Annotated in this window: 42 protein-coding genes (2 of these 42 cut by a window edge); 22 read left to right on the forward strand and 20 right to left on the reverse strand. The window is 53.0% G+C overall.

Features of this window, described 5'->3' with window-relative positions; genetic code table 11:
* Together A7E78_RS06600 and A7E78_RS06605 are read left to right on the forward strand one after the other, a co-directional pair.
* A protein-coding gene (locus A7E78_RS06600) for a ClcB-like voltage-gated chloride channel protein (protein WP_083552819.1) crosses the window boundary here: on the forward strand, window positions 1-1,662 show its 3' portion. Its footprint begins 168 nt before the window's first position; 1,662 of the gene's 1,830 nt are visible here — the last part of the coding sequence; the start codon falls outside the window, past its left edge; the stop codon is at window positions 1,660-1,662.
* 139 nt (window positions 1,663-1,801) lie between these two features.
* On the forward strand, window positions 1,802-2,644 hold the full coding sequence (locus A7E78_RS06605) for an ion transporter (RefSeq protein WP_072283490.1): 843 nt from the start codon (window positions 1,802-1,804) through the stop codon (window positions 2,642-2,644).
* A 153-nt stretch (window positions 2,645-2,797) separates the two neighbouring features.
* Here the strand turns inward: A7E78_RS06605 and A7E78_RS06610 are convergent, their stop codons facing one another.
* Complete coding sequence (locus tag A7E78_RS06610; RefSeq protein ID WP_145924856.1) at window positions 2,798-3,493, reverse strand: winged helix-turn-helix domain-containing protein; 696 nt, start codon at window positions 3,491-3,493, stop codon at window positions 2,798-2,800.
* A gap of 142 nt (window positions 3,494-3,635) precedes the next feature.
* A complete protein-coding gene (locus A7E78_RS06615) occupies window positions 3,636-4,187 on the reverse strand; it encodes a Spy/CpxP family protein refolding chaperone (protein ID WP_072283491.1) in 552 nt (183 codons plus the stop codon).
* Between the two features lie 266 nt (window positions 4,188-4,453).
* Between A7E78_RS06615 and A7E78_RS06620 the strand changes: the two genes are divergently transcribed.
* The 4 genes from A7E78_RS06620 (at window position 4,454) to A7E78_RS06635 (ending at window position 11,908) form a co-directional block, all read left to right on the forward strand.
* A complete protein-coding gene (locus A7E78_RS06620; protein ID WP_072283492.1) occupies window positions 4,454-5,908 on the forward strand; it encodes an ATP-binding protein in 1,455 nt (484 codons plus the stop codon).
* On the forward strand, window positions 5,905-6,576 hold the full coding sequence (locus A7E78_RS06625; protein WP_072283493.1) for a response regulator: 672 nt from the start codon (window positions 5,905-5,907) through the stop codon (window positions 6,574-6,576). Before A7E78_RS06620 ends, A7E78_RS06625 begins: the two co-directional genes overlap by 4 nt.
* Before the next feature lie 432 nt (window positions 6,577-7,008).
* Window positions 7,009-9,444, forward strand: coding sequence for a sensor domain-containing protein (locus tag A7E78_RS06630; protein ID WP_072283494.1), 2,436 nt, complete (start codon window positions 7,009-7,011; stop codon window positions 9,442-9,444).
* 685 nt (window positions 9,445-10,129) lie between these two features.
* A complete protein-coding gene (locus A7E78_RS06635; RefSeq protein ID WP_072283495.1) occupies window positions 10,130-11,908 on the forward strand; it encodes a sensor domain-containing diguanylate cyclase in 1,779 nt (592 codons plus the stop codon).
* A 215-nt stretch (window positions 11,909-12,123) separates the two neighbouring features.
* Here the strand turns inward: A7E78_RS06635 and A7E78_RS06640 are convergent, their stop codons facing one another.
* Window positions 12,124-13,023: a sensor domain-containing diguanylate cyclase gene (locus A7E78_RS06640; protein WP_072283496.1), complete on the reverse strand. Its 900-nt coding sequence runs from the start codon at window positions 13,021-13,023 to the stop codon at window positions 12,124-12,126.
* A gap of 232 nt (window positions 13,024-13,255) precedes the next feature.
* Here A7E78_RS06640 and A7E78_RS06645 point away from each other — a divergent pair, with 232 nt between their 5' ends.
* Complete coding sequence (locus A7E78_RS06645) at window positions 13,256-13,450, forward strand: hypothetical protein (protein WP_072283497.1); 195 nt, start codon at window positions 13,256-13,258, stop codon at window positions 13,448-13,450.
* A gap of 130 nt (window positions 13,451-13,580) precedes the next feature.
* On the opposite strand, the gene A7E78_RS06650 is transcribed toward A7E78_RS06645, so the two are convergent.
* A complete protein-coding gene (locus tag A7E78_RS06650; protein WP_072283498.1) occupies window positions 13,581-14,354 on the reverse strand; it encodes an ADP-ribosylglycohydrolase family protein in 774 nt (257 codons plus the stop codon).
* A gap of 271 nt (window positions 14,355-14,625) precedes the next feature.
* Between A7E78_RS06650 and A7E78_RS06655 the strand changes: the two genes are divergently transcribed.
* The 6 genes from A7E78_RS06655 (at window position 14,626) to pgl (ending at window position 23,119) form a co-directional block, all read left to right on the forward strand.
* Window positions 14,626-15,312: an ABC transporter permease gene (locus A7E78_RS06655; protein WP_072283499.1), complete on the forward strand. Its 687-nt coding sequence runs from the start codon at window positions 14,626-14,628 to the stop codon at window positions 15,310-15,312.
* 3 nt (window positions 15,313-15,315) lie between these two features.
* A complete protein-coding gene (locus A7E78_RS06660) occupies window positions 15,316-16,011 on the forward strand; it encodes an ABC transporter ATP-binding protein (protein WP_072283500.1) in 696 nt (231 codons plus the stop codon).
* A 132-nt stretch (window positions 16,012-16,143) separates the two neighbouring features.
* Window positions 16,144-19,323: an ABC transporter substrate binding protein gene (locus tag A7E78_RS06665; RefSeq protein ID WP_072283501.1), complete on the forward strand. Its 3,180-nt coding sequence runs from the start codon at window positions 16,144-16,146 to the stop codon at window positions 19,321-19,323.
* Window positions 19,324-19,352: 29 nt separating this feature from the next.
* Window positions 19,353-20,771, forward strand: a complete 1,419-nt coding sequence (gnd, locus tag A7E78_RS06670) for a decarboxylating NADP(+)-dependent phosphogluconate dehydrogenase (RefSeq protein WP_072283502.1) — start codon at window positions 19,353-19,355, stop codon at window positions 20,769-20,771.
* Entirely contained in the window at window positions 20,768-22,249 is a 1,482-nt protein-coding gene (zwf, locus tag A7E78_RS06675) for a glucose-6-phosphate dehydrogenase (RefSeq protein WP_072283503.1), read from the forward strand. Before gnd ends, zwf begins: the two co-directional genes overlap by 4 nt.
* 180 nt (window positions 22,250-22,429) lie before the next feature.
* Window positions 22,430-23,119: a 6-phosphogluconolactonase gene (pgl, locus tag A7E78_RS06680; protein ID WP_072283504.1), complete on the forward strand. Its 690-nt coding sequence runs from the start codon at window positions 22,430-22,432 to the stop codon at window positions 23,117-23,119.
* On the opposite strand, the gene A7E78_RS06685 is transcribed toward pgl, so the two are convergent.
* Complete coding sequence (locus tag A7E78_RS06685; protein ID WP_072283505.1) at window positions 23,083-23,973, reverse strand: PHP domain-containing protein; 891 nt, start codon at window positions 23,971-23,973, stop codon at window positions 23,083-23,085. The genes pgl and A7E78_RS06685 overlap by 37 nt on opposite strands.
* A 248-nt stretch (window positions 23,974-24,221) precedes the next feature.
* Here A7E78_RS06685 and A7E78_RS06690 point away from each other — a divergent pair, with 248 nt between their 5' ends.
* From A7E78_RS06690 to ptsP, 3 genes are all read left to right on the forward strand, one after another.
* A complete protein-coding gene (locus tag A7E78_RS06690) occupies window positions 24,222-25,178 on the forward strand; it encodes an ABC transporter ATP-binding protein (RefSeq protein ID WP_072283506.1) in 957 nt (318 codons plus the stop codon).
* On the forward strand, window positions 25,179-26,165 hold the full coding sequence (locus A7E78_RS06695; protein ID WP_072283507.1) for an ABC transporter ATP-binding protein: 987 nt from the start codon (window positions 25,179-25,181) through the stop codon (window positions 26,163-26,165). It begins immediately after the preceding gene.
* A 93-nt stretch (window positions 26,166-26,258) separates the two neighbouring features.
* On the forward strand, window positions 26,259-28,601 hold the full coding sequence (gene ptsP, locus A7E78_RS06700; RefSeq protein ID WP_072283508.1) for a phosphoenolpyruvate--protein phosphotransferase: 2,343 nt from the start codon (window positions 26,259-26,261) through the stop codon (window positions 28,599-28,601).
* Here ptsP and A7E78_RS06705 read toward each other — a convergent pair.
* The 3 genes from A7E78_RS06705 to A7E78_RS06715 form a co-directional block, all read right to left on the reverse strand.
* Window positions 28,598-30,667, reverse strand: a complete 2,070-nt coding sequence (locus A7E78_RS06705; protein WP_072283509.1) for a diguanylate cyclase domain-containing protein — start codon at window positions 30,665-30,667, stop codon at window positions 28,598-28,600. The genes ptsP and A7E78_RS06705 overlap by 4 nt on opposite strands.
* Before the next feature lie 294 nt (window positions 30,668-30,961).
* Window positions 30,962-33,613, reverse strand: coding sequence for a valine--tRNA ligase (locus A7E78_RS06710; protein ID WP_072283510.1), 2,652 nt, complete (start codon window positions 33,611-33,613; stop codon window positions 30,962-30,964).
* A 131-nt stretch (window positions 33,614-33,744) separates the two neighbouring features.
* A complete protein-coding gene (locus A7E78_RS06715) occupies window positions 33,745-35,346 on the reverse strand; it encodes a response regulator (protein ID WP_072283511.1) in 1,602 nt (533 codons plus the stop codon).
* 828 nt (window positions 35,347-36,174) lie between these two features.
* On the opposite strand from A7E78_RS06715, the gene A7E78_RS06720 reads away from it, so the two are divergent.
* Both A7E78_RS06720 and A7E78_RS06725 read left to right on the forward strand, forming a co-directional pair.
* Window positions 36,175-36,615: a Ros/MucR family transcriptional regulator gene (locus tag A7E78_RS06720; protein ID WP_072283512.1), complete on the forward strand. Its 441-nt coding sequence runs from the start codon at window positions 36,175-36,177 to the stop codon at window positions 36,613-36,615.
* A gap of 232 nt (window positions 36,616-36,847) precedes the next feature.
* A complete protein-coding gene (locus A7E78_RS06725; RefSeq protein ID WP_072283513.1) occupies window positions 36,848-37,618 on the forward strand; it encodes a PilZ domain-containing protein in 771 nt (256 codons plus the stop codon).
* A gap of 98 nt (window positions 37,619-37,716) precedes the next feature.
* Here A7E78_RS06725 and A7E78_RS06730 read toward each other — a convergent pair whose 3' ends face one another.
* The 9 genes from A7E78_RS06730 to A7E78_RS06765 form a co-directional block, all read right to left on the reverse strand.
* Window positions 37,717-38,898, reverse strand: coding sequence for a phosphopentomutase (locus tag A7E78_RS06730; RefSeq protein ID WP_201258047.1), 1,182 nt, complete (start codon window positions 38,896-38,898; stop codon window positions 37,717-37,719).
* The gene (gene deoC / locus A7E78_RS06735) at window positions 38,895-39,596 is read right to left on the reverse strand and encodes a deoxyribose-phosphate aldolase (RefSeq protein WP_072283514.1); all 702 of its coding nucleotides are present in this window, start codon (window positions 39,594-39,596) and stop codon (window positions 38,895-38,897) included. Before deoC ends, A7E78_RS06730 begins: the two co-directional genes overlap by 4 nt.
* A complete protein-coding gene (gene argJ, locus A7E78_RS06740; protein ID WP_072283515.1) occupies window positions 39,577-40,782 on the reverse strand; it encodes a bifunctional glutamate N-acetyltransferase/amino-acid acetyltransferase ArgJ in 1,206 nt (401 codons plus the stop codon). The genes deoC and argJ overlap by 20 nt, the downstream gene beginning before the upstream one ends.
* 45 nt (window positions 40,783-40,827) lie before the next feature.
* Window positions 40,828-43,518 carry a preprotein translocase subunit SecA gene (gene secA / locus A7E78_RS06745; protein WP_072283516.1) on the reverse strand — a complete coding sequence of 897 codons (2,691 nt, stop codon included), beginning with the start codon at window positions 43,516-43,518 and terminating at the stop codon, window positions 40,828-40,830.
* Between the two features lie 371 nt (window positions 43,519-43,889).
* Complete coding sequence (locus A7E78_RS06750; protein WP_083552836.1) at window positions 43,890-44,759, reverse strand: M23 family metallopeptidase; 870 nt, start codon at window positions 44,757-44,759, stop codon at window positions 43,890-43,892.
* Window positions 44,760-44,952: 193 nt separating this feature from the next.
* Window positions 44,953-45,405: an N-acetyltransferase gene (locus A7E78_RS06755; protein ID WP_072283517.1), complete on the reverse strand. Its 453-nt coding sequence runs from the start codon at window positions 45,403-45,405 to the stop codon at window positions 44,953-44,955.
* Between the two features lie 48 nt (window positions 45,406-45,453).
* A complete protein-coding gene (locus A7E78_RS15350) occupies window positions 45,454-45,813 on the reverse strand; it encodes a DNA repair protein RecN (RefSeq protein ID WP_235606814.1) in 360 nt (119 codons plus the stop codon).
* The gene (locus A7E78_RS06760) at window positions 45,726-47,123 is read right to left on the reverse strand and encodes a DNA repair protein RecN (protein ID WP_235606815.1); all 1,398 of its coding nucleotides are present in this window, start codon (window positions 47,121-47,123) and stop codon (window positions 45,726-45,728) included. Before A7E78_RS06760 ends, A7E78_RS15350 begins: the two co-directional genes overlap by 88 nt.
* 29 nt (window positions 47,124-47,152) lie before the next feature.
* Window positions 47,153-48,022, reverse strand: a complete 870-nt coding sequence (locus tag A7E78_RS06765) for an NAD(+)/NADH kinase (protein WP_072283518.1) — start codon at window positions 48,020-48,022, stop codon at window positions 47,153-47,155.
* A gap of 158 nt (window positions 48,023-48,180) precedes the next feature.
* On the opposite strand from A7E78_RS06765, the gene A7E78_RS06770 reads away from it, so the two are divergent.
* The 3 genes from A7E78_RS06770 to A7E78_RS06780 all read left to right on the forward strand — a co-directional run bounded on the left by A7E78_RS06770 (window position 48,181) and on the right by A7E78_RS06780 (window position 54,292).
* Entirely contained in the window at window positions 48,181-49,560 is a 1,380-nt protein-coding gene (locus tag A7E78_RS06770) for a replication-associated recombination protein A (protein WP_083552839.1), read from the forward strand.
* A gap of 119 nt (window positions 49,561-49,679) precedes the next feature.
* Window positions 49,680-51,926: a hypothetical protein gene (locus A7E78_RS06775; protein ID WP_145924857.1), complete on the forward strand. Its 2,247-nt coding sequence runs from the start codon at window positions 49,680-49,682 to the stop codon at window positions 51,924-51,926.
* Between the two features lie 32 nt (window positions 51,927-51,958).
* Complete coding sequence (locus A7E78_RS06780) at window positions 51,959-54,292, forward strand: HD domain-containing phosphohydrolase (protein ID WP_083552843.1); 2,334 nt, start codon at window positions 51,959-51,961, stop codon at window positions 54,290-54,292.
* A gap of 77 nt (window positions 54,293-54,369) precedes the next feature.
* Here the strand turns inward: A7E78_RS06780 and A7E78_RS06785 are convergent, their stop codons facing one another.
* Window positions 54,370-55,125 carry a class I SAM-dependent methyltransferase gene (locus A7E78_RS06785; RefSeq protein WP_235606816.1) on the reverse strand — a complete coding sequence of 252 codons (756 nt, stop codon included), beginning with the start codon at window positions 55,123-55,125 and terminating at the stop codon, window positions 54,370-54,372.
* Between the two features lie 315 nt (window positions 55,126-55,440).
* Here A7E78_RS06785 and A7E78_RS06790 point away from each other — a divergent pair, with 315 nt between their 5' ends.
* Window positions 55,441-56,670, forward strand: coding sequence for an OmpP1/FadL family transporter (locus tag A7E78_RS06790; RefSeq protein WP_072283522.1), 1,230 nt, complete (start codon window positions 55,441-55,443; stop codon window positions 56,668-56,670).
* 67 nt (window positions 56,671-56,737) lie between these two features.
* Here the strand turns inward: A7E78_RS06790 and A7E78_RS06795 are convergent, their stop codons facing one another.
* Together A7E78_RS06795 and selA are read right to left on the reverse strand one after the other, a co-directional pair.
* Entirely contained in the window at window positions 56,738-57,208 is a 471-nt protein-coding gene (locus A7E78_RS06795) for a peroxiredoxin (protein WP_072285074.1), read from the reverse strand.
* Window positions 57,209-57,268: 60 nt separating this feature from the next.
* On the reverse strand, window positions 57,269-57,671 hold the final stretch of the coding sequence (gene selA, locus A7E78_RS06800; RefSeq protein ID WP_072283523.1) for an L-seryl-tRNA(Sec) selenium transferase. The gene runs 1,028 nt beyond the window's last position; only the last 403 of its 1,431 coding nucleotides appear in the window; its start codon lies off the right edge, out of view; its stop codon occupies window positions 57,269-57,271.

Genomic DNA, 57,671 nt, shown 5'->3' on the forward strand with positions numbered 1-57,671 from the left:
CTTTCCTCAGTACTGTTCCGCCGCCTGCTCGATCTGATGGCCTTTGTCCTGAGTGGTCGCCACGGCAGTATCGTGGAGATCTTCTCAGGCCTGCCGCCCTGGCAACGTCTGGCTACGCCAATAGTCGGCGGTCTGGTCGCCGGTGGGGTACTATACTTCGGCGGCCGCTGGCATTCACGCCGAAGCAGTTCTACCGATTTCATGGAAGCGGTAGTTCTCGGCGAAGGGACTCTGTCCTTTCGCTCCAGTATTGTGAAAATTCTTTCGGCAACTTTTTCGGTTACCTCCGGCGGCTCCATCGGTCGCGAAGGACCGATGGTGCAACTCTCTTCCCTGCTCGCCTCTATGGTCGGTCGCACCCGCAAATGGTCGGTCGCACAACGGCGACTGATTCTTGCCTGCGGCGCCTCGGCGGGCATCGCCGCGGCCTACAACGCGCCCATCGCCGGGGCGCTGTTCGTCGCTGAGATCGTGGTTGGCTCCATCGCCATGGAAACCTTTGGCCCACTGATCTTTTCTTCGGTATTAGCCACCCAGACGGTACGTTTTCTGGCCGACAGCGATCCCCTGTACGTCATCCCCCCCTTTCACCTGCAATCGGGATTGGAACTGTTCTACTACCTGGCCCTTGGCCTGCTGGCCGGGCTGGTGGCCCCCTGGTTTTTGCGCGCCCTGCGCGGCAGCGAAAAGCTGTTCACTAAGACCTGTCTGCCAGCCTATCTGCGCCTTGCCCTGGGCGGCCTGGTGGTCGGGGTCCTGGCCCTGCGCTACCCGGAAGTGTGCGGCAACGGCTACAGCGTGGTCACCGGCATTCTGCAAGAGCAATGGCTGTGGTCGAGCCTGGTGGTTCTGCTGCTGCTGAAAGTGACCGCCACCTCCGCCAGTTTCGGTTCCGGTGCGGTGGGCGGGGTCTTTACCCCGACCTTGTTCGTCGGCGCCAGCGTCGGTTATTTATTCGGCCATGCCTGTGAAGGTCTCGGCCTCGGCGGCCTTCCGGAACCGGGAGCCCTGGCCCTGACCGGCATGGGCATGGTGCTGGCGGCCACCACCCACGCACCGCTTATGGCCATTATCATGATCTTTGAGATGACCCTCGACTACCAGCTGATACTGCCTCTAATGCTCGGTTGTGTGCTGGCTCATTTCACTGCCCTGGGTTTCGAGAGCGGTTCTATCTATAGCGCTTCCCTAAAGCGCAAAGGTGCCGATTATGCCCAGCGACAACTGGCCTTGTTAAAAGTCGGCGGATTGATGAAATCCGATCCGGCACGGGTTCGACCGGATGCCCCCTTTAATCAGATAGCCAAGCATTTCGTCCTGCATACCTATCAATATCTTTATGTGGTAAATGAACAGGGGATCTACCTTGGCGCTGTAGGGCTGCAGGACATCAAACAATACCTCGGCAACTCTTTTTTGGATAATCTGATTGTCGCTCAGGACCTGTTGACCGATGGCCCTCCGATCATCCATTACTCCGCTTCCCTAGAAGAAGCTTTGGAGAAGTTCAGCCATTACACAGGGGAGCGACTGCCGGTGGTCTCGGATGGCCCATCGCCCCGACTGCTGGGCAGCCTGGGTAAAACCGACCTGCTGCTGGCCCTGGCTGAGCGGGTGCCTGCCGCTGAGGGGCAGTTTGCCGACCAGACAAAGAAGGGGTAGCGGGTTATGTTTTTGAGGCTTTGGTTGCACCATGGCGTGAAGAAAGGGGTTTAATGACTGAGACAAAGAAGGGTAAACTGGCCCGGGATTTAAACTCCCTTTAGTTTTCTGTCCAGCCCAAAACCACGGAAGGCCACAAATGACCTGGCTGAAAGATGAACGTTACGAACCACCACCGCGGCGAAACCACTGGCGGATGAAGCTGCACGAAGTGATATTCGAAGCCGACACCCCGGCGGGCAAGGCCTTTGATGTGCTGCTTATCCTCAGCATCCTGGCCAGCGTGGTTGCGGTGATGCTCGACAGCATGGGTGCGGTGCGCCTGGAGTACGGGAGACTTCTTTACCTGATCGAGTGGTTCTTCACCTTGCTCTTCTCGGTTGAGTATATTCTTCGCTTAGTGTGTGTCGGCCGACCAAGCAAGTACGCGACCAGTTTTTACGGGGTAGTCGACCTGCTTGCGATCATTCCCACCTACTTGAGCCTGGTGTTGCCCGGAAGCCAGTATCTACTGGTGATCCGACTGCTGCGCATTCTTCGCATCTTCCGTATTCTGAAGCTGGTTCCTTATCTCGGAGAAGCGCGCCTGCTCATGCAGGCATTACGCGCCAGCGGTCGTAAAATAGCCGTCTTTCTCTTTACGGTACTGACGTTGGTCGTTATCTTCGGATCGCTGATGTACGTTATTGAAAGCTCGGAAAGCGGCTTCACCAGCATTCCACGCAGCATCTATTGGGCGATCGTCACCCTGACCACGGTCGGCTATGGCGACATCTCTCCCCAAACGGTCTTGGGACAGACTCTGGCCTCCCTGGTAATGATTCTAGGCTACAGCATCATTGCCGTTCCCACCGGCATCGTGACGGTGGAGATGTCCCACGCCTTCGGCCGAAAGATCTCGACCCAGGCATGCCCCGAATGCAGTGCCGAGGGACACGATGACGACGCTCGCTACTGTAAGTTTTGCGGTTCTGCGCTGTAAGGATTAATCCACAGCAACACCTTTTTTCCACATCAGGTCCGAAATCCTTCACGCCCCTTTCATTTTTTCAAACATAAAAACGGCCGCCCTCAATAAGAGAGCGGCCCAATTTACGCACCTTGTTTTTACTCACTGCTTCAAATCTATTGTATTCTAGCCCCCCAACAGATAACCAACCCCCCGCACAGTCTTCAACATCTGAGGTTTTCGGGAAGGATCTCCCAACTTCTGGCGAATGCGTGAAATGTAGATGTCTACCGAGCGGTCATAACCGTTGTATTGTACTCCGAGCAAATCTTCGTAAATCTTGTCGCGGCTGACCACCGCCCGGGCATTACAGGCCAAGTACCAGAGGAGATCGAATTCCCTGGAAGTCAGATCAATAGACTGGCCTTCGACCCGGACTTCCCGCCGGCCCCCATCCACCTCCAGCGCTCCGAGGTTGAGGGTCCTTACCGGGGCGGCGAACGACCGCCTGCCGCGGCGCAGCAGGGCACGGATTTTTGCCACCAGCAGAGCGGGGCTTATCGGTTTGACAATAAAATCGTCTGCCCCCATTTCCAGGCCCAACACCTGATGCATTTCATCAACACAGTCAGCCATAACCAGCAACGGACCGGCATAGGTTTCCCTGATAGTCCTACAGACCGCGAGACGCTGAAGCGAGGGCAACGTGAGGTCAACCAGAATCAGTTCCGAGTTTTCTTCTGGAGTGGACGCTCCTTCAAGAGCCTCAGCCTTCAGCAGACAAACAGCAAAGCCTTCCCCCTCCAGACAACCTACCAGGGGAGCAGCCAAACTACTGTCTTCGGATATCAATAAAATCGGACATTCTTTTTCCATAAGCATATACTGAACTTTCTGGTATTCAGCCTGCAAATTGGTGTGGTGTAAGTGAAGCCCAGCCTTTTCCGGCCATCGGTCCCTTTACCAAAAACTTGTTGCATTTTTGTAACGGGCCAGAGACTTCGAAGCGTTGCCCCTATGTTTTCTAGTTTCCAGATTCCTGCATGTCAAAACGGGGTCCAAACCCTTCTGAACCATCGGGGCCTCCGCGACGCTTTTGGGGATGCGGACCCCGCAGTTTTTTCAACTTGTAAGCCAGGTCTGCCAGTTCCTGTTGTTCGGGTGTCAAGAGAGCATAAACCTGACTGCGGGTCCGGGCACGGCCGACCATCAGTTCGGCGTGTAACTGAGCCTTCTCGGCTGCCAGCTTACGCAAGACCTTTTCATCAAAGTTTTTGGGATTGCTCGCCAGGCGTAATTCCCGGTCGGTTTCTTTTATCTCGGCATGAACTTTTTCAGCCTGCTCACGGTTGGCCTCAAATAACTTTTTAGCCTCCTGGCGTTGCTCCTTACTCAGGTCGAAACTCTCGGCCAGGCGCTCCCAGTGACCACGCCTGGCGTCCATCCGACAGGGACCATTATCCGGGCTCGTCGCATCCGCCTTGCCGTCACGCTCCCAGGGGACCGCCAGGGCCGTCAAACTACCTCCCATTACCAGAACGCCGCACAGCACCATCAACCAGATTTTCTTTTTCATCTTTAATCTCCTTGTCGTTACGGGCAGCCAATCCATGCACCAGCCCTTTGCTTGGCTTGTTGTCTATCAATCGGACCGGATAACAACCCCAGCGGAATACCATCTGCTTCCCTGCCGACAGCACTATGAATAGCGAACGAATTTGCAGCAAATATGGAAGAAGTGTGAAAATAAGCCGTGATCAGACGAGATGGCTGGTATTGGCGTCCCGGAATGTGCTAGTAGAACGTATATAGCTTGCGAATCAGGAGCATTCAGAGAAAACGATGAAAATCAGCATCAAATACCGACTTTTCCTGGCTTTCCTTGTCGCGACTCTTACTTTGGTGGCCAGCATGTTTCTGGTCACCAAGTTGAGTTTTGACCGGGGCTTTTTGCGCTATATCAACAACGTTGAACAGCAGCGTATCGAACAACTGGCCAGCGAACTGGAACAGTCCTTTGCCGAAAACGGCAGCTGGGACTTTCTTCGCTACAACCCGCGAGCGTGGCGCCGGCTTATATTTGCCGCCAAGCCGGAAATCAATCTGGAACCTCCGCCTTTCGATAAACCGGTGAATCCCGCCGGCAGGTTCCCTGAAAGGGGTCCCATGCCGCCCCCTCCGCCTGTTTCCAGTAATCATTTTGAACGTCGCGTATTACTGCTGGATGCTGAGCAGAAGCGAATTTTCGGTCCGCGGCGCTATTCAGCAGACCTTGAACTGCTTTCCCTCAACGCCCAGGGAAATACGGTTGGCTATCTGGCGATCGTGCCGCCCCGGGCTCCGCGGGACCTTATCGATCCGCATCAGCAGCAGTTCTTTAAAAAACAACGCCGCTCATTCGCCATCATCGCCATCGCTATGGCGGGGGCCGCTGCGCTGCTCTCAGTTCCCCTCTCCCGACGCCTGGTACGACGTATCACCGATCTGGCCGCTGCCACGCATCTGCTGACCGCCGGGCAGTACCAAACCCGGGTTCAGGCGACCGCCTCCGATGAACTCGGTCAACTGGCGCGGGACTTCAACAGCCTGGCCCTAACCCTGGAGAACAACGAGCAACTGCGACGACAATGGGTAGCCGACATCTCCCACGAATTGCGCACCCCCCTGGCAGTGCTTCGAGGTGAAATCGAAGCGCTGCAGGACGGCGTGCGACCGCAAACTCCTCAGTCCATGTCTATGCTGCACGGCGAGGTCATGCACCTGAGTCGCCTGGTGGAAGACCTCTACCAGCTGGCCTTAGCCGACATCGACGCCCTCAGCTGCCGAAAAGAGCCGATCGACCTAAGCGAAATCCTGCAACAAACCGCCGATTCTTTTCGTGGAGAACTGGTCGCGCACGATGTGCGACTGACCTGCGAATTTCCTGCAGGCAAAACCGTGTCCATGCTCGGTGACGACCGGCGCCTTCGCCAACTGTTCAGCAATCTGCTGGAAAACAGCCTGCGCTATACAGATAAAGGGGGAGAATTGCGCATAAGGATGACAACCGATGGACAACGGGCCGTCATCCATTTCGAAGATACCGCACCGGGCGTGGCGGAAGAAAAGCTGGAGCGGCTGTTCGACCGCCTCTACCGGGTCGAAAGCTCGCGCAGTCGAAACACCGGAGGAGCCGGCCTAGGCCTGGCTCTATGCAAAACCATCGTCGAGTCTCATGACGGAACCATCATCGCACGGCCTTCATCACTGGGCGGTCTGCGAATTGAAATCGACCTGCCGTTAAAGGGAATAACATGATAAACCACAAGATTCTGGTCGTCGAGGACGAGGAACGTCTGGCGGGTATCCTGGCCGACTATCTGCACCAGGCGAATTTCGAGGCCCATTGTCTGGCAGACGGTACCGGTGTTGTGAGCTGGGTACGGGAAGAACAGCCGGCATTGATTCTGCTCGATCTGATGCTGCCCGGCCGTAACGGCATGGATATCTGTAAGGAGATCCGTACCTTCTCCGACGTGCCGATTATAATGGTCACTGCCCGGGTGGAAGAAATCGACCGCTTGCTAGGGTTGGAATTGGGCGCCGACGACTATATCTGCAAGCCCTTCAGCCCCCGAGAAGTAGTGGCCCGGGTCAAGGCCGTGCTACGCCGTTCTCAAGGACAGCAGGCCGTACAGGCTGAGGGGCTGACCCTAGACCAAACGACCTATCGTGCCACCCTCAACGGCCACGACCTTGCTCTAACCGCAGTGGAATTCAAACTGCTGCACTATCTGGCCGCCAACCCCGGTCGGCTCTTTTCCCGCCCTCAGTTGATGGAAAAAATCTATCCGGACCAGCGTATCGTCAGCGATCGCACCATCGACAGCCACATCAAAAAGCTACGCAAAAAGATCGCCTCTACGACACCAGATCAGGAACTGATCCATTCGGTGTACGGAGTCGGCTACAAGTTCGAAGCCTGAAAAATCAACTGTGGCATGCCCCACATGTGTGGACTTTAGTAGTGGGGCATTGCCACACATTGTTCATATGCAGTTACTGCCCCAGACTTAGGCGGCGTATCGAGCAGAAGGCTTTTGGAAGCCTAAAAAAACCCATCCTAAAAGTAAGTACCCAAAATCATTGAAAGATATTTGCAAACGAGAATTTTGAACAAGTCTTATCCCGCATTTAAAAGATCTGCTCCGCTATATTGGAACAACTATTGCGTTTAATCACAATCCAAAGATTGTGCAAGTTCACACCTTGGGAGTACGGAGAAATGCGGAAATGATTAAATCAAAAACAACGGCCCAAAACCTAACTCTCTCCTTGCCGGCCTTGTTCGGAAATCTCCTATTTGGCGAGGCCTTGGCCTCCATGCCTTCTTTCCCGACCAACAACGGAGGCGCAAATTGCAAAAAGAATTAAATAAACTGCGCCGCGAAAACCAATCCGTCCAAAACCTTTTCCAAAACATTCCCGATTTCCTTGTAGTTCTGGATCGGGATCTGCGCATTCAATACTGCAACTGGCGAGGCTGCTACGCCAAGGTGCCTGAAGAGCACCGCGTGAGCGGAATCCGCTGCTACGAAGCCTTTTACCCGGAACAGGACGGCCCCTGCGACCCCTGCCCTGCGCAGACTGTTTTTGCCAGTGGCCAACCGACTACCCAGATCAAACATAATTCCAGGATCGGTTTTCTGGAGTCTCGCTGTTTCCCGATCTTCAACGAAAAGGGGCAAATTGTCTCGGTCGCCGCACAGATCTGCGATGTCACCGACCGGATTCAAGCCGATAAAGCCCTCAAAGAAAGCGAAAGAAAGCTGCAGGCGATCCTCCACTCCATACACGACCCTATCCGTGTGGTGGACAAGGAACTGAATATCGTCTGGGCCAACGAGGCGGCGCACAAAATCTTCGGCGAACCGATCCTCAGCAAGAAATGCTGCTCCATCTACAAGCTTGATATAAACCATTTCGATGTCTCTTGTTGCCCGACCAAGGCAGCCCTGGCCGACGGCAAAACTCATCAGCATATCCTCACCATCCCACTCGCCGACGACGAAGTGCATACTTTCAAAACCTCCTCCCACGTCATCGAATGGGACCAAGAGCGGCAACCGGCTGCGGTACTTGAGGTATTCTGGGACATCACCGAGATCAAGCGTACTGATGAAGCTCTGCGACGTAGCGAAACGCTTTTCCGCACTGTGGTTGAATCGAGCAAAGACGCCATGGTGGCCATCGACCGCAACGGCCTCATCACCCTCTTCAACCCCGGTGCGGAAAAGATCTTCGGTCGCTCCAGGGAAGAGATGCTGAACACCCCAGTGGAAGGACTGATGCCCGCCGCCTACCGTATGGCCCACAGCCAGTATATCCGAGATTTCTTTACTGGCACCAAACAGCCCGTGGCTATGGGCAAGACCCTCGAGTTGCAAGCGGTGCGCAACAACGGCGATACCTTTCCCGTTGAGTTATCCCTCTCCCAGGGCCAGGCAGGCAGCGAGCCTTTCGTGCTGGCGGTAATTCGCGATATTAGCGAACGCAAGCTGATCGAGCAGCAATTGATTCACCAGGCCAATTACGACAGCCTCACCGGACTGCCTAACCGCACCCTGATTCTCGACCGCCTGAAACAGGCCGTCGCCTTTGAACAGCGCCATGAACGGCATCTGGCGGTGATGCTGCTCGACCTGGACAATTTCAAGGCCATTAACGACAGCCTCGGTCACGACGGCGGTAACCTGCTGCTAAAGGAGGTGGCCCAGCGGCTCTCGGAAACCGTGCGCGACACCGATACGGTCGGCCGCCTGTATGGTGACGAATTCGTTATTTTGGCACGGGACATGGGCAGCACCGAGGGGGTGATGAGGCTGGTCAGCAAAGTGGCCCAGGCCTTTGACAAGCCTTTTTCCATCGCCGGCGGCGAGTTTCTGACCAGCTTCAGCACCGGCATTGCCCTGTTTCCTGGGGACGGCAGCGATGCCGACGAACTGCTGAAAAAAGCCGACACGGCCATGTACGCAAGTAAGAAAGGCGGCAAAAACCGCTTCAGTTTCTTCGCCCCCAGCATGGAAGAGAGTATCCGCCAAAGGCTGCAACTGGAAAAAATGCTTCAGCAGGCTGTGATGAACCGGGAATTCTTTTTGCACTACCAACCGCGAGTCGATACCGCCAGTGGCCGAATTATTGGCTTGGAAGCTCTGCTGCGCTGGACCCCCGACGGACACCCCCCTATTTCTCCGGACCAGTTCGTGCCGATCCTGGAAGAAACGGGTGGGATCGAGGAAATAGGCGAGTGGATACTGGAAACGGTCTGTCGAACAGCCAGGGCTTGGCAGCAAATGGGATTACCCTCGGTGCGAGTCTGGGTCAACATTTCGGGCAAGCAGTTTCAGGACAAATATCTGTTTGAAAAAATTGAAAAGATCCTCGCCGTTACCGGCCTGTCTCCCCGTTACCTGGGCCTGGAATTGACTGAGAGCGTCCTGATGCAAGACGTGGAAGTACATATCGCTAAACTGAAGCAACTCAAGCAACTTGGGGTGATGATCTCACTGGACGATTTTGGCACCGGCTACTCTTCGCTGAGTTATCTGAAAAGATTCCCCATCGACGAAATCAAGATCGATCGGTCGTTTGTTAACGGCCTGCTCACCGACGAAAACGATACGGCCATCGTCCGCACCATCCTCGCCATGGCCCAAAGCCTCGGCCTGCGGGTTGTCGCTGAAGGGGTTGAAACGCCAGGCCAGAGGGACTTTTTAACTGAGCAACACTGCGATGAAATGCAGGGATACCTCTTTAGCAAACCCGTCCCCCCCAATCGGTTGTCGACCTGCTAACCTCCCAAAAACACCACAGGGCGCCACCTTCGATTTACTCGCAGCAGAACAACTCAACGCCTGCGTTCGGTTGAACGAGCCATCGTAGATTCCTGCCGCCAACCACTGCTTCCCATTTGACTCCGGAACAGGATAAGGCTGCCCTCTCCTGCGACCGAATCAGTATCCAGCAGCAAGCCACGGCCAGAAAAGGAATATTTAAAATTTCATCAAATAATCGGGTGGAATGGACCCGCCCCTGTCTCTAAATTAGCCGAAACATATTAACCTTGAAATCTTTTCACCCGGAGACATTGTCTGTAAAAAATTTAAGCCAGCTAATCAGCCTGGCGAATTTAGGCTTCACCTTCGCCGCATTAATTAGAAACACACAACCTGCACAATGCTTTATGTGTGTACGCCAATCTTTCTACCTGCTAAAAGAATCGTGCATTAGCCTGACCAAATCTCCCAGATGTGTATATATCGCCTGGCAAAAGGCTGTTTTTCTTCTACCGGCAACAAATTTGGCACCACGGACCTTTATTTATTAGCGCTTCAGTAATTTTTTGTTTTGGTCCGCAACGTATTGTCGTTACAATGGGTTCCGGTAAATCCTGCTAGGCGACCAGACAGATTATAGCGACCAAACTGGGTTATGAATGCACGAGTCGAGTTGCATGAAACTCACGACATGAGGACTTCCATGACAACGGATGTTGACAAACCCCGGACGCAACTCAAGGCCGAACTGGCAGCAGCCCACCAGGAACTGGCAGCCCTTAGGCAGCAAATCGAAGCGGATCGCAAGGCACCGTCCATTGCCGCGCAGGTTCAAGACCTGAGTTCGGCTTGCCACACAGAAAACCAGAACGACCTTCAGCTGCGCCAGGCCAACCGGGATCTGCAACACTACAAGGGAATCGTTTCTTCCACCCCGGATCTGATCGCCCTGATCGACAGCGATTACGTCTGTCGGGTGGTTAACGACAGCTATCTAAACGCCTTTGCCCGCCAGCCCGGGGAAATCATCGACCGGCCCGTTGCCGAACTATTCGGCGAAGAGGACTTCGACAGCACTATTCGGCCCCACCTGGTTGAGGCTTTTAACGGTGATACGGTGCGATACGAGCGCTGGGTCACCTTTTCTTCCGGCGGCCGCCGACTGTGCGCCATCACCTTTCATCCGGTGCCGGAACCGGAGGGACCTATCTGTCACGTTGCCGCCAATATCCGGGATATCACCGAAGGCAAGCAGGCCGTGGTTGATCGTCAGCGAATTTTCGAAGCTTCTTTCGACATGCTCTGTTTCATCGGCATCGATGGCTGCTTCAAGGATCTCAATCCTTCCTGGACCCGCACCCTTGGCTGGAGCGTCGCCGAACTGCTTAACACACCTTGGCTGGATCTGGTTCATCCGGAGGATCGCCGAATTGCTGTCGAAGGTGAAGAGAGGCTGCTACTGAGGCAACAGACCGGCACCTGCGAATACCGGTTGCGCTGCAAGGACGGCCGCTATCGCTGGGTAGTCTGGAACGCCAGCGCCGATCTGGAGCGTCAGGAAATCTTTGCCACCATGCGTGATATCACTGACAGCAAATTAATGCAGGAAGCGCTCAAGTCCTCGGTTCGAAAGTACCGAACCTTTTTCGATTCTGCCGGCGACGCGGTATTCGTTCACGATTTCTCCGAGCGTTTACTGGATGTCAACCGAGTGGCCTGCGAACGTCTCGGCTACAGTCGGGAGGAGTTGCTGTCAATGCCGATGGACCGGCTCAAAAAGACCCAAACAGCCATCAGCTCCCCCCAACTGCTCGACAAAATTGAGGAGGACGGCCACGTCTCTTTCGAAGCCCACCATCAGACCAAAGACGGACGGGAACTGCTGGTCTGGACCAACGCCAAGCGCACGGAATACGACGGCCTACCTGCCATCCTCAGCATCTGCCGCGACATCTCGGAGCGCAAACGCATAGAGAACGAGCTACGTAATCTGGCCATCACCGACTCCCTGACCGGCGCCTGGAACCGACGTTACTTTATCAGCCGCGCCAAGGAGGAGCTGGCCCGTAGCCTCCGCTACACTCCCCCCTTCGCTCTGCTGATACTCGATATCGACTTTTTCAAGCTGATCAACGACACCTACGGTCACGATGTCGGTGATGAGGTTCTCAAAAGCCTGACTGAACGCTGCCGCATGGAACTGCGGGAAACCGACGTTTTCGCCCGTTTCGGCGGCGAAGAATTCGCCGCCCTATTGCCACAGATCAGTCGGGAGAATGCTTTGTTGACCGCGGAACGCCTTCGCACCTCCATAGCCACCATGCCGATGGAGCAGATCAGCGAAACCTTTTCCATCACCGTCAGCATCGGCATATCTCTCTTTAACGGCCAGGAAACTTCCATCGAAGAATTGATAAAACAGGCCGACCAGGCCATGTACCGGGCAAAAAAACAGGGACGCAACCGCGTCGAGTTCTTCTAGCTCCCGATTGTTCACCTGTTAAAGACGAAAGCCCCACCGAGAACTATCATCGGCAGGGCTGTTTCGTTTTGGACGATTGAAAACAGAAAACACTCAATATCGATCAAAAACGCCGGCGGCGCAAAAAACTATAGGATGGCTAAGCAAAAATAAACATCCAGCATCTCGAAATCCTTTAAAAAGGCCGCAACCATAGAGGGGTTTTTGCGAGGCCGTCAAATATCGCTGGTCAAACAGTTTTTACCCCTGTTTTTACTTTGATACATCAACTCATCAGCCCGCCCGACAAGATCGGTTAAAGAATCGCCGACTTGCGCCAAGGTTGCGCCAACCGATACCGTGACCCCCACGGAGCCATCTTCCTGTTGCAGCCGGGAACTCTCGATCAACATACGCAGCCGCTCGCCGATGGCTATCAACTCTGCCCCTTCTATATTGCGCACAAGCCCGATAAACTCTTCCCCACCCCAGCGACCGAAAACATCGAAAGGCCGGCATATGTGCTTAAGGTTTCTGGCCACCATCTGCAGCACCTGATCGCCAAAACCATGCCCGAAATTATCATTGATATATTTGAAATTATCAATATCGATAAACAACAGACCAAACGGCCATCCATACCGAGCTTGCTCTTGCAGATGGCTTTCGATCTCTCTCTCGAAATAATTACGATTGACCAACCCGGTCAAACTATCGACCAACGCCAGTTGTCGTAATTCCTCCAACTGAAGCAGCACGCCGGTCTTTTCGCTGAGATCCTGGAACAGTTCAACCCCACCCATGACCCGACCATCGGCTCCGGGCAAGGGGCGAATACGCACGGCCACCGGCACCCTGTGCCCATGCTTATGGCGAAGATAGACCTCCGACTCGATGTTTACATTACCCTCGATCGCTCTGGACAGGGGGCAGCCATTTTCACAGAGCGCGTTTCCTTGTGCATCGACATGGTTAAGGATATTGTCGTAGCAGTGGCTGCCCATCACCTCTTCGGCGCTGAATCCGGTAATCTCCTCAGCCGTGCGATTCCAGAAAGTTATTCTTCGCTGAGTGTCGACGAAATAGAGGCCATCATAAAGATGATCGAGAAGCTGCAAATAATCGGGTTGAGACAAAAGAAACTCCTTGCGGATGCATTCACTGGAAAACGGGGATCAGCTGAATACTCAAGTACCTGAATATCTTGTTTTTAATCATACGATTTTATCCAGCAACATTGCAATGCCACCCTCAAAAAAAGGGTTTAAGCTCCAACCGTTGATTTCCTGCTGATTTCTAGTGTTATAATCAAGGAGAAACTGTATCTACCGCTACTCAGAGCGGTACACCCAGAAGCAGGAGGACATCATGGCAGGTAAAATTTTTTATCGGGAACGCAAAAAGTTTGTAGACGGTGCAAAAACCCCTCGCTACATCGTCAGTGCTGTCTCCGACGTAAATCTCAAGGTTTACAGCAAGCACATGCGTATGAGCGAACTGAAGCAAGTAGCCGAGGCATTGGGCGCTGAACTGGTGGCCCTGAAGCGGGGTCCTAAGCACTGACCTTAACTCAAACATGACATGAAATAAGCAAAAGGCCCTTACCTGCTGGTGAGGGCCTTTTGCTTTTCGCTGTCCCGTCCTGAAATCAGCTGCTATCGAACCTTACCGAAAAACTCCTGTGCATACGGTTCTACCCTTCGCCCAAAGTTGAACGAAATAGTCTGACTACATCCGTCAGCGGTTCATCCAGTCGAGCCCAGACCTGCTCCGCGATCCAGGCAGGCACTTCGCCATAAAACGCTTCGGCAATACCGCCAGTGATACAGGCGATAGTGTCGCTGTCGCCACCGATGGAAATAGCATTGCGAATGGCATCCTCAAAGTCATTCGCCTCAAAAAATGCCTGCAGAGCCTGAGGAACCGACCCCTGGCAGGTGACGTCAAACCGGTAAGAAGGTCGAATATCATCGAGGGTAAAATCGAAACGATAACCGAACCTCTCAACGATGAAGTCCCGAATATCCGCCTTGTTCTCACCGATGCGGGCCAGAAAAATAGCGGCAGCGGTTGCCTGTGCTCCCTTGATCCCTTCGGGGTGATCATGAGTGACTGCGGCGCTGTTGCGAGATTCACTCAGGACCGTCGAAAGATCGTTAAAATACCAACCGACCGGGCTGACCCGCATAGCCGAACCATTGCCAAAGGAACCATAAGGTTGCCTGACTTCGCTGGCAGCCCACTGCTGAAACCGACCGCCGTAACCGGCGGTGGGATAGCGGCGATAGTACTCCTTGAGACTATCCGTAAAGGGAGTGCCGCTCAATAAGCTGTCAGCCAAAGCAACCGTCAGTACCGTATCGTCGGTAAAACAGCTGGCGTCGGTAAATAGATCGAAATCTTTGCTCTTGTGATTATGCCACTCGAAACGGGATCCGATGATATCACCGGCGATGGCACCAAGCATAACGCCTCCCTCATCTTGTGCGGTTCGGTTTGGTCCGAACCGTGGTCTTGTTATCAACCGTTATCGTTACGAACGAATGACCAAGCAATATTTCACCCAACCAAAGCCAACAGGGTTTAAATTCCGCCATATAGCCTACTGCCAAACGGTATTGACTTTCACCTACCCCTTTATATATCCTAAGCAGCCTTCACAGAGGCAGCCATCATGCTGGCATTTTAACTTATTTAAGAATTTTGTCCGTTATCGTTTGACCGCAAGGAGCGTCCCTTTGGACTTTCTGCTCGAATCATTAATCCAGGCGCTACAGCTGATCCTTTCCTACGATCCCGAAGTTTACATGACGGTCTGGACCTCTCTGTACGTGTCGTCCATTGCCATCATCCTTGCTTCTTTGGTCGGCATCCCGACGGGCCTGCTTATCGGCACCTGCCAATTTCCTGGAAAACGCATCGTCATCACCCTGCTCAACACCCTGATGGCCCTGCCAACGGTAGTGGTCGGCTTGGTCTGCTATGGCTTCTTCAGCCGTATGGGACCTCTCGGCAGCTGGGGACTGCTCTTTACCCCCTGGGCCATGGTGATCGGCCAAGTCATTCTGGCCACCCCGATCATTGCCAACTATACCATTGGCGCCCTGAGTGCCGCTGATAAGCGAATCATACCCACCGCCTTGACCCTTGGCGCCAGTTCTTTCCAGAGCTCCCTTCAATTATTACAGGAAATCCGCTTTGGTGCCATGGCGGCCATCATCGCCGGCTTCGGCCGAGTGGTCGCCGAGGTCGGAGTGGCAATGATGCTCGGCGGCAACATTCGCGGTTTTACCCGCACAATGACCACCGCCATTGCCCTTGAAACCAGCAAAGGGGAATTCGCTTTCGGCCTGGCTCTCGGTCTGTTCCTCATGACCGTGGCCTTGCTGGTCAACCTGTTCCTCAACCTGCTGCAGCAGAGGTAAGCCGTGAAGCCCATCCTATCGGTTCGCAATCTTCAAAAAAGCTATAATGGTCACGTTGTGCTCAATATCGAGGAGCTCGACTTCCTGCCAAACCGCCTTTACTCCCTGGTCGGTCCCAACGGTTGCGGCAAAAGCACTCTGTTGCAAATCCTGGCTTTATTAATGAAGCCCACAAGCGGTGCCCTGCTCTTTCAAGAACAGGCGATCCCGTGGAAACGTCGCGAATTACAGAAGATTCGCCGTCAGGTCACCCTGGTTCACCAGTCGCCATACCTTTTTCACCGCTGTGTTCGGTACAATCTCGCCTACGGTCTGAAGATTCGCGGTATTCATGGCGACGAACAACACCGGCGAATTCATGAAGCCCTGGACTTGGTTGGGCTATCCGGCTTCGGACGGCGAAACGCCCGGGAACTCTCCGGCGGCGAGCAGCAGAGGGTGGCCATTGCCCGCGCCCTTTTGCTGCAGCCCAAGGTACTGCTTATGGATGAGCCGACCTCAAACATGGATAAAAAAAGTATCGAAACTTTCGATTCGCTCATCCCGACCCTGATTGAACGAGAGATCACTATCATTCAGGCGACTCACCTGCCGGATCAACCGCAGCGTCTTGGCAGTGAAATTATCGCCATGGACCAGGGGCAACTCGTTAAATCTGACTCCCCCTCTACATCCGTCCTGCCTATCGCCCGGCAATAACACTTCCTTCCGTATCCAACTCTATATTCAAATAAATATGAAATCCGGCGGCAGCCTTAAAATTTTCTAGTATTATATAACCCTGCAACTCATCACATCCTGTCACAACATCAGCAAGTGAAAGGAAATAGAGTGAAAAGGGTTCTGTTCCTGCTATTGCCGCTGTTGTTTTTCACCGGTGAAGCTTCGGCCAAACGAAATATCCTGTTGCTGCATTCCTATCACCACGGCTACGAGTGGACCCATAACATCACCACGGCCATGGAAGCGGTTATCAACCGCGAAATTCCCGATGCCGAACTGTTCATCGAGGAAATGGACACAAAACGTCACCTCCCGGCAAAACTCTTCCCGCAACTTCATCAATTTTACAGCCAAAAATACGCCCGACACACTTTCGATATTATTCTCTGTTCCGACGACAACGCCCTCGACTTTCTTCTCACTTACGGCGACGACCTCTTTCCCGGTGTGCCTGTGGTATTCTGCGGCATCAATAACTTTAAAGACGGTCGTTTAGCCGGCCACCAAAACTTTACCGGGGTGGCTGAATCAAATGACTATGCTGGTAACCTGGAGATTGCCCTGACCCTCCACCCCGCCACGCGCCATGTAGCCTTGGTTGGCGACCGGACACCCTCGGCTATGGCCAACCTTCAACGATTGCGCGAACTCGCCCCGCGTTACGACGACCGCATTGATTTCACCGAATTGGTCGGCCTCAGCACCACGCAATTGAAAGAGGCCCTGATTTCACTGCCCACCGACACAATTGTTTTCGATTGCAACTTCTATAGGGCCGCCGAAGGCCGTTACTATACCGTCTCAGAAAGCAATGCTTTTATCAGCCGCTACAGCAAGGGCCCGGTTTACGTCTTTGGCGACCATTTAATCAAGGGAGGAGTTATTGGAGGATTGGTTGTCAGTGCTGGTCAGCAGGGCGAAACTGCCGCGCTACTGGCCTTGAGAGTCCTGCGCGGAGAACAGATAAGTGATATTCCAGTGGCCCGGGCCAGCCCTAACATCTATATATTCGATTATCGGGCTCTTAAACGTTTCGGTATCGACAGAAAACAACTTCCGCAGGGCAGCCGTCTGGTCAACGTACCTGCGACCGTCTCTGCGGCCCAGCGCCGAAAGCTCCTCATCGCCCTGGTATTGGCCACAAGTTTTGCCGGCCTGGCCTTATCCCTTACCATCGCCCTGTTACAACGAAGACGGGCTTACAAAGCCCTGCGACAAAGTAAAGGAACTCTCAAAGCCATACTCGGCAGCATCAACGACCCCATGTGCATGATGGACCGGCAGAGGAAGGTACTCTGGGCCAATGTCCCCGCCAAAAGACTTTACGGCGAGCATGTAGTCGGCAAAAGGTGCTATGAAATCCTTCACCATCGTAGCGAACCTTGTTCCGGACCCTGCCCGGCTCTGCAAGCCTTTGCCGAAGGCAAAATCCATGACAAACAGACCTGCATTACCGACCCGCAGGGCCGCATACATCATCTTCACTGTACCGCTAACGTCGCCCTGCGTGACGAAAAGGGAGAACCGTCAACAATCCTGAAAATCTACCGTGACCTCACCGCCATAAAACAGACCCAGAAGGACCTGTACCTGGCCAAATATTCCATCGACAGCTCGATCACCCCTTTCGCCATGGCCAACCTCGAAGGCAATCTGTCCCATGCCAACCGAGCGTTTCTCGACCTGTGGGGTTACGACCAGCTTGAGGATATTCAGGGCCGTGACCTGCGTTTTTTTCACCACAACCCAAAGGATGTAGAGGCAGTGCTTCAACAGCTTGCCTGCAAGAGATCCTGGCAAGGTCAAATTAAATCCCGCCGCCGGGACGGTTCTCTGTTTACTGCCGAAGTTCTGGCCCATGTCGTCACCGATCCTGACGGAACCCCCCTTTGCCTGACCGGCTCCTTCGTCGACATCACCGACAAACTCCACAGCGAACGGGAAGTGCAGCGACTGGCCTATTTTGATGAACTGACGGGACTTCCCAACCGGACACTGCTGGCCGATCACATGGATCTGGCTTTTAATCAGGCACGACGCTGCGATGAATTCGCAGCAGTGTTGCTATTGGACCTGGATAATTTCAAACAGACCAACGATACCTTCGGCCACGCTAAAGGCGATCTGCTATTAAAACAAGTCGCTCTTCGCCTACAATCAACCCTGCGGAAATGCGATACTCTGGCCCGATGGGGCGGTGATGAGTTCGTCTTGCTGATAACCGGCATGAAGAGCGAATTGGCCACAGCCAACGTTGCCAAAAAAATACTTGATCTTTTGACCGAACAACCCTTTGAACTCAATGGAAGCGAGATCTTCACCTCGGCCAGCGCAGGCATCGCACTCTTTCCTCGTGACGGCAATGACAGCGAAACCCTCCTTAAGCATGCTGATATTGCCATGTACGAAGCAAAGCGGGACGGTCGCAATGATTTCCATTTTTTCTCTAAACAGATCCAGCAAAAGGCAATGGTCCGTCACCGGCTCGAAACCAACATGCAAAGGGCTCTACGCCTGGAGGAGTTCCATCTGGTATACCAACCTCAAGTTAATTTATGCTCCGGCCAAATAGTCGGCGTCGAGGCCTTGGTGCGTTGGCAGAGCGACAACCTGGGAATAATTCCCCCTTGCGAATTTATCCCTATTGCAGAAGAAACCGGTTTGATACGCCCATTGGGCGAATGGATTTTACGCACAGCTTGTCAGCAAGCGGTGACTTGGCAGCATACAAACCATCCGCCCCTGAGATTGGCGATCAATTTATCCGTATGTCAGCTTGGCCAACCCAACCTGGTAGAGCTCATCGTTAAAATTCTCAGGGAGACAGGCCTGCCACCGCAGTTATTGGAATTAGAAATTACCGAAAGCGTGTTTATGAAACAGAAAGAATCGGCGACGCTGATCCTCGGACAACTACAACAGCTGGGCATTCAGATCGCCATCGACGATTTCGGTACCGGCTATTCATCCTTGAGCTATCTTAAAAACGTCCCCATCGATCGCATCAAGATCGCCCAGGAGTTTGTCCGTGATATTCCGGAGGACCCGGATGATGTCGCCATCGTTCAAGCCATTATCGCCATGACCTCTCGCCTGGGGTTGAAGCAGATCGCCGAAGGTGTTGAAACTATTGACCAGCTGGACTTTCTGCGGCAACATGGATGTCACGACATGCAGGGCTATTACTTCGCCAAGCCGATGCGTGCAAAACAATTGATGGATTTTCTAAGCAAGGCGGCAACGGAAAACCTGAATACCCTTGTTGAGGGAAACTACCCTGCACCCTGAGTATCACTCCGGAACTAAAAGGATTCTGTATGCCTCAAGGGGATATCGGCCTCATCGGCCTGGCCGTCATGGGTCAAAATCTGGCACTCAATATCAGCGACCATGGCTTTTCCGTCGCAGTCTATAATCGCACCACCAGCAAGACGGAGGCCTTTTTAAAAGGCTCGGCCGCCGACAGCAGCATCATCGCCACCACTTCTCTGACAGAACTGGTAAACGCTCTTAAACCACCCCGCAAGATACTGCTGATGGTTAAGGCCGGTGAGGCAGTCGATGCCCTGCTTGAGCAACTTACTCCCCTGCTGTCACCAGGGGATATTGTTATCGACGGCGGGAATTCTCATTATCAGGATACGACTCGGCGCTGCAGCCAGTTCGCAGAGCAGGGCCTGTGTTTTGTCGGCTGTGGCATCTCCGGCGGCGAAGAAGGGGCACGGCACGGACCGGCATTGATGCCAGGCGGGCATTCCAACGCCTGGCCCGAGCTGCAACCGATATTCGAGGCCATTGCCGCCCGGGTAAAGGGCGAACCCTGTTGTCGATGGATGGGAGAAGGCGGCGCAGGTCATTATGTCAAGATGGTCCATAATGGCATCGAGTACGGCGACATGCAGCTCATTGCCGAGGCCTACCAGCTGATGCACGACGGCCTTGGCCTGTCGGCAACAGAGCTGCAAACCATCTTCCAGGACTGGAACCGGGGGCCTCTCGATTCCTACCTTATTGAAATTACCGGGAAGATCCTTGGAGTCATGGACAAGGACGGTCAGGCCCTGCTCGACAAGATTCTTGATGCTGCAGGTCAGAAGGGTACCGGCAACTGGACCGTGGCCAGCGCCCTGGAACTCGGCGTACCTTTGACCCTGATCGCCGAGGCGGTCTTTGCCCGCGCCCTTTCGTCCCGTCACCAGGAGCGGCAGGTTGCGGCTCAACAATTGGGAGCTTCCGGGAAACGCCTGGAGGCTGCCGAGCATGAGGTTATTGCTGCGGTTCACGACGCTCTGTACGCCGCTAAAATCATCTCCTATGCCCAGGGATTCATGCTGCTGCGAGCTGCAGCAGAAACTTTCGGCTGGGACCTAAACTATCGCGACATCGCTCTGACCTGGCGAGGCGGCTGCATTATCCGTAGTGCGTTCCTCGACGATATCGCCCGCGCTTACGACCAACAACCAGAACTTACAAACCTGCTGCTGAACGAGTTTTTCAGCGACGCCCTCAGCCGAAGTGAAACCCACTGGCGACAAACCATTTCACTCGGCAGTCACCATGCTATCCCTCTGCCCGCCATGGCCGCAGGCCTGGCCTTTTTCGACGGCTATCGCTGCCCTCGCTTGCCGGCCAACCTGTTGCAAGCTCAACGGGATTTCTTCGGTGCCCATCAGTACGAACGCCTCGATTCGCCACGGGGAACCTTTTTTCACAGCGACTGGAACGATCAGCCATGAAAGAACCATGCACCATCATCATCTTCGGCGCTACCGGCGACCTGTCCCGGAACAAATTGCTGCCGGCCCTCTACCACCTGGAAGCTGCCGGCCGCCTGCCCGAAGGAACCCGTATCGTGGCATCCGGCCGTCGTCCCTGGCAACCGCAACAATGGCAACAGGAAGCGCGTCAGGCGATTGTCGATAAAGCCCGAGGAGGCATTGACGAAGCAACCTTCTCCCGCTTTATCGAACGCAGTGAATATTATCGAGGCGACCTTGACCAAGGGGACCTCTACCAGGAGCTGGCAGAGCTGATGACCAACCGCCAGCGCTTTTCTGCCAATATCATCTTTTATATGGCTGTCAGTCCAAGCGCTTATGGCCCGATTGTCGAGCATCTGAGCAACGTCGGGCTGTTACAGGAAGAAGAAGGCTGGCGACGGATCGTTCTCGAAAAACCCTTTGGCTATGACCTGAAAAACGCCACTGAATTACAAAGCCAACTAAGCCGGTTCCTGGAAGAGAAACAGGTCTATCGCATCGATCACTATCTCGGTAAAGGAACGGTACAGAACATCCTGGTATTCCGCTTCGGCAACGTACTCATGGAGCCGCTGTGGAACCGCAATTACATCGACCATGTGCAAATCACCCATGCGGAACCGCAGGGCGTCGGCAGCCGGGCCGGCTTTTACGACAACGCCGGGGCAGTGCGCGACATGATTCAGAGCCACCTGTTGCAGCTGTTAACCTTCGTTGCCATGGAAGCTCCCATCTCCATGGATGCCGAAGCCCTGCACGATGAGAAGCTCAAGGTGCTGCGCTCCATTCGCCCCCTGGCTACCGAAAATCTTGATCGTTGTGCGGTCCGTGCGCGCTATAGCAGCGGCACGGTTGCCGGTCAGCCGGTCCAGGCTTATCTGCAAGAGCCCGGTGTTTCTCCGGACAGCCGTACCGAAACCTATGCCGCCCTTAAGCTCTTTATCGACAACTGGCGCTGGTCCGGGGTCCCCTTTTACTTGCGTACCGGTAAACGGCTCGCCGAGAAACAATCGATGGTGTCCATCTGCTTCAAACACCCTCCGCAACAGTTTTTCCGCGCCAGCCACATACGATGCGAAGCATCGAATTGGCTGTTAATGGGCATCCAGCCCGACGAATGCCTGCGTGTGGAAATGACCGTCAAGGCACCAGGGCTTGAGATGGCCACCCGCCGTACCGGCCTGGATGCCAGTTACCGCCGCACGGATGAAGTGGCTAACGATGCTTACGAAGAACTGCTGCTCGACATCATGAAGGGGGATCGCTCGCTCTTTTTAAGCTATCGAGAGGTACAGAGCGCCTGGCAGGTTGTCGACCCGCTCTTGCAAGGCTGGGCGGCGCAAAAGGACGAAATTCCCGAGTATGCCGCCGGCAGTTGGGGCCCGGTAGAAGCCGACCGGCTGTTCGACGAGAAGTGCCGCTTCTGGCGCAATTCCCTTGAGCTATTGCCCTGAACCACCAGTGTCCTGTTTGGTTAGTCGTGTCAAGTAATTCTGAGAAATTTTGGTTGTTGTCAAGGCGCGCCGACGCAGGCCTAGCCCGGGCTAAACCGAGGAGGTGCAACGCAGACAGCGGCCAAAAGGACCAGAATTAGAAGACAGGATTAACCGCACAGGGCACTAGGAGGATAAGGGATGAAAACTGTTCACTGGGAACTGGCAAAGGATGAGGAGGAGGTGGCTGCCCGGGCCTGCCGACAGGTTCTGCTGGCCGCCAATCAGGCCATTGCGGCACGCGGCCGATTTCGCATTGTCCTGGCCGGTGGCCGGACTCCCGAACAAACCTACAGATTGCTCAGCGAGATCGACACCGACTGGCACCGCTGGCAGATCTACTTTGGAGACGAACGTTGCCTGCCCGTAGACGACCCGCAACGCAACAGCTTAATGGCAAGCCGGGTTTGGCTCAACCGCGTGGCCATCTTGCCGGCCAACATTCATGCGATACCCGCCGAACTTGGCCCCCTAAAAGCTGCCCAATCCTACGAGCCACTGGTGCGTGAGGCCCTTCCCTTCGACCTGGTACTGCTCGGTCTTGGCGGCGACGGGCACACCGCCAGCCTCTTTCCTGACATGCCGGTCCAAAAGAAGACCCTGGTACAGCCGGTGTTCCATGCCCCCAAAGCACCCTCGGAACGGGTTACCCTGAGTGCCGCCGCCCTGAGTCAAAGCCAAGATATTCTCGTATTGGTTAGCGGCGAGGAAAAAAGGCAGGCCCTCGCCGCCTGGCAAAGAGGCGAGAGTTTGCCCATCAGCACTCTGCAACCCCTGGGTGATATAACCGCTATCTACGACCGCGAAGCCAACCCGGGATCACCGGCCTGACGTTGGGTGGCAGCGGACCGCAAGTCCTCCACGCACCGATAAGGCACCCGTAAGTTGCCCCGCAAACCACCAATTACCAGCTCCTCCTCATGTCCACCATGAAAATCGGAGCCACCTGTTATCAGCAACCTACGGCGATTAGCCTCACTTAAAAGCCAGTCGATATCGTCGTTACTGGCTTGATTACTGTAAACCTCGATACCTTCCAGACCACAATCCACAAAATCATCAAACAGTTGCGCCAGCACCTTCCGATCCCGGCTGATATAAGCGGGGTGGGCCAAGGAGGTTACGCCGCCAGCTCGTTGAATAAGGGCTATCGCCTCCTCGATAGGGAAAAACCGTTTCGCCACATTGCAAGGCACCAGATAACGATCAAAGGCCTCGTCTTTAGACCGGACATGACCTTGGGCCATGAGTTCCAAGGCAATATGAGGACGGCCCAGTGTGCCTCCGGCTCGCTGGCGAATAGCCGCGAAGTCCAAAGGAGCGCGCCCTTCGGCTGTCAGACGCTGATTAATTCGTGTCACGATCTGCTCGTTACGGCCATTGCGAAAATCACGGAATTCCGCCAGGGCAGCACACAGCTCCGGATGGTGCGGATCGAAACAGTAGCCGAGCAAATGAATATCTTGAAAACTCTGCCAGACCACCGACAACTCTACCGCAGGCAAAACCTCCACAGCGCAACTATGACCTGCAGCCATCGCCTCGTCGATGCCATCGACATTATCGTGGTCGGCAATGGCGACTGCCAAAAGTCCGGCAGCGGCTGCTTTACGGACCACCTCCCCCGGAGGCAAGGCCCCGTCGGAACAGTTGCTGTGCAGATGCAAGTCGATCCAGCGTGACATATTCTCTCCGTTAACAATGAAAATACTGCCTGTCCCTTTGCCTTGTTCGGGCTGTTTAAAACACCTGAGGGGCATGACAACTATACAGATTTTGACAAAACTTACCACTGGTTGCCATGTTACGATCTTCCGGAGATTCTAACACGGCACCCCGCTTCGTGATACCAAAACTGCTGCCGAAGGTCCGCTTGACCGCTACCGTTATTCCATGTAGATTTATTCGCGCCAACACCTGTAAAGGATACCGCATGAGCCCATTGCTCGACGTCCGCAACCTGATGACTTACTTTTTCACTACCGCCGGTCTGGTCAAGGCAGTGCGAGGTCTCGAATTCAGCATCGACCGGGGCGAAACCCTGGCGCTGGTCGGTGAATCGGGCTGCGGCAAGTCGGTCACGGCCCTGTCGCTGTTGCGGCTGGTGCAACCCCCGGGGCGGGTCGTCGAGGGAGAACTACTGTTTCAGGGCGAGGATTTACGCCGCCTGCCACCCAACGAAATGCGTCGGGTCCGGGGCAATAGAATCTCCATGGTCTTTCAGGAGCCGATGACCGCCCTCAATCCGGTGTTGACCATCGGTGAACAAATTGCCGAAGTGCTGCGCCTGCACAGAGCGGCCAGCAGGCAGGAAGCTTTAACCGGCGCCGCTGACCTGCTGCAACAGGTCGGTATCGGCGACCCCCATCTTCGCCTTCGGGAATATCCTCACCAACTCTCCGGAGGCATGCGCCAGCGTGTTGTCATCGCTATGGCCCTGGCCTGCGCCCCTGACCTTCTCATAGCCGACGAACCGACCACAGCTCTGGATGTGACCATTCAGGCCCAGATTCTGGACCTGCTCGAGCAACTGAAGGAACAACAAAAAATGGCGACTCTGCTGATCACACACGACTTGGGCATCGTGGCTGAGACAGCGGACAAGGTGGCGATCATGAATGCAGGACTGATCATGGAGTATGCTCCAACGGCCACATTGTTTTCCCGGCCAACTCACCCTTACACCCAAGGGCTTCTGGCTTGTATCCCACGCCTTGGCGACAAACGTCATCGGCTGCCGATTATCACAAACAGATCACAATCAGGTGAAACACCCGTGGGCCAATCTTTCCTCGACGGTCTCAATCCCCCCTTCGCCCCAGTACGCAACAAGCTACCGTCCCTGGTGGAAATAGAACCGAACCACTTCGTACGTTGCTGGAGAGATTAAATGGAACCGTTGCTTGAGGTCCGAGGCCTCGCCAAGTCGTTTTTAACCTCCCCCGGCCCTCTTGGCGGAAAGCGCCGTGTTCTCAAAGCGGTGGACGGAGTCTCTTTTGCCTTGCGACGCGGTGAAACCCTCGGTCTGGTCGGCGAATCGGGCTGCGGCAAGTCGACTACCGGCAAAACTCTTCTGCGCCTGCTGGAACCCGACGCAGGGGAAATATTATTTCGCGGTGAAAACATTCTGCAACGCTCTACCCGCTCCATGCGCAGCCTACGCCGTGAAATGCAGATGATCTTTCAAGACCCTTACGCCTCTCTCAACCCCCGCCACCGCATCGGAGATATTATCGGTGAGCCGCTACGCATCCACCATCTGGCCAAAGGCCGCGCCCTGCGCCAGGAAATATTGCGGCTGCTGCAGATCGTCGGTCTGAAAGAAGAACACATCGACCGTTATCCCCATGAATTTTCCGGCGGCCAGCGCCAGCGAATCGGTATCGCTCGCGCTCTGGCTGTACGCCCCAGCTTGATCGTGGCCGACGAGCCGGTTTCGGCCCTCGATCTGTCCATCCAGGCACAGGTCGTTAACTTGCTCCAGGACGTACAGGAAGAGTTTGAATTAACCTATCTATTTATCGCTCACGATCTGTCGGTGGTGGAACATATCAGCGATCGGGTCGCCGTTATGTACTTGGGCCGTATCGTTGAACTGGCTGACGCGACGGACCTTTACCGGGCCCCGCGACATCCCTATAGCGAAGCGCTTCTTAACGCCGTGCCGACGCCGGACCCGGGGCGCCGCCATGCACGACGCCTGCTGCAAGGAGAGCCGCCCTCGCCTCTTGATCCACCCTGCGGTTGTCATTTTCATCCCCGCTGCCCCTATGCCCGTGATCTCTGCCGCCAACAGTCACCCACTCTACTCGACGCAGGCGGCGGTCATCTGGCAGCCTGTCACTTCAGCTCAGAGGTTGGGCGTTTTCGACATTGACCGGGCGTTTTTGGTCGCCAAACAATTCGACTTTGGGTATCATGAGGCCGTCTTAGTCCCATTTCATTTCACCCTAAAGCGCCCTGTGGAGCTATGCCTCAAACATCCGGAAAAAAACTTGGGGTCACCACCCTCGAGGATATCAGTGCCCTGATCCTGCAGTCCCACGACCTGAACGAGACGCTGAACAATATCGTCGCTCTGGTCGCCCGCCGTACTGCAGCTGATGTCTGTTCCATCTATCTTCTCGAAGAGAATGAAACGACCTTGCGCCTCTCAGCCACCCGCGGACTGTCTCCGGAATCGGTAGGCCAGGTTACCATGGAACTGGGCGAAGGCCTCACCGGCCTGGTGGTTGAAGAAGGCCGAATGGTCGCCACAGAAGAGGCTCAGGATCACCCCCGCTACCGTTACTTTCAGGAAACGGGTGAAGAGCAGTTTCATTCTTTTCTCGGCATTCCATTGATGGACCGCAAAAAGACCATTGGCGTACTGGTTATTCAGACCCGTGAACCACGGAGTTTTACCGCCGCCGAAACCAGTACCCTGTCGGCCATTGCCTTTCAAGTCGCCTCCATCGTCATCAATGCCCGGCTGCTCGACTTTATTCATCAAAAAGAGCAGGAAGCTCAGACTTTTGCTCTGGCCTTGGAAAAGAGCCGTCAGGCCCTGCAACCTGTCACCGAAACCACCCCCTCTGGTCAGGAGGGCCCCTTACGGGGTACGGTCGCCTATCCGGGACTGGCATCGGGAGCAGCCCATGTCATGGTGGATAGTGGCGGTTTTGCCGATTTTCTCGAAGAGGACCAGGTCGACCCCGAAGAGGAACTGGAGCGTATTGAACAGGCCCTTGAAAAGACCCGTATTCAAACAATCTATCTGGAAAAACGGGTAGCAGAAAAACTGTCACCCGACGATGCCTCGATCTTTCATACTCATCTGATGATCTTAGAGGACCGGGCCTTCCTGCAGCGTATTCAGCAACAGATCGAGGAACGCCATTGTGCCGCCTATGCTCTAAAAAAGGTCGTTGACCACTATATTGGTGCCTTTGAGCGTATGGATGACCCCTATCTGCGCGAACGGGCCGCTGACATGAAGGATATCGGTCGGCGCCTGGCAGCCAACTTGAGCGGCCGTGAAGATCAGGTTCTGCACCTAAAGCATCCCGGCATTCTGATCGCAAAGGAAGTTCTGCCTTCGGACATGGCGGCTCTTGATCACGAGCAGATTCTCGGCATTGTGACCGAATCGGGAGAAAAAAACTCCCACGCCGTGATCATGGCAAAGGCTCTCGGCATCCCGGCGCTGGTCGGGGTCAAAGGCGTCGTGAAACGAATCGCTCCGCAAGAACCGGTGATTCTCGACGCCAACTCGGGTTGCCTTTATGCCTCTCCACCAACGGCGATCATTGAGGAATACGACCGCCTGGAAGAGGAAGCAAGGAATGAATCGCACCGTCTTGAGGAATTCGCCCGACTTCCCGCCGTCACAAAGGACGGCACACCGGTGGTACTGCGAGCCAACATCGGGCTGGTCAGCGACATGGCCGTCGCCCAACGCAATGGAGCTGAGGGGGTCGGCCTCTACCGCACCGAGTTCCCTTATATGATTCGCGGCGATTTTCCCACTCGCGAAGAGCAGTACCGTCTGTACGCCCGAGTGGTCGAAGGCTTTGACGGTCAACCGGTCACCATTCGCACCCTCGATATCGGCGGCGACAAGGGGCTCCCCTATTTCAGTCCTCCCCCGGAAGAAAACCCTTTTATGGGCTGGCGCTCGGTCAGGGTGTCCCTCGACAACCGGGATATTTTTCGCACCCAGATCGAAGCGATCCTGATGGCCGCCTGCCACGGCCCGGTCAAGATGTTATTTCCTATGATCAGCGGCCTGGAAGAAATCCGAGCTTGCCACGAAGTCATTGCCGAGGCACGTCAGACTCTGTCCGCCGAAGGGATAAAGTTTGTAGAGAAAATTCCTGTCGGGGTGATGATCGAGGTGCCGGCGGCGGTTAAGATGGCGGGGCAACTGGCCAAAGAAGTGGACTTTTTTGCTCTGGGAACCAACGACCTGATTCAATATATGCTGGCGGCCGACCGTAACAATCCACTGGTCAACAAGTACTACGACCCCTTACATCCGGCCGTTCTGCTCGTTTTGCAGGAGGTAGCTGAGGTGGCCGCGCAGCAACAAAAAGGCCTTTGCCTGTGCGGAGAAATGGCCACTGACCCAGCTCATATTCTGATGTTGCTCGGCATGGGAATCCGGGAATTCTCCATGGCAGCCCCATTCATCCCGCGCATCAAGGCCTTCTTGCGAGACCTGTCCCTGAACACCGCGGAAGCGGCCGCAAAAAAAGCACTGTCCATGACGGACAGCGCCCAAATACGCCATTATCTGCAACAAGTATTGAACAATAATCTGGGCGGTGCCTAATATTGGCCAGATTCTTCCTCTTGCCCTTCAAGCTGGGCCAAGCGTAAATTTTCTTGCGCCTTCCACTCCATCTCCGCGGCAAAGAATTGAAAATTGTTGCGCCCCGACGCCTTGGCTTGATACATGGCGACATCGGCATGCTTAAGCAATGTTTCGACATCCTTGCCGTCCCTGGGAAAGAGGGCGACACCAATACTGGCAGAACAATTGATACGCTCTCCTCCCAATTTCATGGGCTGAGATAATACCTTGAGCAGTTTCCCGGCAATTTCCACTACGTTATTCCCCGGGCCGAGATGAGACAGAATAATGACGAATTCATCTCCCCCGAAGCGGGCTACCACATCGCTTTGCCGCAAACAACCTTCAAGACGCCGGGCAACGACTTGCAGCAACTGATCACCCGCCGAATGCCCCAGGGTATCGTTAACCATTTTGAACTGATCCAGATCGACAAACAGAACCGCCCCCGGTCGTTTTGAATGGAGACAGGCATTTACCGTGGCAAGGAGGCGCTCCTCAAACAATACGCGATTGGGCAACCCGGTCAGGGAATCGTAATAGGCCAGCCTTTTGATCTCTTCCGCACTGGCCTTGACTTGCGTGAGATCCTTAAGCAAATGAACAACCGAAGGTTCACCATCGGCACCCTCATGAACCAAAGTAGTGGTCTCCTCAAAAATACCAGGCAAACAGGTATCGATAAGTTCAGCCTGTCCTGGCCGGCCACTGGCGAGGGTCAAGCGCCCGGGGCAATAATCAGGAGGCTGATCGCTGCCGTGAATCAAGCGGTAACAGGGGGTGCCGATAATTTCATCGCCAGGCAGTTTAAACAACTCGCTGGCAGCTCGGTTAAGTCGCTGGATACGGCACTTTTTATCGACGACAAAAATTGCATCCTGCACCGAATTAAATGTTTGTTCCCAGTTCCGGGCCGCATCCCGCAGTTCTACCAGGCTTTTACCCAGCCGTTGGTGTTGCTCTCGCAGGGTTTTAGCCAACCCGCCGATCTCACCACCGGCATAATTTTGTTCCAAATCCGCTAAGGTTTTATCGACATCGCCCGCAGCAATGGTGGCAGCTTCCGGCGCATCGAAGGTGAGTTGCTCTGCAGCCTTCTGCAACCGGATAAGGGGAAAAGTCACTCGACGAATGGCCAGGGCACCGATCGCCGCGGCAAAAGCGGCACTGGCCAACAACACCCACAGAACCTTGATTCTAGCCAACCGCAGTGGAGCAAAAGCCTCGACGGAAGATTGTTGGGCGGCCACCACCCAGTCCAGGCTTTGAATGCGGGCAAAAGCCGCCAGCATGGCCACCCCCCGTGAGTTGACCGTTTCACCGGATCCTTCCATTCCCTGCAAGGCCTGATCATAGAGATGATTGGCACCGACGGGGACATCCCTTTTGCCGATGCGCTGCGCCAGAGGATGAAGAATCATCAACCGGGAACTGTCATAAACATAGATATAGCCGGTTTCACCGAAGTGACGTTGCGTAATGCCGCCCAGAGCACGGGGAGAAGCGAGCTGCACGGAACATCCGAGCAAGCCAAGCAGCTCTTTGTCCTGGCCCCACATAGGAGCCGTAAAGGTCACAACCAGCTGACCTGTGCGGGAAGAGACATAAGGATGCCCGATAATGGCACGCCGTTCCTGCACAGCCCGTTGATAATATTCTCGAAAGGCAAAGTTTTTGCCATGCAGCTCAGAATGCACGGGAAAATCGGCCTGCAGGTCCCCTTGGGGGGTGAGAACAAATAGACCATTTTCGAATTTCGGATAGAGTTTTTTTAATTGGCGAAGATAGCTTGCCAGACTGGCAGGTTCCCTGCCCTGCAATAAATGGCGAGGCAATTGGGCGGCCATTGCTTCGGTATCCTGCAATGTCTCGTCAAGATAACGATCGATGGCTTCAGCATTGGAGCGGGCAAGGGATTCAGCGCCCTGCAGAACAGATCGACGCAGAGATTGATGAAGAAGGGAGAGGGAGAAAAAGCCACTGGCAACAACACCAAGGACCACCACCAGGGCCATAAGCAAAGCTGTTTTGCTGCGAAGATTCATGATTACAGGCCCAAATGATGCTGAACTGCTAAAAGGATGTTGGGCTAAACGGGCCTGATCGAACAATTGTCTGTTCGAACCCTGGTTTCCGAGAATTTCAAACAAAACAGCAAGGCTATTTGGCTAAAATTGTCGGAGACTTGAGCCGGCCAGACGGATTTGCAGGAGTTTCATGGTAGGTCCAACGATGCCCGGGCCGGTGAAAACGAAGCGAACCGTCTACACCGACCCGGAACAAAAATCCGACCATATTCAATTTGCCGTTGAGTACAGCGTTAAGTTAGCCGCAGTCGGTCAGCTACAGATTTTGCTCAAGCTTTCCTGCAAGATGGCCCTTTTTTCCCTGGCCTCCTGCAATTTACTGCGATTCTTTTCCAGCACTTCCGGGGGAGCCTTGGCCAGGAAAGCCTCATTTTCCAGTTTCTTGCTGAACATGGCCACGTCCTTCTCGACCTTGGCAATCTCCTTCTGCAAGCGCTTCTTTTCTTCTTCCAGGTTGATCAGCCCGGCCAGGGGCAACAAAATCTCCACCTCGCCGGCAACCTGAGTAGCTGCTTGTTCCGGATGTTCGGCTCCCATACCGAAACACAGGTCATTGAGTTTGGCCAGGGCACGAATGTAGTTTTCACCCTCAGCCACCACATTAACGGCAGCGTCACTTTTACAATCGAGTACCGCAGGAATCTGCTTGCCGGGCGCCACATTCATTTCACCGCGAATATTACGGATGCCCTTGATGACCTCCATGATCAATTCCATCTTCGCCGCGCCTTGCGGGTTGGACGGAAAAACGTCGGCATTTGTATATGTGGCCAGCATGATCGACGAGGTCGGTCGTTCACCGGGCAGCACTTGCCAGATCTCTTCGGTGATAAAGGGCATGATGGGATGCAGCAGGCGCAGCAACTGCTCCAGCACGGTGAAAAGAACCTCCTGGGCCACCTGACGGCGAGCCACGTCCTCTCCGTAGAGATCTTCTTTACTCAGCTCGATGTACCAATCGCAGAATTCATGCCAGATAAAGGCATAGAGAGCCCCTGCCGCGTCGTTGAATTTATAATCGGCCAGAGCCTGTTCCGTCTGTCCGGCAACCACGTTTAACCGGGTGAGTATCCACTGGTCGGCCAGCGACAGCTTGGCTTGAGCAAGATCGATGGTTCCCGGCTTAAAGTCTTCCAGGTTCATCAGAGCAAAACGGCTGGCGTTCCACAATTTATTGACAAAGTTCCGGTATCCGGCAATCCGTTCCAGGGACAGCTTGATATCCCGTCCCTGAGCGGCAAAGGCCGCCAGGGTGAAGCGGAAGGCATCGGTCCCGTATTCGTCGATAACCGTCAACGGGTCGATAACATTGCCCTTACTCTTGCTCATCTTCTGACCGCTGGCATCCCGCACCAGGGCATGAATGTAGACCTCTTTGAAAGGTACTTCATTCATAAACTTGAGGCCCATCATCATCATCCGCGCGACCCAAAAAAACAGGATATCAAAGCCGGTTACCAGACAGGATGTGGGATAAAATTTATCCAGAGTGGCTGTCTTGTCGGGCCAGCCCATGGTCGAAAAAGGCCACAACGCAGAGGAGAACCAGGTATCTAATACATCGGTCTCCTGGCGCAATTGGCTGCCGCCGCAATGGCTGCAGACCGTAGCATCCTCACGGGTAACAGTGATCTGATCACAGTCGGCACAAAACCAGGCAGGGATGCGATGTCCCCACCAGATCTGGCGGCTGATGCACCAATCGCGGATATTGTACATCCACTCGAAATAGGTCTTTTCCCACTGTTGAGGGATAATTTTGGTACGCCCGTCCTCGACGGCGGCGATAGCCTGCTTGGCCAAAGGCTCTACCTTGACATACCACTGCAGGCTCATGTAAGGCTCGATGACGGTCTTGCAGCGATAACACTCGCCGACCGCATTGAGATGCTCCTCGGTGCGTTCCAGCAGGTCGCCCGCCTCCAGGTCGGCCAGTACCTTCTGCCGGGCGGCGCTCCGTTCCAATCCTTCGTAAGCGCCACCGTTGGCATTGACCACGCCCGATTCATCAAAAATATTGATAAATTCAAGGTCGTGGCGTTTTCCCATCTCGAAGTCGTTGAAATCATGAGCCGGAGTGATCTTCACCGCACCGCTACCGAATTCTTTGTCGACATAATCATCGGCGATAATCGGTATTTCGCGACCGACCAGAGGCAACACAACGCTCTTGCCGATCAGATCGGCATAGCGCTCGTCTTCGGGATGAACCGCCACAGCGGTGTCACCGAGCATGGTTTCGGGGCGCGTAGTGGCCACAACCAACACCTGGTCGCACCCCTTAACGGGGTAACGCAGATGCCAAAGCTGACCCTTTTGATCTTCGTGCTCCACCTCAAGATCCGAAAGAGCCGTGTGACACCGTGGGCACCAGTTGATTAAACGGTTGTCACGATAAATCAGTCCCTCTTCGTAGAGAGTGACGAACACCTCGCGCACCGCCTTGGATAAGCCCTCATCCATGGTAAAGCGTTCCCGCTCCCAATCGCAGGAAGCACCGAGCCGCTTAAGCTGATTGATGATCTGTCCACCCGATTCACCCCGCCACTGCCAGACCCGCTCAACGAAGCCATCGCGGCCCAAATCATGGCGGTCCCGCCCCTCCGCAGCTAATTGCTTTTCCACCACATTCTGGGTAGCAATACCGGCATGGTCTGTGCCGGGCTGCCAAAGAACTTCCGATCCGCGCATGCGCATCCAGCGGGCCAGGATATCCTGCAGGGTATTGTTCAAGGCGTGCCCCATGTGAAGCACACCTGTTACATTGGGTGGGGGAATAACTATAGAATAGCCAGGCTTTGAAGAAGCCTCATCGGCGTGAAACCTCCCGTCTTTTTCCCAGGAATCATACCACTTCCGTTCCACCTCGGAGGGCTCGTAACCTTTGGCAAGTTGTGCTTTCATGAACTATGAATCCTTCCGGAATTGCTGTTGCGGACGCAGCGTCCACTTGATATCGGACAAAAAGAAATGGGGATTTTAGCAATCCCCATTTCTACCGTCAATAGTCGTCATTTGCCGAGAAGATTTAAAAATCAATCCTGGGCGGCGGTAATGCGATGAATTTCTTGTTTGATCAGACTTTCCGCCAGATCGGGAACCACTTCCCAGGCGATTCTTTCCAGCATCGTGTTGGCCAAACGTTCGATGACCTTACCCGCCACCTGCTCAACGATGGCTGTGAGTTCTTCCTCGGAAAGCGATTGCACATGCTCGACTACGGTCTCTTTGCTGACCGGTTCGGCACCGGCAACTGCCAGCTCGGCCTCAACAACAGGTACAGTTTCAGCTTCCTCGTTGCCAGCCAGCTTGGAGATCAGGCCCTCGCTACGGAAATATCTCAAACCACTGACCTCGGAGGCAGCCGACTCAACAACAGGCGCTGGTTTCTCCTTCTGGGGCTCGACCAGTTTGGAGATCAGACCGTCGCTGCGGAAAAAGTTCAGGCCATCGGCCTCGGGAGCAGACGGTTCGGCAATCGCTGCGGGTTCCGGCGCTGCTTCCGGTTCCACTTCGATCTCCGGCTCTGCTGCGACTTCCGGTTCTGGGGCGACTTCCGGCTCGGGAAAAATATCGACGGCCTCTTCGTCACTCTGCGCAGAGACTTCCTCGGCAAATTGAAGTCCGCTAGCCTCTGCGGCCTGCTCCTCAGCGTCGGCAGGCTCCTCGAAGGTTTCCTCGGTAATTTCGAATCCGAACGGCTCTTCGACCTGCGTGGACTCTGCTTCATCCTCCGCGCCCATGGCAAGACTATCGGTGGTAGATTCGGCTGCCGTCAACTCGGCTTCCGTTGCCGATTCTTGGAGTGTAATGAATTCGAAGGTATCTTCCTCTTCCTGGGGAAGGTCTTCCGAAGCGTCCTCGATCAGCAAGTCGCTTTCATCCAAAAACAGCACTTCTTCTTCGGCCACTTCACCCGCAACATCGGAAACGGCTAAATCAGCGTCAGCGAAATCCACCTCGTTTATTTCGCCAAAGTCCGGAGCATCGATCTCGACGTCTGGTTCAAGTCCTTGTTCTTCAACCAGGGCAAGCGATTCTTCCTCTTGCTCAAGCAAGGGTTCATCATCCCAGAGACCATCCGCTTCCAACTCGACTTCGTCAATAGCTTCGCTCTCACCAACCGTTGCTTCGGCCAAAAACTCTTCGGTGCTTTCAGGGGCCAGGGTATCCGCTTCGAGGTCAGCCCACATATCCGGCTCAACAGCGGAAGGTTCTTGCACAGCGCTACTCTCACCTGCAGCTTCAGGCAGAGAAACTTGTGATGCAGAGCGGGCAAGAGCGCCGTCGATCTGCTCGATCAGCGCCATCGATTCAAATGGTTTGGCAATCCAACCATCGGCACCGGCAGCCAAGGCCTTGCTTTCGTCAAAGGCCTCAAAAGTACCACTCAGCAATAATACGGGCACCCCGGCAAGGGCAGGATCCTGTTTGACAGCGGCACACAGCTCATAACCATTTTTCCCCGGCATATAAACATCGGCCAAAACGATATCGGGTCTATCGGTTTGAGCCATAGCAAAAGCCGTATCGCCATTATCTGCAACATGGAGAGCATAATCGTCATCGGCCAGAATGATCTTTACAACCTTCTGTATCGTAACGCTGTCGTCAGCGAGCAGCACTTTTTTACTCATTCATGCCTCCTTATTTACCGGCAAATGAGCCAACGGGATTCAGCACATTCGGACCGGGTCGGCAATAGTTTGGTGCGGCACACCAAACATGCCAGATATTGGCATACACTTTTGAAACATTTATCGTTGGTCAATGCAAACCGTTAAATGCCTTCGACATTCTAAAACAGTCAGAAAAATTTACCAGGCAAGAGAGGCTCACAAAGGGGCTGAAAAACGCCTCAAAGCTAGCATAGCCCCTCGACCCTGTCAAGTATTTCAACCGGAGAATTCAGGGAGTTATGGAGCTTTGCGAGCCATTGAAACACCCCTGAAAAGCGCCACTTAAACAATCGCTAAACTTCCCCGAGGAACCATTTTCACCCCATCGCGAAGGGAGGACAGAGTGACCACATCGCATTACATACAAACGTTCCAGAAAAACTATCTTTACACCGCCAAAAGTTATGAACATGCAGCAAGGTTTCTCTACACCTGTAATCAACATTATTATTAACGAATTCCACCGCAAACTTATTTATGTAGAGTGATTTTCAAGTCTGGAGTAAGTCAGATTTTCTTCCCATCAATCAAGCACTCTAAAAACCACCTCAACCATTTCGACAATTACTAAAACCGAAACAATATAAAAGAACGAAAATATCGTCATTAAATAATAAAAGGTGTTGACCAAGCTATGCAACAAAACCCTGCTTATACGAAAAACAGTTAAATTTGAATTTAATATACAACCTACATAATTTTTCTCTTGATTTTAATATTTTTTATAGTATTAGTAATCTAACAACAATAATCATTTACTAATTCGGATCAACAGGAGGACCCTTCATGGCTACCTTGCTCGAAATGGCTGCTGAAATTGTAGCTGCGCACGCATCGACTACTCCCATGTCCAAAGAAGAACTTATTCAAGAGATATCAGACCTCCATAAAGCTTTGAGCTGTCTTGAAAAAGGTGAGGAAGTCGGCAGCGAAGCAGTTGCCGAAGAGGCCTCTACCGGCCCGGTCGTTACCCGCAAAAAAGCATTTGGCAAAGATAAAATTGTATGCATGATCTGCGGCAAGGCCATGAAAACCCTCGCTCGACATCTCAAATCAGCTCACGGCTTAACCGCTTCCGAATATCGAAAGCAGTTCGATATTCCTCGCACCCAACCCCTTGCGGCTCGCGCCTATTCTGAAAGCCGGAGACAAATGGCTGTTGATCGCGGACTCGGCGAGAACCTGGCGAAAGCACGTGCAGCCCGCCTTAAAGCTAAAAAGAAATAGCAAGACATGGTCCTGCATAAAAAAAGCGCCCAAACCGGGCGCTTTTTTTATGTTATGTTTTCGTACTCCAGCAACATATTGCGACCTCGTCAATGTTTTTGAAGTTAGTCATTTTCAACAGCCCGACAGGAAGACCAAGACCTGCCGTCTACATTTTCACTTGACCCTTGGCTGTCTTTCACCATAATAAAAAGCATAGGAAAATCAACAGGCTTGATAAGGGCTATTCTTCATGAAACGTCTTCTGGTCGGCGATAGTCGCGAAAAACTTCTGGCTACCCTTGAAACCATTCTTCGGCATTGGGGGTATCGCACCCTGGTATCTTCTAACCAGCAAAGACTCACGTCTCTGGTCAAAGAAACAACCCCGGATTTGTTAATTTTCGGCGAGCAGATCCTCCAGGACACCTCCTCAGCGATTAGACAAACGGTTATTGAGAAAGTGGCCGCCGGAACGCCGCTGCTGGTAATGACCGACAATTTAAAATCCCCAACTCTGGAAATCCCGTACGAAACACTACCTGTTCCCGTAGATATTTTTCATCTTTTTGAAAAAGTACAGAAATATCTGGAAGAATACCCCCGCAAAAACATTCGTCTGGCATTGCAACTGCCCGGTATGCTCTGCCTAGGCAAAAGCTGTCATCTTGCCGAAGTTTTGAGCCTCAGCACACGGGGATTATTCGTCAAAACCGGCTTTCGGCTGCAAAAGGGAGACAACTTTCGTATAGTCTTTCCGCTGATCGGGATGAAAAAGGAACTGGAGGTGGGTGGACGGGTTCTTTATAGTGTCCGGCCCGATCCGGACAACAACTTCCTGCAGGGAGTGGGGGTGGAGTTTACCGATATCAGCCAGGAGACCCTCGAAGCGCTACAGGGCTTTCTTGAAGGGTGCCTGCTTGACGGCTTGCCTGGACAAACCGGCGAAAAACTTGTTGCAGAAAATACCTCAAAAGACAGCGCGGAAAAACCGACCCTGCATCTGATCAATCCCGCCGCATAAAAAATGCCTTCTCAGCCATCCCCGGCAAACAAATCTCATCCTGCCTACTATCGAAGACACAGCCAGACAGCCAGCCCCACCACCTAGCAAGAACAATCTTACGAATACAAACTTGAGGCAAAGCTCTGACCGTGTTCCATGGTCAAACCATACAGTTCCGCAATTGTTGCGGCGACATCGGTAAAACTTTGACGCACCCCCAAAGACGTACCTGCCGCCAGGCAAGGATGCCAGCAAAGCAGCGGCACGCTCTCACGGCTGTGATCCGTCCCCGGGATGGTCGGATCGCAACCATGGTCGGCCGTCATGATCAGCAGGTCAGTGGGCAGCAACGCCTCCAGCAAGCGAGGCAACCAACGGTCAAACTCTTCCAGGGCTTGACCGAAACCGGTCGCATCGAGGCGATGCCCATAGAGCATGTCAAAATCGACCAGGTTAGTGAATACCAGACCTTGTTTCAGGGACGACAGGGCAGAAAGAGTCTGCTCCATGCCTTCGGCGTTACTGTGGCTCTTGAATGAACTGCTTATGCCTCGACCGGCAAACAGATCACTGGTTTTGCCGACTCCATAGACCTCCAATCCAGCCTCTAAAAATTTATCGAGCAAGGTGAGGCCATTGGGCGGAAGGGAGAAGTCCCGGCGGCGAGTGGTGCGCTTAAAGGTGTCGGCAGCATCCCCGACAAAGGGGCGGGCAATGACACGGGATATGCGATAAGGATCGAGCAGGCGACGCACAATGCGACAGATCTCGTAAAGACGCTCGATGCTGATGATCTCCTCATGGGCAGCGATCTGAAACACCGAATCGACGCTGGTGTAGACGATCGGGCGGCCGCTACGGAGATGCTCTTCGCCAAGCTCACGGATAATCTCGGTGCCGCTGGCTGCAACATTGCCTATAACCTCAACCCCAATGGCTCGGCTGACGGCTTCGATGATTTCAGCGGGAAACCCCTGGGGATAAGCAGGAAAAGGTTGCTGTTGAACCAAACCGGCGATCTCCCAATGGCCGGTGGTAGAATCTTTACCCGCCGATGCCTCCAGCATGCGGCCATAGGCCCCAACCGGATGGGCTTCCGGCGCCACACCAGCCACAGGTACGATATTGCCTAGCCCGAGGCGGGCCAGATTGGGCAGATCGAGACCACCACAATACTCGGCGACATGACCTAAAGTATCGGCAGCAGCATCACCATAGGCTGCGGCATCGGCCAAAGCGCCGACACCGACACCGTCCAGGGTGATAAGCACCGTTCGTTGCACTGGCTGCCCTTTCACGACGGCGCTCCCCGTAAAATTTCATGCATGATAGCGACGGCGTTACTGGTGCCGATACGAGTCGCTCCGGCGGCCAAAAACGCGCGACAAGCTGCCAGATCCCGAATCCCCCCGGCGGCTTTAACACCAATTTTCCCCTGTACCCGCTCAGTCAGCAAACGCACATCCTCCAGGGTCGCTCCGCCACTGCCAAATCCTGTGGAGGTCTTGACATAACCGGCCCCGGCACGCACCACGGCCTCGGCTAAGTCTCCCTTGAGGTCGTCGTTTAGATAGCAACACTCGATTATCACCTTTACCACGGCAGGCCCGGCAGCTGACACTATCGCAACAATCTCCTCCTCGACCTGCTCGATCGATTCGTCCAGGGCGTGGCCAAGACTGATCACCATATCAAGCTCGGATGCACCGTCAGAAACCGCCTGCTTTGCTTCAAAAACCTTGCTGGCCGTCGTCTGGTAGCCAAGGGGAAAACCAATAACCGTGCCGACGGCTACAGTCGAACCGCTCAATTGCCCAACAGCCAGGGGCACAAACCGGGGCGGCAGACAGACCGAAGCAAATTCCCAGCGTCGAGCCTCTTCACAGAGAGTGCGAACTTGCGCAGTCGTTGTATTCGCCTTAAGGAGAGTATGATCCAGATATCGAGCTAAATCTAAAGTTTTGCCCGCATCGGTTTCAAGTCCGGTAGTCGGCATTGATTTTAACGTATTCATAGGTCAGGTCGGAGGTATAATAATCAGCACTGGCATCGCCCAGCGCCAGATCGACAGTCACGGTAAATTCTGCCTGTTTCAAAACTTCTGTGGCCTTTTCTTCCAGCTCCTGACCGGTGCTGATTCCCTGGCAGACCACGGGCACATCGTCAAAGCGGATCTCGACCTTCTCGGAGTCGACCTCGGCTCCCGAATAGCCGACGGCCGCGATAATTCTTCCCCAGTTGGCATCCTCTCCAAAAAAGGCTGTTTTCACCAGGGAAGAAGTCGCCACGCTGACAGCGGCCTTCTTCGCGTCCTCGTCGCTGGCCGCGCCAAGAATACGGATTCGCGCCAGCTTCGTTGCCCCTTCCCCGTCCCTGACGATCATCTTGGCCAGTTCAAGCAACACCCCGGTCAACTCTTCAACGAAACGCTCCCCTTCTGCGGTACCGCTGCATATTTCCCGGTTACCGGCGGCGCCATTGGCCAGCAGCAGCACCATATCGTTGGTGGAGGTATCGCCATCAACAGTAATAATATTGAAGGAGTTATCCACGGCCCGCCGCAATGCTTCCTGCAGCAAAGCCGGCTCCACCTGGGCGTCGGTCAATACAAAGCCGAGCATAGTCGCCATGTTGGGATGAATCATCCCCGCGCCCTTGGCCACACCAAGCAAACGATAAGGGGCCTTGGCCACTTCTCCGCGGCAAGAAGCCAGCTTGGCAAAAGAATCGGTGGTCATAATCGCCTGGGAAACCGCATCGGCAGCATCGGAAGTCAGATTCTGGGCCAACAACGGGATATGCTTCTCAAACGAATCCATCGGCAGTGGCGCTCCGATGACGCCGGTCGACGAGACCGCCAGGTAATTCTCAGGGATTTGCAAAGCGGCCGCAGCCAGCTCAGAGCAACGCTTCGCATCGCGCAAGCCGGGAGCCCCGGTACAGGCATTGGCATTGCCACTGTTGACCAGCACTGCCTGACACAGGCCTTCGGCGACCCTGGGCTCGGTTAGCTGCAGTGGCGCAGCTTTGATTTTATTGGTGGTAAAAACCCCGGCACAACGAGCCGGAACTTCGGAATAGATCAGGGCCAGGTCGAGGCGCCCGGACTTGCGAATGCCCGATGCCCCCGCCGCGAATTTAAATCCCGCTATTTTTTCAGCCTGGTTGGTCGTTATCTTCATTGCCATACTCCTCGGCATGAACTTGAATGAATCATTGCGGCGCCCTTACGCCCCGCAACACTTTTTGTATTTTCGTCCACTGCCGCAAGGACACGGATCATTGCGGCCGACCTTGGCATCCTGACGCGTCATCGGCTTGCGCACCTGATCCTCGCCCCCGGCACGATTTAACTCTATTCGCCGCTGGCGCTGCTGCTCCTCCATCCGCTCGACATCTTCCTCCCGGGCGAGCTGAATACGGAACAGCTTTTCGATGACTTCCTGGCGAATGCGCCCCATCATCTCCATGAACAGCCCGTAGGCCTCCCGTTTGTACTCTTCCTTGGGATTCTTCTGGGCATAGCCCCGCAGGCCGATACCCTCTTTAAGATGGTCGATGGACAGCAGATGGTCCTTCCACTGCGCATCGATGGTTTGCAGCAGCAATACCTTCATCAAATGCTCGAATACCGGGGTAGAAAACTCTTGCTCCCGTTCTTCCAGACGTTGATGTACCTGATCTTTCAGGTTCTGAATCAACTGCACCTGAGTGAGCTGTGCATCGACCTCTTCCGGAACAGTGAAGAGCATGTTGAACAGGCTGTAAATATCTTCACTCAAGCTGTTCCAGTTCCAATCCCTGGGGGACGTCTTTTCCGGACAGAAAGTCGCCACCGTATCCTCGATCAACTCATCAACAATACCAATAACGATATCCCGCAGGTTTTCTCCGGCCAGAACCTCCTTGCGCTGGGTGTAGATTACCTTTCGCTGGGTGTTCATGACATCGTCATACTCGATCAGGTGTTTACGGATTTCAAAGTTATGTCCTTCAACCTTTTTCTGGGCATTCTCGATAGCCTTGGAAATCATCCCGTGCTCAATGGGCTCCCCTTCAGGAATCTTTAAACGATCCATGACATAGGCCACACGATGGGAACCGAAGATCCGCAGCAGGTCATCTTCGAGGCTCAGGTAAAAATGACTCTCACCCGGATCGCCCTGACGTCCGGCACGGCCACGCAACTGATTATCGATACGCCGCGATTCATGACGCTCAGTGCCGAGGATATAGAGACCGCCGGCCTCCAATACTTCGGCCTTTTCCTTGGCGCACTGGGTCTGGTACTTGGCCAGCAACTCCGCCAAGGCAGCTTCCGGATCCTCGGCCGTCGCCGCTTCCCGCTGAGCCAACAACTCCGGGTTGCCGCCGAGGACGATGTCGGTACCGCGGCCGGCCATGTTGGTAGCGATAGTCACCGCGCCCTTGCGACCCGCCTGAGCGACAATTTCAGCTTCTTTTTCATGATGCTTGGCGTTCAGCACATGGTGGGGAACACCGCGCTTTTTTAACAGGCTGGCCAAAATCTCGGAATTTTCAATGGAAATGGTACCGACCAGCACCGGCTGGCCCTTTTCATAACGCCCGGCGATATCCTCGACCAGGGCGTTGAATTTTTCCTTCTCAGTCTTGTAGATAACATCGGACTGATCTTTACGGACCATCGGCCGATTGGTGGGGATCACCACCACATCGAGCTTGTAGATCTCGTGAAATTCAGCCGCTTCGGTATCGGCGGTACCGGTCATACCGGCCAACTTGTCGTACATACGGAAATAATTCTGGAAGGTGATGGTAGCCAGGGTCTGATTCTCGCTTTCGATCTTTACCCCTTCCTTAGCCTCCACCGACTGATGCAAACCGTCGCTCCAGCGCCTTCCGGGCATCAAGCGGCCGGTGAATTCATCAACGATCATCACCTCGCCGTCTTTGACAACGTAATCGACATCGCGCTTGAATAATACATGAGCCTTGAGGGACTGATTCACATGGTGCAGAATTTCGATATTGCCCGGCTCATAAAGGTTATCGATGTTGAGCAACTTCTCAACCTTGGCCACACCCTGTTCGGTAAGCATGGCACTCTTGGCCTTTTCATCAACGGTGTAGTCGCCAGTATATTCCTTAACCGTCTGACCGATCTTTCCGTCACGATGTTCAATGAGCTCGCCCATTTTCAGCATCGGGATAATACGATTGGCGGTATAGTAAAGCTCGCTCGAGTCCTCACTCGGCCCGGAGATAATCAGCGGAGTCCGCGCCTCGTCGATAAGGATCGAGTCAACCTCATCGACGATCGAATAATAGAGGGGACGCTGCACGTAATCGTCCAGAGAAAACTTCATATTATCGCGCAGATAATCGAAGCCGAATTCATTGTTGGTCCCGTAAGTGATGTCGCAGCTATAGGCTTTTTTGCGCTGCTCGTCGGTCAGCCCATGGACGATACAATCGACCGTCAAGCCCAGAAAACGATGGACCTGGCCCATCCATTCGGCATCGCGGCTGGCCAGATAATCGTTGACCGTGACCACATGGACTCCCTTGCCCGGCAGGGCATTGAGATAAGAGGCCAAAGTCGCCATCAAAGTCTTACCTTCACCGGTCTTCATTTCAGCAATCTTGCCCTGATGCAAAACCATGCCGCCAATCAACTGCACATCGAAATGACGCATACCCAGGACCCGTTTGGCCGCTTCGCGCACCACGGCGAAAGCCTCGACCAACAGATCATCCAGGGTCTCTCCCTGCGCCAAGCGCTGACGAAACTCATCGGTTTTGGCGGCCAATTGTGAATCGTCCAGACCGGTATAATTCTCTTCGATGGCATTGATCTTTTCGACCAACACCCGCAAACGCTTCAATTCGCGTTCATTTTTACTTCCGAAAAGCTTCTTCAACAAACTGTTAATCATCTATATATTCTCCATAAGTATTTAATTTCGTATGAAATTTTCGACCATCGAGAAACCCGAACGGACCTATGATAAAAATTTAAAAAACAACAAATTTTATCATAGCGATTCACGACCGACAAGGTGAAAGCAGCGCCATCCTAAAAGGGCAATAGAACCAAAGGCATTACCAACCGAAAGACTTTCTCCGGAAACCTGTCAGACAGCCTCAAGGAAAAAGCCCCGGTAAACCGGGGCTTTTAGGTAGCTGGCTAAGCAAAAATCGCCAAGTGCAAGGCGCGCAATTGTCTGGGAATGAGACGTACGCAGGTACGTCGCAGTGAGAAGACCAATTGCAGCAACGCAGCAATTGGTGAGTTTTTGCGACGCCATCAAAGATATCGTTTTGGATTGACAGGAACACCGTTGAGGCGCACCTCGTAGTGGAGATGGGAACCGGTCGAGCGCCCGGTATTGCCTACTGCAGCAATCTTCTCACCCCGCTGGACACGCTGCCCGACCTTAACCAATATCTTGGAATTGTGCGCATAATAAGTCTGGTAACCATAGCCGTGGTCGAGGACCACAATCTTGCCGTAATCGGACAAAGACGCCACCTTACTGACGACACCATGCGCCGTAGCCAGTACCGGCGTTCCGGTTCGCGCGGCGATATCATAGCCATGATGCAACTTGCGCCGACCGGTAAAAGGAGACAAACGTCGACCGAACCCAGAGGTTACCCAGCCCTTGGTGGGCCACCCTTTCGGCTTAGCCGCCAGCATTGAATTCTGGTCATTGAAAAAGCTCTGGATCTCTTCCAGGCTTTGTCGACGCAAATCGATGTCGCGCCGTATCTGATCGATATGCTGCTGAAGCTCAGAGAGTTCGCCAGCCGCATCGACTTCGATCGGCCCCCCCAGACCGGCCGGAGTATCGGGAGCTGGCCTGGACAATTCCGCCATTAAACGAACCTTGGCGTCATTTTGCGCAAGGACAACCATCTCGCGACGCAGATTCTCAAGATCGACGGACAGAGATCGAATGAGTTCCTGCTGACTACCGTTTTCGGCTCGCAGATGCTGCAACTCGCTCCGGTCCAGGCTCGTCCGGCAATAATCAAAGCCCAACCAGGCAATACCCAGCAAAGCAGCAGCCATAACCCCTGCAACCAGCTGCAGACTACGGATTCCAAGACGGAAGCGCCGCACTCGATGGGAACCGTCAGGAATGACGATAATGGACATCTTCTGTTCAGCCAAGAGTGTACTCCTTCAACAAGCAGCGGGAAATCTGCTTGATTTAAACCTCAACGGAACCATCAAAACCCAGACCGCTATTCAAGAGATAGACAGCCTATCCCATTAGCCCAGAATTGAGGTAACGGCTCTAATTAATAGGAAAAATTCAGTTCTCTGTCAAGGCGTTAATCCGCAAGCCGCCAAAGAAGACTGACTACAGGACAATTCGCATGGCAATTTCGTCACAATCCGGAAACTTGGGACACTTGACGCAATCGCTCCAGATCTTCTGCGGCAGTTCTGCCTTCTCGATATAATGAAAACCCATCTTCTCAAAGAATAGCGGCTGATAAGTCAGGGCAAAAACCTTTTTCAGTCCCAATTCCCGCGCTTCATCAAGACAAGCCTGCACCAGCTTCCGACCGATTCCCTTTTTCATCTGGCCTTCGGCAACGGCCAGAGAACGCACTTCCGCCAGATCTTCCCAACAGATCTGCAAACTAACCGCCCCCAAGATCTCGCCGGCGACCTCATAAACATAGAAGGAACGAATCACTTCATAGATATCCGGCAAGGAACGGGACAACATCAATTCCTGCTGGGCATAGGTTAGCAGCAACTTATGAATGGCTTTAGCGTCGGGTATGCGTGCTTTACGAATGGCCATTATCCAACTCTCGCTTGGTGTTTATATAACAGGTGGCACCGCAGGAAACTATAACTGAGGCGCCGATTGAGCAATGATCTCGCGTGCATGCTCCAGCGTGCGTTCGGTTACTTGAGCTCCACCCAGCATGCGAGCCATTTCCTCAATCCGCTCTTCACCTTCTAGAAGCACCAGGCCCGTGCAGGTGCGCCCATCCCTTTCTTGCTTTTCCACCCGGTAGTGCTGATCGGCAAAGGCAGCCACCTGGGGCAAGTGCGTGATACAGAGCACTTGGGCTTCTTGAGCAATAGCCTGCAACTTCTGTCCGACGGCGCTGGCTGCTACCCCGCCGATGCCGGCATCGACCTCGTCAAATATGAGCGTAGGGATATGCTCAGCCCCCGGTGCCGCTCGGCGCAAAGCCAGCATAATCCGCGACAATTCCCCCCCGAAGCAATCCAGGCCAGAGGTTTGGAATCTTCGCCGAGATTGGCGGCCAGATAAAATTCACCCCGCTCCAAGCCACCAGGACCCGGTTGCGGCAAGGCAAAAAGACGCATCTCAAACTGGGCCTTGGGCATGGCCAGCTCGGTTAGTTCCTTCTCGACTGCTTCCCGTAAAGCCTCGGCAGCAGCACGCCGTTTGGTTGAAATGACATCGCCCTGTTGCTGCAACTGCAAGCGCGCCCATTCAAGACGCTTCGCCAACTCCTCCCTGGTGGCGTCGGCATGCGCCAAAGCTTCACTCTCTTGAGCAATATCATTCCGGTAGGCTAACAGCCCGTCAATGGAACCGGCATACTTACGCTGCAAGTCGGCCAGCAGAGCAAGACGCTTCTCAACCTGATTAAGGCGGGCAGCATCAAAAGAAACCTTGCCGGCATAACTGCGCAACTGTTCGGCGACATCCTCCAACATATACAGAGAGGAACGCACCGTTTCAGCCAAAGGCGACAACTGGGCATCGACCCCCGCGCTGTTTTCCAGTTCGGCGGCCACGGCATCGAGATGAGTACAAACTGCTTGCTCGGCCCCATACAGAGTCTCATAGCCGGTCAAGGCCGAACGCGACAAACGCTCGCCATGCTGAAGCAAGGAACGCTCGGCGAGCAACTCCTCATCTTCCCCTGCTACCAGTTCCGCCTCATCGAGCTCGCGCAACTGAAAACTCAACAGGTCCAGACGCTGCAGACGGCCAGCCTCAGCATCCTGTAGCTTTTGCAGCTCTTGCTCCAACTGCTGAATATCGTCATAAGAGTGACGATAAGTGTCCAATTCCGGCTGCAAACCAGCGTAACTATCGAGGAATGCCAGATGACTGTCCGCCCGCTGCAACCCCTGGTGTTCATGCTGGCCATAAATATTCATCAACTGGCTGGTCAAAGGCTGCAATTGGGCCAGCTTTGCCAAACTGCCATTGATATAAATCTTATTGCGGCCGTTGCGATTAACGACTCGCTTGATCAGTAATTCTTCTTCATCATCGAACCCGCCAGCAGCGAGCGCCTGACGCACCGCCGGTTTTCCCTGTAAATCGAAGACAGCTTCCACCACCGCTTCTTCGCTGCCGGTACGAATAAGATCGACACGGGCCCGATCCCCAAGCAACAAGGCAACCGCATCGATGATGATCGATTTACCGGCACCGGTTTCGCCGGTCAGAACATTAAAACCGCTGGAAAAACCGACCTCTAGAACGTCGATAATCGCAAAGTCCCTAATGTGAAGATCCGTCAACATGGCGTTTCTCTCAGTTGCAACACGGCGGTTTATCGTTCTCCCCAGCCCAACTTGGTGCGCAGTACTTCAAAATAATTTCGGGAGGGACTATCGACCAGCAGCGTACCCCGCCGAGCCTTACAAACCTGGATGATATCACCGGCCTGCAAATCCACTGCGACTTGACCATCGGCGGTAAAAACCACATGTTCGGCCTTACTTTTGACTTCGATTCGAATCGTGGCATCATCCGAAACGATCAGTGGCCTGTTGGCCAACATATGCGGACAGATCGGCGAAATAACAAAACAGTGTAACCCCGGTGAGATAATCGGACCACCGGCAGAAAGATTATAGGCCGTAGAACCTGTAGGTGTAGCAATAACCAGGCCATCGGCTTTAAAAGTTGTCAGATAAGCATCATCGACGGAGACTTCCATATCGACGATACGAGCGATTGCACCCTTATTGAGTACAACGTCGTTAAGGACCCGAAAGCGTTTGAGCTCCTGGCCTTCACGAAAAATCACCGCCTCCAACATCATTCGCCGGGACAACTTGAAATCGCCCTGAAGGACTCTTTCCAAACAGGGAAACATCTCATCGCGGGTAATTTCGGTCAAAAACCCGAGGCTACCTAAATTGACGCCCAAAATGGGTATATCCCTATCGCCATTATGCCGCGCTACTTGCCGGGCCACAGAAATCAAAGTACCGTCGCCACCGAGAACAACGATCAGATCAACCATGGATGGAATCTGCCGCCGTTCATACCCTGGTCCCTGCCCGGGCAACTGACGGGCCAACGCTTCTTCCAGAAAGACCTCTTGCCCCCTTTTAGCGAGCCAGTCGACTACATCGCCAGCGACACGAACCGCATCGGGATGACTGCATTTAGCATAGATTCCGACCCCTTTCATACCTTCCCTTTCCGCCACTCTCGGCATGCCGCCGAAGCTAGCACAGCCTTCAAACAAAGTCCATCACTTTCAACAACTTATAGCAAGTCCAGCTTGTTGTGAACTTGCCTTTTGTGCTAGAGTCGAAACCATCCTCAAAACCATTATTCGGAACTACCATGGATCTCTTTGAAGCAAACCAGGAACCCAATTCCGCCACCCCTCTGGCTGAGCGCATGCGCCCCAGAACTCTGGAGGAGATGGTGGGACAAGAACACCTCCTTGGCCCCAACAAAATACTGCGCCGGCTGATCGAAACCGACCAACTCTCCTCGGCAATCTTCTGGGGACCGCCCGGAACCGGCAAAACCACCCTGGCTCAAGTTATCGCCAACAGCACCAGCAGCCGATTTGTATTCTTTTCCGCGGTCCTGCAGGGAGTCAAAGAAGTTCGGGAACTGGTTAAACAGGCCCGGGAGGAGCGAGCTTACCACAGTCGCAAGACCCTGCTGTTCGTCGACGAGATTCACCGTTTCAACAAAGCTCAGCAGGATGCCTTTTTGCCCTACGTGGAACGGGGCGATATTATCCTGGTCGGCGCTACCACGGAAAACCCTTCCTTCGAAGTGAATTCGGCGCTGCTCTCCCGCTCCAGGGTCCTGGTCCTGCACGCTCTCGAAGCAACACAAATCATAACTTTACTGAAACGTGCCCTGACAGACCCAAGGGGACTCAATGACCGACACCAAGGGACCACCGAGGAAGCCCTGTCTTTTCTTGCCGAACAGGCAGACGGCGATGCCAGGGCCGGTCTCAACGCCCTGGAACTGGCTGCCGCCCTCACCGGCAAGGGGGCCATCACCCTGAAATCCGTCAAAGAAGCCCTGCAAAAACAAGGGCTGCGCTACGACAAGGGAGCCGAGGAGCACTATAACGTTATCTCCGCCTTCATCAAAAGCCTGCGCGGTTCCGACCCCGACGCAGCACTCTACTGGCTGGCTCGCATGATCGAAGCAGGAGAGTCCCCCTTATTCATCGCCCGCAGAATGGTCATCTTCGCCGCCGAGGATATTGGCAATGCCGACCCTCGAGGTCTGCAGATAGCGTTGACAACCCAGCAAGCCGTCCACTTTGTGGGCATGCCGGAGGGCCGCATCCCCCTTGCTCAAGCCGCCACCTACCTGGCCTGTGCGCCCAAAAGCAACGCCTCTTACAAAGGCATAGACCAGGCTTTGGCGGAAGTTCGCCGAAGCGGCGCCCTTCCCGTCCCCCTGCACCTGCGCAATGCCCCCACCAAGCTGATGAAAGAACTCGACTACGGCAAAGACTATCGCTATCCCCACGATTATAACGGCGGACATACGGCCCAGGACTATCTGCCGGAAAAACTGCAAGGAAACAAATACTACCAGCCATCCGATCGTGGTTACGAAAAAACCATGGGGGAGCGCCTGCGCACCCTGCAAAAGGCAGCCATTCCATCTGCAAACCGCAAGACCAACGACGCTACGCCCAGCGAACCAGACTGCTCCCAGGAAGCCAAGAACCGGGACAATTGAGAGTCCCCGAAACCCACCCCGACCAACCCCCCACAGAGAGAAAGACCTTCTACGGGATTAAAATTACCAAAAACCACGTAAACTCCGTCATTTTTCACGACATTTGATGGATTCCATGCTTGAATAAATCGCCCTACTATGATAAATCATTAAGCGAATCGCACGACATTTCATATCCGTCACCGCTGCTATTTAATTTCGATGCATTTTCCAAGATGAGGTTCGCCCAAAAACCGCCTCATCTATTTTGCGGAAACTGCCATAAAAAAGATGGGTCGCTTCCCCATGGAATCCTGCAAAGGGACTGTTACCGAACTTCCGCAGTTGCCAACAGAAGGCCCTCCTGTCTCCAGTGCTCCCCCCCTTCCAAAATTTCAAAGAACAATTGTATAAAAACCCTGATCAACAAAATCAACTACAACCACTTCCTTGATGGCACCATCACCGCATGTTTCCGTCACAAACGCTATAACACAACCCTTTCATTACTAATAAAACCACAGCCCTGTATAAACGAGAAGTTGATTTGCACTTGGGAAGGCAACAAAGACCTTGAAAGAAAACTACAATCTCACGAATTTCAGCACCTGTTGATCAACGATGGCCAAAAGACCTTGCTAATCAAACCCAAGGTGGCCGAAATCAACATTGAAAAATTAATTTTTTTATTACCGGGTGAATTTACGGAACTTAATTCCCGGAAAATACGACGTTATTCTTGCTCTAACATCAGCGCCAACCTGATTCAAAATGGAAGTAGTTTTCAGGGCACCCTAGTTGAATTCAGCGCCACTTCCTTACACATCAAAGTGCAATCCTCTCCACCGCAGACCTTTCAATGGCTAAACAATGAATCGCCTGCCACCCTGGTTCTTTCCAACCAGGCCGAAGCAATCTATTCGACCGAATGCAATATACTAAAGCAGTCCTGTGGGCAACACATGCGATCCATCGTACTGGCCCCAACTAGTGATCGAATATTTAAATTTAAGCCAAAAAAACATCGTAGCACCCGCAACCGACTGAAACCCTCACCCAGCATCAACTTCCGGCACCCGTTGACAAAGGGCTGGATTGATCTAGACGTTGACGATATCTCGGGGTCAGGCCTCTCTGTTACGGAAAACGTAAAAGACTCTACGTTACTGCCAGGCATGATCATACAGGACCTTGCGCTGGTCTTCGCCAACAGTGACAGCCTAAGATGCAAGGCTCAGGTTGTTTACCGCATCCCTCCTGAAGATTCGAGCCTACAGGACACTGTCAAATGTGGAATCGCCTTCCTCGACATGAAAATCGAAGAACAGACCCGATTACTGGGTATGCTCTATCAAGCAGAAAACAAACACTCATACCTTAGCAATCGAGTTGATCTTGATTCTCTGTGGAAATTTTTCTTTGACTCAGGCTTTATCTACCCCGAAAAATATCTCCACCTTAAATCCAACAAAAATACTTTCAAAAATACATATAGAACCCTTTACGAAAAAAAGCCAAATATTGCACGGCACTTCGTTTACCAAAGCAACGGTAACATCCTGGCTCATATGTCGATGGTCCGGTTCTATAACAATGCATGGCTAGTTCAGCACCACGCCTCCAGAAAAACTGAAACCAGAAGGGGCGGCCTAACTGTCTTAAGCAATGCTAGTCGTTATGCTAACGATACTTATCACCTTTACTCAGCTCACCTTGATTTCCTCTTCTGTTACTTCCGAAGTAACAATCGCTTTCCCCGCCGAATATTCGGTGGCGCAACAAAGTACATCGACGACCCAAAAGGTTGCTCGATTGACAGTTTTGCCTACTTTCACTTCAATAAATCTTTCAACGAAAGTTGGCAAAGTGCCAATCATTGGAGTTTCAACAGCACCAACACTGAAGACCTACAGGAGCTAAAACGTTTTATTGATTATTCTTCTGGCGGCCTGATGATACCAGCCTTAGACCTTGATTCAATCTGCCAAAACGAATCGCAGTTATTCAGAGAGTATCGTGAACTCGGCATGGTAAGAGAGCAACATCTTTTTTCCATAAAAGTCAAAGGCACCCTCAAGGCAGTAATAGTTTTAAATCTTTCAGAATCATTCTTAAACATGTCTGACCTAACCAACTGCTTTAAGATAATAGTTATTGATTCAGTGGGACTAACACGTGAAATTCTATTTTTAATGCTTTCTATATTATGTGTAAAATTTGGACTAGACAAAATCCCGGCCCTACTCTATCCAAGTAACATTGCAGAAGAAATGGCGATTCCAATAGAGAAAATATACAATCTATGGATTCTAAATATGCAACACATGGACAGATATTTTGACTTTTGTGAAAAGGTTATTCCAGGCTTCGGCATTACACCATCTTAAATATAGATACAACAGCTATTAAGGCAAAAGAAGTGAGTAATAAAGAATTATATAATAGTCGTCTCATAGACAACTTCATAAGGCTCCTTAAAAAGGACTACCCTGAGGTAAACCTCAGCGACATATTAAATTATGCCGACATGAGACACTATCAAATTGCAGACCAAGCACATTGGTTCACACAGGAACAAATCAACCGATTTTATGAAAGACTTGTTCAACTTACAGGCAACAACAACATAGGAAGAGAGGCCGGTCGCTATACCGCCTCCCCTGACGCACTTGGATTCATGCGTCAATACGTTCTCGGATTAGTAGGCCCTGCTAATACTTTCAAGCTCATTGGCCAGGCAACACCAAAATTAACCAGATCTTCAATTTACACCTCTGAGTCACTTGCTCCAAACAAAGTTAAAATCACGGTAACACCACATAAGAATGTGGAAGAAAAGGTCTTTCAATGTGAAAACCGATTAGGGTTCTGGGAAGCCGTCGTCACTATGATGGGCTATAAAACACCCCAGATTGAACACCCGGAATGCCTTTTCAAAGGGGACCAATGCTGCACCTATATTGTATCTTGGGAAAAAACATTCAGCGTCACACTAAAAAATACCCGAACCTACTTAGCAATCGCCTCGATACCAACGATTTCCTTAGTTTCTTTTTTCAACCCTGAGTTGTCGTTAAGCCTTTTTGTGCCCATAATAATCTTTGCGTTTTGTCTCCTTTCTATTTTCATAGAGAAAACGGAAAAAAAGGAAATCCTAAGAAATGTAGGTGACATAAAAGATTCAACTGATCAACTCATGGACCAAGTAAACAGAAACTACAACAATGCTTTAATGGCAAATGAGATCGGTCAAGCAATCAGCAACAAGGCTAACTTTAAGCACTTGGAACAATCCATAGATTCCGAAAGTAATATCGATGGCATATTAAAAGACGTTATCCAAATCCTGCAAAAACGTCTAGACTATGATAGAGGATTTATCCTGCTGGCCACCCCCGACCGTTGCAAATTAGCATTCCGTGCCGGATACGGTTATTCTGAAAAACACCAGGACCTGCTAAGAGGCACCGCATTTAACCTCGACAATCCCCAATCCAAAGGAATGTTTGTCGTTTCATTTCACAACCAAGAACCCTTTCTGATCAATGACCTTAGCGAACTGAAGGGCAGCCTTTCCCCACGCAGCCTAAACCTGGCAAAGGCCCTGGGTGTACAGTCGTTTATCTGCTGCCCCATCATTTGTGACGGGGAAGCTATAGGTATCCTGGCTGTTGACAACATCCGCAGCAAGCGTCCCCTGGTCCACAGCGATCTTACTCTGCTGATGGGCATCGCTCCAGTTATCGGTATCAGCATCCGTAACGCCGACTTGTTGAATGCCCGCCGCAAACAGTTTCACTCTATTTTACAAGCACTCGCCAAATCTATTGATGCCCGCGATCCCATGACTGCCGGTCATTCGGAAAAGGTCACCGACTATGCCCTGGGTATCTGCCAGGAACTTGAACAGCCCAAAGATTTTTGCGAGATGATCCGTGTGGCTTCTTTGCTTCACGACTATGGCAAGATCGCGGTACCCGATGCCATCCTTAAAAAACCTGGACGCCTTTCCAGTGATGAGTATCAGATTGTCAAGACTCACTCGCAGAAAACCCGCGAGATTCTGGATCAGATCAATTTTGAAGGAATCTACCGTTGCGTTCCGGAAGTCGCTGCCGCCCACCACGAGAAGCTCAATGGAACGGGCTACCCGAACGGCCTAAAAGGTGACCAGATTCCCCTTGGATCCAAAATAATTGCCGTTGCTGACTTCTTCGAAGCCATTACCGCCAAACGTCATTACCGTGACCCGATGCCTCTTAAAGTCGCCTTTCAGGTACTACGAGAAGAGAGCGGTAAACACTTTGAGGAAGAAATCATTGAAGCCCTGATTCGCCACTTTGAAAAGAATCATATCCAGGACTTTAAGGATCGATGGAAAAACCTTGAAATACCCGAGCGTAAAAGTTTGCGAGTTCCTTGCAAAACTCCAGTCTCCTACATCATGGACGGCACCCGCGTAGCAGGTACCAGCGCCGACATCAGCGCTAAGGGTATTTTTGTAGAGAGCGAACGAAATATGAATGAAGGCGAAAAAATTCAACTTTCGTTTACACTTCCCAACTTTGAATCTGAAATGTATGAGACCAGTGGTCGCGTAGCCTGGATTAACCATAAAGGCATGCCGCGCAAACGGGGTCTTCCTATGGGCTTCGGTGTAGAGTTTCTCGACCTCAACAAAAGAACCTTCGATGCCGTACTTAGCTATGTTATCGCCAACCACCTTCCGGCCTTAACAAACCAGCCCTGCTAATCCCGCTCTTTCCAAACCATTAAAAAAGGCGTACAAACCGATGTTTGTACGCCTTTTAACGCTGCGAACTGTGGGCACTATTTTAGAGGTTTTACGCCTCGTGCACAAAGCAATGGGGTATAAGTAAAACGCCTGGGGTCCGCAAAAAACTTCTGGAACTCTTCAACAAACTCGCTGAATCCGCCTTCATATTCGGAAAAACAGTAATTTGAGTTCTTTGCTGCCACCTGCACTTTTTGGTTCCAATTATAAGAATCGACCTCATTGAGTTGGCCGCTGATCAAATGGTGAGCGGACAAATCAACCGCAATATCCTGATAGTCAAGATCGTATAAAAAGGAATAAAGTTTTCTCCCCATATAGGGGTCAAAATTAGCCTCAAGTTCAAGCTTTTTAGTAATATTGGCAATGGCTTTTTCAAGCCGTACCGGGATACCAGCATGGGACAAACAATTATAATCGAGATCAATAAGACAGAGAATCCCACCGGGTTTTAGAATCCGACTAAGGTTCTGAACAATTTCAAAAGCCTTTTCTCGATGATATTCCAGTACAAAACGAACCCAGACAAAGTCGAAAAGCCCCAGGTCATCAAGGGGCTCATAAAAATTTCGACAGCAGTAGGAAAGGCTGGGTGCTTTATAATTATTTTGAGCGTGGGTAATACGCTCTAAGGATCCATCGACACCAACAGCCTGGCCAAAGGGTTGGCACAGTTCATTGAGCATGGCGGTCGTCTTGCCACTACCGCAGCCTATATCCGCCACACGCATGCCAGGCTTTAACCCGGCCCAACGCGACTGCCTTTCAACAGCTTCACGGTCGGTTTTCATATCGAGCCGCAAAGCCTCATCGGCGTGTTCCATTATATAGTTAGCCTGTACTGTCATTTCAGTCCTGTCGATAGAATCATTTATATTTATACATAACAAGGCTGGACCTATAACACATAAAATAATTTAATTCAACAAACCACAAAATAAGACAAACCTCTATTGATCTTTGTTTCTTTGGCAAGTTTAATACAGTATTGTTTGACTTGACATTGCATTCATGTATAAAAATGTGACCTGTGTTTGCATATAGTACTGTATCTTGGGCGTTTTTTTATATGATTAGAGGCACACTTGGCATTATCCGGAGGGACCATGAAAAGAACAACCAAGCAACATAACTCATTATTGTTTATCTGCCTTGCATTTGCGCTGATTACTTGCCTGGGAGCCTCCCAAAGCCATGCTTCCGGCTACGGTATTTTCGTCCAAGGCGCCGATGCGCTTGGACAAGCCAATTCAACCATAGCCCATAGCGATGGCCCGTCCGCGGTCTATTTCAATCCGGCCCTTCTGACTTCATTGACCGGCACGCAGATCGAGGTTGGCACCACCGCTGTTATACCTTCGCGCAAATTTAAAAGCGATTCAGATGGCAGCCGCGAAAAAACGGAAGATAAGGTTTACTTCCCCAGCACCTTTTATCTGAGCCACCAGCTCAACGAGCGCTGGAGTGCCGGCCTGGCCGTGTTCAATCCTTTCGGCCTCGGCACGGTATGGGACAGCGACTGGGAAGGCAATTCTATTGCCACCAAATCAAGAATTACTACCTTTAATATTAACCCGTCTATTGCCTACCAAGTAACCCCCCGGCTGGCTATCGGCGCCGGCCTCGACATTCTGATCCTCGATGCCAAGCTGAAAAACGAAGCTATTACAGACCAGCAACTGACCGGAGATGGAGAAGGTATCGGTTTCAATGTCGGTCTACAGCTACAGATCACCGAGGAACTCTCTTTCGGGGCCGCCTACCGCAGTAAGGTTGATATCGATATTGATGGAAAAGTCACCTTCAGTCCGTCTGTGCAAGACTTTTTCCCCAATACAGATGTTAAAACATCCATTACCTTGCCCGCGCAGTTCACCGCCGGATTGGCCTACAGCTTTTCGCCGAACTGGGTCGTCGAAGCAGGGGTCCGGTGGGAAGATTGGTCCTCATTCGACGAACTCAAGGTCGAACTTGAACAAGTTAGTGCTCTGCCATCAAACAGCGTCAGCTATCCCCGAAACTGGGACGACACCTGGGCCTTCAACGTCGGCACCAAGTACCGCCTGAATGACCGGGTCGCCCTCATGGCCGGTTATCTCTACGGAGACAATCCTGTTCCCGACAGCACCTTTGAGCCGGCCATCCCCGACTCGGACACCCACCTGTTCACCGTCGGCAGCGAACTGACCTTCGACCAATTAAAGGTGACTCTGGCTTACGGCTTTCAGCTTCAGGAAGACCGCGACAAGGAAGACAACGAATACGGAGATGTTGCCAACGGTGAGTACGAAAACTATCTCCACCTGGCGGCCATCAGCCTGAGCTACGCGTTTTAGAGATTGTTTGAAAAATCAAAAAAAGCCCCGGCAAGAAAGGTTATCTTGCCGGGGCTTTTCGTTTTTATCAGCCAAGGTGCTCACGAAGAAATTCCAGCACCTCCTGAGGATGACTTTCAGCCTTTCGAACCTTTGGCCAGTGCTTGACAACCTTGCCGTCCGGCCCGATCACCACCGTCGAACGTATGGTTCCCATGACCTTTTTGCCGTACATGGTCTTTTCGCCAAAAGCACCATAGGCTTGCATAACCGATGTCTCCGGGTCCGACAACAAAACGAAGGGCAGACCGAACTTGGCGATGAACTTGTCGTGCGCAGCCAGACTGTCCTTACTCACTCCCAGCAGCATCACATCCAGAGTGTTCAATTCTGAATAGAGATCCCGAAAAGAACAGGCCTCTTTGCTGCAACCAGGGGTGTTGTCCCGCGGGTAGAAATACAGAACCAGGGTCTTGCCCGCATAGTCGGTTAAATCATGGACCTTCTTGTCGCTTCCCTCCAGGGCGAAATGAGGGGCGCTTGTCCCTTCTAGTTTGATCATACGAGGCTCCTTCCAAAATGATGATGGCGTTGCAAAAGTTCACCAACTGCTGGGTTGCTAAAAATCCGCCAAAGACTTCAGTGCCGAAATTATCTCAGCCACATCCTGATCAGCAACGGTACGAGGATCAAGGAGAAAATCGCCCTGGTAAATCCTGCCGATGATCGGCAGGACCCTCGTCCTCAGGCGCTGCTCCAACTGCTGCGAAGAAAGGCCATCGACAGAGACGGAAATAAGAGTTGCGGGAAGTTGCAGCAGAGGAAAGGTGCCGCCACCTACCTGGGAAAAACCCTTCAAGGTTTTCAGAGACACGCTTTTCGGCAGCCCCCGCCGCATGCGCCGCACCATGGATTTGGCACGGGACGCAAGATCTTCAGCCGACAGGGTCATCATGCGCAACGCGGGAATCTGCTGCAAAGCCTGCTTTTCGTCCCTGTACAGCCGCAGGGTACCTTCCAGA

Source organism: Syntrophotalea acetylenivorans (genome assembly GCF_001887775.1).
GTDB lineage: Bacteria > Desulfobacterota > Desulfuromonadia > Desulfuromonadales > Syntrophotaleaceae > Syntrophotalea_A > Syntrophotalea_A acetylenivorans.

Coding starts and splice junctions, on each gene's coding strand:
- A7E78_RS06695 (WP_072283507.1), top strand. CDS start 25,179: ATGGAACCGTTGCTTGAGGTCCGAGGCCTCGCCAAGTCGTTTTTAACC.
- A7E78_RS15350 (WP_235606814.1), bottom strand. CDS start 45,813: ATGCTGGCTTTGCGCCGAGCGGCACCGGGGGCTGAGCATATCCCTACG.
- A7E78_RS06610 (WP_145924856.1), bottom strand. CDS start 3,493: ATGCTTATGGAAAAAGAATGTCCGATTTTATTGATATCCGAAGACAGT.
- A7E78_RS06755 (WP_072283517.1), bottom strand. CDS start 45,405: ATGGCCATTCGTAAAGCACGCATACCCGACGCTAAAGCCATTCATAAG.
- A7E78_RS06685 (WP_072283505.1), bottom strand. CDS start 23,973: ATGTCACGCTGGATCGACTTGCATCTGCACAGCAACTGTTCCGACGGG.
- A7E78_RS06625 (WP_072283493.1), top strand. CDS start 5,905: ATGATAAACCACAAGATTCTGGTCGTCGAGGACGAGGAACGTCTGGCG.
- zwf (WP_072283503.1), top strand. CDS start 20,768: ATGAAAGAACCATGCACCATCATCATCTTCGGCGCTACCGGCGACCTG.
- A7E78_RS06615 (WP_072283491.1), bottom strand. CDS start 4,187: ATGAAAAAGAAAATCTGGTTGATGGTGCTGTGCGGCGTTCTGGTAATG.
- A7E78_RS06760 (WP_235606815.1), bottom strand. CDS start 47,123: ATGTTGACGGATCTTCACATTAGGGACTTTGCGATTATCGACGTTCTA.
- A7E78_RS06725 (WP_072283513.1), top strand. CDS start 36,848: ATGAAACGTCTTCTGGTCGGCGATAGTCGCGAAAAACTTCTGGCTACC.
- gnd (WP_072283502.1), top strand. CDS start 19,353: ATGCCTCAAGGGGATATCGGCCTCATCGGCCTGGCCGTCATGGGTCAA.
- A7E78_RS06720 (WP_072283512.1), top strand. CDS start 36,175: ATGGCTACCTTGCTCGAAATGGCTGCTGAAATTGTAGCTGCGCACGCA.
- A7E78_RS06645 (WP_072283497.1), top strand. CDS start 13,256: ATGGCAGGTAAAATTTTTTATCGGGAACGCAAAAAGTTTGTAGACGGT.
- pgl (WP_072283504.1), top strand. CDS start 22,430: ATGAAAACTGTTCACTGGGAACTGGCAAAGGATGAGGAGGAGGTGGCT.
- A7E78_RS06705 (WP_072283509.1), bottom strand. CDS start 30,667: ATGAATCTTCGCAGCAAAACAGCTTTGCTTATGGCCCTGGTGGTGGTC.
- secA (WP_072283516.1), bottom strand. CDS start 43,518: ATGATTAACAGTTTGTTGAAGAAGCTTTTCGGAAGTAAAAATGAACGC.
- argJ (WP_072283515.1), bottom strand. CDS start 40,782: ATGAAGATAACGACCAACCAGGCTGAAAAAATAGCGGGATTTAAATTC.
- A7E78_RS06635 (WP_072283495.1), top strand. CDS start 10,130: ATGACAACGGATGTTGACAAACCCCGGACGCAACTCAAGGCCGAACTG.
- A7E78_RS06605 (WP_072283490.1), top strand. CDS start 1,802: ATGACCTGGCTGAAAGATGAACGTTACGAACCACCACCGCGGCGAAAC.
- A7E78_RS06770 (WP_083552839.1), top strand. CDS start 48,181: ATGGATCTCTTTGAAGCAAACCAGGAACCCAATTCCGCCACCCCTCTG.
- A7E78_RS06620 (WP_072283492.1), top strand. CDS start 4,454: ATGAAAATCAGCATCAAATACCGACTTTTCCTGGCTTTCCTTGTCGCG.
- A7E78_RS06765 (WP_072283518.1), bottom strand. CDS start 48,022: ATGAAAGGGGTCGGAATCTATGCTAAATGCAGTCATCCCGATGCGGTT.
- A7E78_RS06785 (WP_235606816.1), bottom strand. CDS start 55,125: ATGAAAACCGACCGTGAAGCTGTTGAAAGGCAGTCGCGTTGGGCCGGG.
- A7E78_RS06715 (WP_072283511.1), bottom strand. CDS start 35,346: ATGAGTAAAAAAGTGCTGCTCGCTGACGACAGCGTTACGATACAGAAG.
- A7E78_RS06690 (WP_072283506.1), top strand. CDS start 24,222: ATGAGCCCATTGCTCGACGTCCGCAACCTGATGACTTACTTTTTCACT.
- ptsP (WP_072283508.1), top strand. CDS start 26,259: ATGCCTCAAACATCCGGAAAAAAACTTGGGGTCACCACCCTCGAGGAT.
- A7E78_RS06650 (WP_072283498.1), bottom strand. CDS start 14,354: ATGCTTGGTGCCATCGCCGGTGATATCATCGGATCCCGTTTCGAGTGG.
- A7E78_RS06710 (WP_072283510.1), bottom strand. CDS start 33,613: ATGAAAGCACAACTTGCCAAAGGTTACGAGCCCTCCGAGGTGGAACGG.
- deoC (WP_072283514.1), bottom strand. CDS start 39,596: ATGCCGACTACCGGACTTGAAACCGATGCGGGCAAAACTTTAGATTTA.
- A7E78_RS06790 (WP_072283522.1), top strand. CDS start 55,441: ATGAAAAGAACAACCAAGCAACATAACTCATTATTGTTTATCTGCCTT.